This window comes from Acidocella aquatica, from assembly GCF_030160635.1.
GTDB classification, from domain to species: Bacteria; Pseudomonadota; Alphaproteobacteria; order Acetobacterales; family Acetobacteraceae; genus Acidocella; species Acidocella aquatica.
The window spans coordinates 1-57671 of the sequence record NZ_BSOS01000087.1 but is presented as its reverse complement, the minus strand read 5'-3'; the positions used below and the strand labels follow the sequence as shown (position 1 = coordinate 57671).

The window sequence follows — 57671 nt, the reverse complement described above, 5'->3', positions numbered from 1 at the left end:
CGGAGGCGATCGCCCGGATGGTCAAGGCGGTGAACCCGGTGCCAAACGTTGCGCCGAGTTGGAATATTGCGCCCAGCCAGCAGGCCATGGCGGTGCGGCGTCACCCCAAGACCGGGGAGCGGCATCTCGATCTGCTGACCTGGGGCTTTGTGCCGCACTGGGCGGATGACCTGAAGACCGAGCGCAAACCGATCAATGCGCGCGCTGAGACGGTGGCAACGTCACCGATGTTCCGAGCTGCTTTTGCCCATAACCGCTGCCTGGTGCCGGCGGATGCTTATTACGAGTGGCAGATGACGACGGACGGCAAGCAGCCCTTCGCCTTTGCCCGCCAGGATGGTGCGCCGATGATGTTGGCCGGGTTGTGGGATGTCTGGCAGGGGGCGGGAGGTGCGAGGCTGCGCAGCTTTACCCTCATCACGACCAGCGCCAACGAAATCGCCCGGCCGATCCATGGCCGGATGCCGGTGATCGTGGAGGCTGGGGATTGGCCGTTGTGGCTGGGTGATGAAGAAGGGGATCCAGGCGAGTTGTTGCAGCCCGCAGGCGATGAAGTTCTCAAAGCCTGGCCCGTCAGCTGCCGGGTGAACAGCCCGGCGAATGACGACGTGCAGCTGGTGGAGGAAAGGTGGTGAGGTCTGGATTTGGTTAAGACGGGCCGGTTGCCACCTGTCTTGCGCCCCTTGGGTTGCGCGTAGGAGGGAGACTTGCTCCCCTTCTACGTCTTAGGCGTCTTGTCGCGAAGCGGAACGATGATTTCATAGAAACAGAAGTTCACCGTTTCTGCGCTGAATAGCCATATTTTTTGAGACGTTCAGAGGCCTTCTTGATTTCATCGTCGGTAAATAATTCTCGCCACTCCGGTTCTTCGATCACGACCGCTTCCACTGTCAGGTCAAGCCTGTTACGTTCATACAATGCGGTATAACCGACTGATGGTTTCAAGGCGCTGATGAGCGTCTTTGCCGTTAGCAATCCGCCATTTCTTGTAATCATGTCGTAAAAAATACTGGCCGTATAATTAGCTTGCTCCTTTGCATTTTTGTAAATCTCAAACATTCTTGCTGTAAAACGCTGCTCCAGACTCTTCGACATTTTTCTGGTCTCCCGTTGTTGAAAACCTTATCCAGCCCCTCGTTCGGCTTACGTCAAACCTCAATCGGTGCAGTGCGCCAGATTTCCTTGGCCAAAGTAATCATCAGTTCATGCCTCTTCTCGATAGATGCGGCATTCCATTCGGGAAAAGCCCCCAGCATTTCATTGATGCGGGTTATGGATGTATTCTGCCCGGCTTCGATTAGTTGCGGCAGGCTGCGTGTCAGGTAGTTCCCGCTCTTTTCGTACTCGACCTTTTTGATGTCATAGAAGTCGTTGCCCGCAACAATGTTGAGAGGCTTTTCTAGTAGAGTCAGATTGCCTAGTCGACTTTTATAGTCGTCATATTCTGCCGAAGGGTTTTGCTCGGCCCAGGTTGCCCGCAACTCGGGTTTGGGGGTATTCGGAAGGATGTGCTCGATTTCCAATCTGGTGTACGGCTCAAGGCTGTTTGGGTCCTTCAAGCCTTTGAAGGCCATATCGACATGTTGCGTTAGCTTCGCCAGAAAATAGCGGGTCCGGTATTGTTGCATTGAGTAGAATGACATGCGCTTGAGCGCGTCACTTAGTTCTGGAGTCTTGTCCTCGATGCTTTTCTTGAAGCGATCCGTAACAAACGCATTGAGCTTCAATTTCTGTTCCGTTGCATCTGTAACATCGCCGATCGTGCGAAGCTCATCAGCCCATAGAGAGAAGTTCCGTTCCAGATCCTTAGTCGGTGTCTTCGTAAAAATATAACAGAACAGGAAGCTCTCCATTTGCGCCACGAGATGGTCAAAAAGCGGTTTTGGAAAATTCGCCGCAGCCAGAAGCAGGACGTAATGCAGGCTGAAAGCGCCGCCGGTTAGACGGTTGAGGCTTTCCATTGTCAGATTGGATTTGCCGTCATTGCCTTGCCTGTTAGCGAAGGCAAGATAGTGTTCGACGTTGCGGATAATTTTTCGCACAAACTCAAAAGGCTTATTGGCGTAATCGCACAGAGCAGCATTGCCCTTTTCGACGAGCCAGTCATAAATCTCATCCTCGCGCACGACGGCGTCGTTGCGGTTGTTTTTGATGACATAGTTTGCCATCAAGAAATAACGGAGGAACCGGAGCGGCTTTTCATTTTGCTTCTCAAGCGGCTTAGTGATTTTTTTCCACTCATCCTTGAGCTGGGTGAATTTTTCCTGTTTGACTTGCGTAAAGAGCAGGTTCTTGAGTAAGTCCATCGGGTTCAATCCGACGCCGCGTTCGTTGATGGTTTCAAAGATTTTAAGCGCGCTGCTTACATCTGTCGAAATCTGGATGAAGACGACGTTGCTCGCCAGATGCCCAAGATATTTTCTGAGCTTCGCCTCAACGTCGTAATTTTCCTGGAGATAGCGATGAAGCGTATCATAAGCATTTACGAGATTTTCTAGTGAACCGAAGCTCGCAATATTCGCCGCCTGAATGCGGGCACGAACGGTCTGCGGTTCCGCATCTAGTTCCACGATCTTCGCCATAATCTCGCCGGCATTCTCGTAGCGCGGTTCCAGCTTGAGGCTATGCTTTATCAGCCCGTCATTGGCGATGTAGTTCTTGGAAATCAGGTCGCCGATTGCCTTGCGCTGTTCGTCCCCCTTAAAAACATGCTTCAAAGCGCAAAGCAGAAGGAAGAACGTGGTCAGGCGCTGCTGGCCGTCGATCACGTCGAAATGGTTCTTGTCGGGGGTCGGCGAGACCAGGATCGTGCCTATAAAATATTCCCGTGCCGAGTCCGCCTCAAACTGCTCGTTGATGTCTTCAAGCAACTGCTGGACTTCCTTGTCCGTCCAGACATATTCGCGCTGATAATCGGGGACGATGTAGAAATTTTCGGTAAAAGCCTCGACGATACTGTAGCGGTGGTTCTCAATCCGGGCCAAGGCCTTCCTCCTGCGGTTATCTTAATGCCGTTCCAAAAACCACGGACCCGAGTCAGTATGCCCGATCATGCCATGGCGGGCTAGCAGGGAAAAGTGACACTGAAATAAATGCTGCGTGCTCGGGGTGTAGCAGACCCCCTCGTTCACCCTTGATTACAATATCCGCTATCGGCAGATCCGCCCCCCTGAACGTCCCCGATGGGTGCGTTGCTGCCAACAACCGCGGCGACTCGGTACCGTGCTCGAGAGTGAGAGTTGGGTGGGCCGCTTCATGACAGGTTTTGGTCCGGAGGAGAGGCTTCCGGCGCCTGTCATGGAGAAGTGCCATGGATATCAATGCGTCTGCCGCGGTGGCGGTTGTGGGGGCGAATGCTGGTCGGGCTGGGTCGGCGGGTTTTAAGGTCGATGTCAGCCGGGGTGAGCGGCTGGGGCGGGTGTCGTCGGAATGGTTTTCGCGGCCCGATGATGAGCGGTTTCTGTCACTGCCGGAGTTGTATGAGGCGGTGCGCGCCCGGGCCGACCGGGCTGAGGCGCGAACCGTGGAGAGCCGGGCGATTCGGGTTGAAGCTCGGCGGGATGATGGTGAGCGGCTGGCGCTCATTGTGCCGGGACAAGAGCGGCCAGTGGCGCCGACCCATTGGAGTTTTGGGCAGCTTTGCGGGCTGGTGGGTGCACCGGCCGGGTATTTGCGTGAGTTGCCCGCGCCGCTGGCGGGGATCAATCTGCAGCACGGGCTGCTCAACCACCGCGCCGAGCTGGTAAAGACCCTGGAGACCGATGATGGGCGGGTGGAACTGCGCGCCGTGACCGGCCCGGATTACGGGCGCATCTGGGACCATGAGTTGGTCGCGGCGGTGATGCGGATCGCCGGCAACGGTACGGGTGACACGAATTGGAAGGTGCCGGGCGTGCTGGACTGGGCGACCATGACGCACAACCCGTATGTGGATGTGACGAAGAAGACGACCACGCTCTATGCCAGCGACCGGGACGTGTTTTTGTTCCTGGTCGATGACACGCACCCGATCGAGGCGGGGCGCTTGCCCAATGGTGAACCCGATCTGTATTTTCGGGGGTTCTATTGCTGGAATTCCGAGGTTGGCTCGAAGACCTTGGGTATCGCGTCGTTTTATCTGCGCGCGGTGTGCGCCAACAGGAACATCTGGGGTGCCGAGGATTTCCAGGAGATCAGTATCCGGCACAGCAAATTCGCGACGCAGCGGTTTGCGCATGAGGCTGCACCGGCGCTACGGCGATTTGCCAACTCCTCGCCGGCGCCATTCGTGGCGGGGATCAAGGCGGCGCGGGAACAGATTGTCGCGCGCCAGGATGATGAGCGCGAGAGCTTCCTGCGCAAACGCGGCTTCAGCAAGGGCGAGACAGCGAAGATTATCGCCACCGTGCTGGAGGAGGAAGGTCATCCGCCCGAGAGCGTGTTCGATTTCGTGCAGGGCATCACCGCGTTGGCGCGCTCGCGCCCACATCAGGATGCCAGGCTGGAGTTGGAGGGCAAAGCGAAGATGCTGCTGGAGCGGGCGGCGTAACGGGCGCGTTATTCTTTGTGTTGATGTTTGCCGTGGGCCGGTTTTGGTCCACGGCATTTTTTATGGGGCGGGGCAGAGAGGCAGAGGGCGGCTGGGAATTTCTTGACGGGTGACAGGCCAGGAGAGTGGCTCCGGGCCGCCCGTCATGGAGTTTTCCCCATGGCCAAAACTATTCAGAAAATCACGCTCAGCGCCTCGCGCGATATCCCGTTTGATCGGCTGGTGCTGTCGCAATCCAATGTCCGGCGGGTGAAGGCCGGCGTGTCGATCGAGGAGCTTGCGGCGGATATCGCGCGGCGCACGCTGCTGCAAAGCATCACGGTGCGCCCGGTGCTGGATGAGGCGGGTGCCGAGACCGGAACGTTCGAAATCCCCGCCGGTGGGCGGCGCTACCGGGCGCTGGAATTGCTGGTGCGGCAAAAGCGCCTCGCCAAGACCGCGCCGATTCCCTGCGTCGTCCGCACCGAAGGCATCGCCGAGGAGGACAGCCTGGCGGAAAATGTGCAACGCGCGCCGCTGCATCCGCTGGATCAGTTCCGGGCGTTTCAGGCGCTGCGCGAGAAGGGCCAGAGCGAGGAGGAGATCGCGGCGGTGTTTTTTGTCGCAGTCTCGGTGGTGAAGCAGCGGCTGCGGCTGGCTGCCGTCTCGACCCGGCTGCTGGAGGTCTATGCCGAGGACGAGATGACACTCGAGCAGTTGATGGCGTTTTCAGTCAGCCCCGACCATGAGCGCCAGGAGCAGGTGTGGGAGGCGCTACAGCGTTCCTACAATAAGGAGCCATACCAGATCCGCCGAATGTTGACCGAAGGCGCGGTGCGCGCCTCGGACAAGCGGGCGCAATATGCCGGTGAGGACTATGTGGCGGCGGGCGGTGCCATCATGCGCGATTTGTTTCAGCAGGATGATGGCGGTTGGTTGCAGGATGCCGGATTGCTGGCGCGCGTGGTGGCGGAAAAGTTGGAGCGCGATGCCGATGCGCTCCGCGCCGAAGGGTGGAAATGGGTCGAAGCCGCGACCGAGTTCCCGTATGGCCACAGTTACGGCCTACGCAGGATTCCTGGAGCCCGCCGCCAGCTAACTGAGCAGGAGATCGTCCAGGTTGAGGCGCTGCGCGCCGAGGCTGAGCAACTCGAGGAAGAAGCCGCGGCGGCGGACGAGGTCTCCGATGATGCCGATGCCCGCCTCGCGGAAATCGAAGCGGAGATTAACGCGCTGACCCAGCGCCCGCCGGTCTATGACCCTGCCGAGATTGCCATGGCGGGGGTGTTTGTCAGCATCGACGGCAATGGCGCGCTGCGGGTGGAACGCGGCTATGTCCGCCCCGAGGATGAGCCGACGGTGGTTGAGGAAGCCGATGAGGCGGCTTTGGCAGGTGAGGGTAGTGGTGCCGCAGACGATGATAGCGATCCCGCCATGCCGGAAAGCCGCATCATCGCCGCGCATGTCGGTGATGCGGCCGAACCGGAGGTCGAGGAGGAAGATGGCATCAAGCCCTTGCCTGACCGGCTGCTGACCGAGCTGACCGCGTATCGCACGCTGGCGCTGCGCGAGGCGTTGGGCAACGAGCCCGGTACTGCTTACCTCGCCCTGCTGCACGCGCTGTGCCTGCGGCTATTCTACCGCTACGGTGCCGAATCCTGCCTGGAGATTGAGGTGAAGAGCGTGATGTTCGGCGCGCAGGCGTCAGGCCTGGCTGACACGCCCTTGGCGGCACGGGTTGACGCGCGGCACGAGGCTTGGGCAGCGCAATTGCCGGAGGATACCAGCCAATTGTGGGATGTTCTGGCGGCATTCGACAGCGACAGCCGCGAGGCGTTATTCGCCCATTGCGTGGCGCTGACGCTGAACGCCACGCATGATGTCTATAACCGGCGGCCCCGGGCGTTGGCGCATGCCGGGCGACTGGCGGAAATTTTGACGCTTGATCTGGCCGCTGCGGGGTGGGCGCCGAATGTGGACAATTACCTTGGCCGGGTAACGAAAGCGCGCATTCTGGAATCCGTACGCGAAGCCAAAGGAGAGCGGGCAGCGCAGCGTCTGGAAAACCTCAAGAAGGACACCATGGCCGAGGCCGCCGCGCAGGCGCTGGCGGGCTCTGGGTGGCTACCCGAGGTGCTGCGGACTGTGGGGGTTAGAACCTTCGTTAAGCAAGATGACGAAGCTGATGGAACGGATTCGCAAGGGGCAACAGTAGACCAAGCTGCAAAGGAAGCTGAAGCCGAGACGCTGCCGGTGGTCGAAGACGTCATGGGCGACGAATCACGCGTTGGTCCCCGGCAACCAGCCGAAGGTGCCATGCTTACCGATTCAGCATTTTTGGCGGCGGAATAAAACTCTCGATCACCCCAGGCGGTGTACGCCTCCTGGGCTGATAATGCCTATACAGGAGCCGGACCCGGGATGGGTTCGGCTTCTTTTTGTGGTGGGCGGCTTCAAAGCGGCGTGTGTCTCTGTTGGGTAAATCTGAGGCCGTCGGCTTTCGGGCGCCTCACCGGGAAACCAGACATACAGCCGACAGCCGAAGCAGATCGTCAGCCAGCGGCCCATTTTCTGGCGGAAAGCCTATTTATTTTTTCTCCTGAATTTTAAAGGCTAATTCTCTCGCAAAGAATGCTGCGCGGCCCTTTTGGGCTGGATGTTTCCGCTTCCCTTGTGATGTCAGAAGCTATCTCAAATCGTATTTTGATTGCGTCGCTCTGACCTGCTCCCAGTTTGCCTTGGCCCAATCGACCAGCCCTTGTGTGGGGCGCAGCAGACTCGTTCCCAGGTCTGTCATCTCATATTCGACGCGGGGCGGCACCTCGGGAAACACCTCGCGGATCACCATCCCATCACGTTCGAGATTTTTCAGGGTCGTGGACAGCATCCGCTGGGAAATCCCCGGAACCGCACGTTCGAGTTCAGAAAACCGGGCGCGCCCACCGAGAAGGTCAAGCGAAAGGATAACGAAGATCGTCCATTTATCGCCGATCTTCGTCAGCAGTTCCCGGACGGCCATTGGGTCAGAGCTTCTACAGATCGCTGCAGCGTCCAGAGGAATGACTTTGCTCGACTTCTTCATAACTTACCTCGGTGTTAGCGACTGACATCAAAGTGCCTTCTTCTTTGAAATCAGCTTCCGATTTATATGTAGCTCTCCTCTAGTAAGCAACCTTGCACAGCGCATGGAGAGTTCAGAATGCCTACACCGAAATACGCTGCCTACGCGCCCGCCGCCCCTTACTTCGATTTAGTAAGAGGGGCGCTCGGCGACCTGGTCGATGGCGAGCACTTTTTTGACATTATCACCGATGACACCATCTACGAGGTTCTTTACGATGTTCCTGGCTGGCCCCGTATAACCCGAGGTCGTTCCGATCTGATGGCCGCGTTCAAGGGCTATGTTAACAATATCGCACTTCAGTCGGCCGACCAGTTGATCGTCCACAAGACGGACGACGGCCATGTCGTCGTCATCGAATACGAGGTCCACGGGACGATCCTCGCCACCGACGTAAAATACAACAACCGGTTTTGCTCAATCATCAAGCTTGACCGCCGGAAGATCGCGCATTGGCGAGACTACATGGACTCGCTCGCGGCTTGGAACGCCTTGACGACGCAGAAGCGGAGTTAATACCATGAAGCAAATCCTGATGATTGACGTGAGCCCACGGGGAAAGGACTCGGCCAGCCGAGCCGTCGCGGAGACGCTCGTCGCGCGGCTTACTGTGCTCTATCCCTCAGCCCGGCTCATACGCCGCGACCTGGCCGCTGAGCCTCTGCCACATCTAGACGGGATCACGCTCCGGGCCATCACGACAAGGGACCCAGTGGAGGCAGAACAATTGCAGGCAGCGGCCCGCCAGTCGGATCAACTGACGGGAGAGCTTCTGGACTCCGATCTTCTAGTGATCGCTGCACCGATGTGGAATTTTGGCGTTCCCTCCGCGCTTAAGGCTTGGATCGACCTGGTCGTGCGGCCGGGCAGAACTTTCCGATACGCCGCTGGCGAGGTTCTCGGTCTGGCGAAGGACAAGAAAGCCATCCTAGTTTTGGCTTCGGGCGGCGTTTTTACAGAAGGCCCATGGCGTCCGTGGGACTTTGTTGAGCCTTATCTGCGGCAAATCCTGGGTTTCATAGGCATTGTGGATGTGCAGACCGTTCGAGTTGAGGGGATGAATATTCCTGAGTTGGCTATCAGCGCCGTGCCAAAGGCGAACAAAGTTGTTGAGGAGCTTGCCCTGTAGAGACTGTTCCCGAGCAAGGGGGTTGGCCGACTTGCAGCCCCATGCGCCATTTTCGGCTTTTTGTTCCAGGGCGTCATAATTAAGCCCTTCTTTCCAGGGGCGGTATCCGATGGCTATGTTGTCTCGATGCGCATGCCCCGAATTTGAACTCGCCAGCCGCCGCTGCAGGAAAGCCAGCCGCCGAAAATCCGTGCCAGGGAACGGCTACTTTCTGGACCAGCGAGCCTGTTCCCCTATGACTGGGTAGGATCGGCAGCAGAAAATCGAAGCAAGGTGCAGCATTTCATTTAGGGTGTCGACGCAGTCTTATCACATCAGCATCGTTTTCACGCCCAGTGCTGCGCCGGCATCGCCGAGGCGGCGGTCCAACGTACACAGCGTGGCGCCGTGATCCGCGCAGATGGCGAGATGCAAAGCATCGCCCGCGCTTAAGCCCAGCGTGTATTGATCCGCGAAGCGGGCGGCGGCGCGGAATTGCATCCCGCTGACCGGGAGGTGCCGGAAGGTTTCGGCCGCCAATTGTGTGAACATGGCCAGGGCATCGGCACGGTGCGCCGGTTGCAACTGGCCGGTGCGCAGTTTGATCGACAAGGCCGAAGAGAATTCGGTGACCACCCAGTCGCTGATGGCGAGGTCTCCGGCTTGTTGTGCGGCCAGCCAGGCCTGCATGCGCTCGGTCTCGGCTTCATTGGTCAGGGCGGCGACTAGTAACGACGTGTCGAGATACAGGCTCAATAGCGCGCCTCATCGCGCATCTTGCGGATGGCCTCGCGCGCGGGCTCTGCCTGCTTGGGCATGGCGGCGGTCGCGGCGCGCAGGGCATCGAGACTGACCGGTTTGCGCGGCGTATCGGCGGAGACAATCTGTGCCACCGGCTTGCCCCGGCGGGTGATTCCCACAGCCTCCCCGGCGGCGGCCCGTTCGACCAGCTCGCTTAGATGCGCCTTAGCGTCGGCGAGGTTAACGCTGTTCATGGGATGCTCCTGACCAATTAGATGGTCATGTATAGCATGAAGCCCAGCCGAGTGGAAGATTTTCGAGGGGTGCGGTGGCCAGGCGCACTTCCGATTCGGAAGATAGCGCGTGGGCAGGGTGGAACGATAGGCTGCGCTGTTCGGCCCAACGCCGAATGCGAACCTGAATTGATGGGCAATCTGTAGCGATGGAGGGGCAACGATGCCCAAGCAGGATTTTTCTATGACGGCGGCGGCGCTGGCGCAGATGCTGGCCCGGCAGGCCGAGGCGGTGTGCCGGCATTATCTGCCCGCCGGGCGGCGTGAAGGGCGTTATTGGCTGGTGGGAGATGTTCATAACACGCCAGGGCGGTCTTTGTTTGTGCGGCTCAGCGGCGGCGGCATGGGCAAGGGTGCGGCGGGGCGCTGGCAGGATGCCGCCGAGGGCACGCATGGCGATTTGCTGGACTTGATCCGCGAGCGCTGCGGCTTGCTCGAGTTCCGGGACGTGGCCGAGGAGGCGCGGCAGTTTTTGGGGCTGGCGGCGGATGATCATGCTGGCGGCGACAAGCACAGTCACCATCAACCTCACAGCCATGTGCCGAGTTTACCGGGCGCCTGTGCCGTCCCCGGGCCGCAGGCGGATGATGGCGGTGATGCAGCGCCTGACGCCGCCCAGGCCCAGCGCGCCGCACGGCGTTTGTTCGGCATGGCGCAGCCCCTCTCGGGCACTCTTGCTGAAACCTATCTGCACCGGCGCGGCATTGCGGCGGCGGCACTTACTGACATTGGCGCGTTACGGTTCCATCCACGCTGTTACTACCGCGCGACTCCCGATTCACCGCCAGAACCCTGGCCCGCTTTGATCGCGGCGGTGACGGACTTCGAGGGCACCATCACGGGCGTCCAACGCACCTGGCTTGATCCTGACGGGTTTGATCCCCTCGATCCCATCCGGCTGGGCAAAGCACCGCTGGCAGTTCCACGTCGGGCGCTGGGGCTATTGCTTGGCCATGCCGTGCGGTTCGGTCCTACCACGGGCAATGATGTTCTTGCTGCCGGGGAGGGTATCGAGACCATGCTGTCGCTGCGCTGTGTGCTGCCCGCCATGAAGATGGCGGCCGCACTTTCGGCCGGGCATCTCGCCACTCACCTGCTCCCCGCTGGGCTGCGGCGGCTTTATATCGCCCGTGACGCCGATGCGGCTGGTGACCGCGCCGTGGCAAGTTTGACCGGACGCGCAATTGCCGCCGGGGTCGAGGCGATCACGCTCTCGCCCCGCCTTGGCGATTTCAACGATGACCTCCGCGTGCTTGGCCTCGCCGAATTGCGGGCACATCTGCGGGTCCAATTGGCGCCAGAGGATGCCGTCCGCTTCATGGCGTGCGGCTGAGATTTTACGCAGCGGATTGGCGAGTGACGGCCCGCCAACGCCGGGATTATCGCCACCGCCGGGCACTTCATGCCCCTTTCTGCCGGGCGGCCGCGCCGCCGGCCTTCCGAGAGGGCGCTCTGTGCCGCGTGCGGCGGCGGCCCGCAATGGCGGCGGGGCCGCTATTTTCCGCCGCCCCGGGGCATGATCGGCAACATTGATCATGCCATGCGATGCCCGGGGCTTTGCAGCGCGAAGCAAAATAGCGGCCCCGCCGCCATCCTCCGCTGCGCTCCGGCGCGATGCGTGCGGGCCGCCACCGCCCACGGCCTGGATCGCCATGGAAGGCCGCGATGGGCGCGGGCTTCCGGCAAACAGGAGCATCCCATGACCCGCGACGATGACGACACCGGCTATGAGCCACCCCACGCGTCTTCACCCACCGCGCATATTCTCAGTGAACTGCAACTCTACGGCTACCACCCCGGCCAGGATGAGCCCGACCCAAGGCCCTTGCCCGAAGCGCCGCTGATCGCGGGCGCCGTTGCCGATATCTTCGATGCCTTTGCCGCCACCCTGACGGACACGCGACTGGAGCCTGATCTCGAGGAACTGCTCTGGGCGACGGTCAATCTATTCCACCGCGCCGTAGGCCGGATTGAACGGGCGCTCGACGATAACGAGCAGGCGCAAAAACGCAGCCAGAAAGAACAGGATGGCTCCGAGATACGCTCAGTCGAGCTCGAACGCCTCACGGCGGAGGGGCAGACACTGCTGGAACGGCGCGACTGCCTGGAATTCTTCCGCGACCAGGCCGCCGAGCAATTCGAGCGCCAAACACGTTCAGCCTGGCGCCCGCGCTCGGGCTCGATGGTCAATCACCGGGTGCTGACCGCTTCTCTCATCGACAGCCGCGATTTTATCGCCGCCAAGCGCAGGGCGGACACCGAGCCGCTGCTGCCATCTGGCCCCAAAATCGCCTTCACGGGCGGGATGGAGTTCAACGACCACATGCTGATCTGGGACAAGCTCGACAAGGTGCATGCCAAGCACCCGGACATGGTGCTGCTGCATGGTGGCAGCCCGAAGGGCGCTGAGCGCATCGCCGCCGCCTGGGCGGATGCGCGCAAGGTCACGCAGATTGCCTACAAGCCCGATTGGGCACGGCATGCGAAGGCGGCACCGTTCAAGCGTAATGACGCACTGTTGGAGGCGTTGCCAATCGGCGTCATGGTTTTCCCGGGCACCGGCATCCAGGAGAACTTGGCGGACAAATCCAAGAAGCTCGGCATTCCGGTGTGGAGCTTTTGGAGTGGGGGCGCATAGTTCCCACAACGCTGAGGCGCCGCTTTAACCGGCAGCACCGCGCGCAGGCGGGCAGCACCCGCCTTTGCCGCCTTCGGCCTGGATGGGTGGGCATGGAATGCTGCCGAAGGAGCAAAAAACGCAGCAATCCCCCGGCTTTGGCCGCAACAGGGTGCCGCATCCCTTACACTCGTAAAAATACTGGCAGGCATTGGTCGGCATCGTCTCGACCGCCTGGAAGCCGCAATGCGGGCAGGTGATGGCCGATTCCAAGATCACGGATGCCTCACGCATAGAGATAGCCGATCACCAGCAGCACCAGCCCGGCGATGAGGCCGATGGTTGTCAGGCCACGAATCAGTGGCTTGGAACAGAGTGAGCCGGTTGCGCAAACACCAGCCGGCTGACGCCGCCATAGCAAGCCAGCCCCCGCGATGAGGCACAGCGCCGCCAGGGTGAGCAACAGCGGCCGGTGGGGTGCCGCGAGCAGCGCAACGCCCCCCAACCATGCCGTGCTAAACCCCGCCGTCGCCAACAGGAATGGAAGGCCGCAGCATGAGGCCACGCCAAACGCGGCGGCGAGGCCGCTCAGGGTCAACAGCGCCGCGCTGGTGTCGCGCATGGGACGATTGGGCCGGGCTGGCCCGGTAGGTCTGGGTTCGGTTGGGTCTGGCGGCATGTCACGGGTTCCTTGCGGTGGGCGCCATCGCCTCGTAACATCTGTAGTTACTACAGACTCAAGCCCTGAATTGAGGTGGCCGATGAACCGAGATGCCATGAGCCACGATGACATGCCGATTGGAGAGTTCTCGCGCCGCACGGGCTGCGCGATTGAGACGATCCGGTTTTACGAAAAGATTTGCATTCTGCCGAAACCGCGCAGGCGTGGGCGGTACCGGCTATACCAGACCGCCGATATTGGCCGCCTTGTCTTCGTGCGGCGCGCGCGGGAGCTGGGGTTTACCCTGGATGAGGTGCGTGAATTGCTGCGTCTGTCTGGTGCCGGAGCAGAAGCATGCGGGGAAGTGCGGGAACTCGCCGCCGCGCATTTGAACGATGTGCGGGCACGGATTGCCGATTTGAAGGCCATGGAGCGCGTGCTGGCGGATGCTGTAAAGCGTTGCGCTGCGGGTGCCGATGCGGCCTGCCCGCTGATCGAGACGCTTTCCGCGGTATGATACTCGCCCCGCCCGGCATCACCGGGCGGAATTCATCGCGGTGTTTGTCCCGGTTTGTTTTCGGACCGGGACGTAAAAGATATTCGCCTCGTGCGGTATTGTCGTGGATTGGCATAGTCAGGTGCGAATTTCGATTCATCGCCTGGCCAGAATGATCGGTCCACGGCGAAGCTCATGACCATGTGCCGGCCAATCCGCTTTGTCCATTGATGTGAGGGCTGGGCTGGTGTCGGAGCTACCGGTTATATGCAGCATGATGACGCGGTGGCGTCTGCAAGACAGGTTGCACTCATATGCCATGGACGATGCCGCTTTGATGAAAGCCCCGAGTGTCGTCAGACATCTCCTGGCTGCCTGCCCCAAGCCGCGCCACGCGGCCTCTCCGTGGCTGATCTGACCGAAGGACGATCGCCTTCCTGCAATGGCGGCATCTGACTTTTTTCCCCGGCAGCGCTGCTGCCTCCTCGCGGACGCTGCGCTCCAAAAAAGCCAGAAGCCGCCATCCTCCGCTGACGCTACGGCCGCAGGCGGTGCAGGCCGATCGTGCCCCCGGTCAATAGATCGCCATCGAGGCTGCGATGGTCGCGGGCTCGAAACAGCATAGGAGAATTGACATGGCTAACATTGGAACCTTCAAGAAAGCCGGCAACGAAATCCACGGCGAGATTGTGACCTTAAGCGTGCAGACGAAGAATGTGCGTATCGTGCCTGAAACGAACCGTAGCAACGACAACGCACCCAGCCATCGTATATTCTGTGGACGCGCAGAGCTCGGTGCTGGCTGGTCTAAGCGTTCTGCCGAAGGGCGCGATTATATCTCGGTCAAGCTGGATGATCCGAGCTTCAGCGCACCGATCTACGCCAATCTCTTCGACGATGAAAGCGGTGAGGGCTACACCCTGATCTGGTCCCGCAGCCGCAAGCAAAGCGGGGAGTAACAACCGCGATGAACCCCGCCCGGCGATGCCGGGCGGGATTTGTTATGAACAATTGGCGGGAGCTTTTGGGAATGTCGATGTCAGCAGGAACATAGATTCAAAAGAAATCTCGCAGCTTTTTGAAAAAAGCTGCACCAAAAACTTTGGAATCAAAAACATACCCATAATCTGCCGTCAAGCATACAACAACGTGAAAGCCCGGCGTTCAGTTTTGTGCCATGTCGAATATGAACGTGGCAAAGACGCGCGCCTCAAAGCGAACGATCATCATTCTAAATTGGGTGTCCGCTTGTGCAGGGCGTTCTCCAAAATGACAGCAATCTGCTCCAACTCTCTTGTCGTCGCGCATGTCGCCCCTGACCGAGAACATTCATCGGCAAGTACCTCAAATGCTTTGGGCTCTCCGATCAGAGTTTCCGCCAGCTCGAGTGGCGTCATTTCATAAGCATCGCGATGCCAGGCAAGCTCGGGAGCATGGTCTACAAGACGCTTTACGGCATGTGCATTTCCGGACCAAGTGGCCGTGTGCAGTGGGGAGCGATTGTCGACTGTCAGCAGATCAGTGCGGCAATGATGATCGAGTAGGGCGTCCACGCAGGTGGAGACACGTGATTTGATTACCGCATGCAATGCGCCAAGCCCTCTATAATCTTGTTTGTCCGGGTCAGCCCCCTTTGCCAACAGCAACCGCACCAGTTCGGTGTTGCCCTCCTCGGCCATCAACATCAGCGGGGTTTGGGCTTTGAAATCCGGCCAATTCAGCTGGTCAGCGGGTCCGTATTGAATGAGCAGGCCAAGGTACTCATTCCAAGCCTTCAAAAGATCGGGGCGCATGGATTGTAAATCGGCAGCTACCTTGGAGAGATTTTTGATGATAAACATAAGGAATGAATTGCCCTCGACATCCGGGAATGGCGAGGCCAAGCGCTTCTTGTTTACCTGTATCCATTGCACAAAGCCGTCCCGGTCTCCCTGGATAAGGAATTTCAGAAACGGTTCGCCAAGCTCCCTTGTCTCTTTCTCTGACCGCGGCCGCCGTATCTCGATGTCCGGATAAGGTTTGTACAGCGTGTCCCAGAAATAGCCGGAGATGGAGCGGGCCGCACCTTCTATCGTTGGCATTGTTCCCGGAGGAAAAATGTCCCCTCGCAGCATGTCTCGGAAATAGGGCTCATGGTTGCCCTGAATAAGCCGTCGATCGGCAAGCTCAAGAGCGAAGCAGTCCCGGGCGATTTCACCTCGCATCCGCCCAAACGAACGCTCTTTGCATGCGGCTCGCGCCGCCTGGAAAAACTTGAGCGCGCCGTCAAAATCATTCTGCGCCAGGAGATGTTTTGCCTTATATTGCAGAATGATCGCACTCCAGGTCTCGTAGCCCGGGCTATCCGCAGCTTGTTGAAGAAGTTCCTGCACGCGGTCTTTGGTTTCCTTCGTACGAAGCTGACGCTCGTTGTTCAGGTGGCGGTGAAGCTCAACCACAATGGCATGCATTTTTTCCTCAGGCGTCTGGGCAAGTTCGTGAAAGCGGACAATGGATGCCCGCAAAATGCGTTCGCTTAAGTTCTTGCTCGAGGCGATCTCGGTGACGACGCCAAAGCGGGTCTCAGCTTGCAGCTTCGGCCATGGGGCGCCTGCTTTGAGACCTGCGGTTAATTCACCAGCAGCGGTCGACACCTCCGTGATCGCCTCCATACGACGGACATTGCGCACCAGAATATCGAGGTTGCCTTGCTCGTCTGTGGGCCAAAGATCCTCCAGCGGAGCGCCGGCGGGCTCTTCTGCAAAATGACGATTCAGGATCTGGCTCAGCAGAAAAATGCCGCCTTCCTCAGCGGAAGGCTGAATTGAAGGCAACGGACCGCACGCAAGCTGAGGCGGCAAGTGCTCCTCGAACCATGTCGCCTCGACATCCGCGCCGTTACCACCATGGTGCCGCCAAGCATCGACGGTGAGGTTGTAGACAAACTTATAGAGGTTGAAGGCCTGCAATAGCTTGTTCTGCTTCTGATCGGCGCAAGTCCGCTCGACGCCAGGGCAGAGGACTTCAAGTAAGCGGACATAGCCATTCTGTGCTGCCCGGGCGATGCGCAGATACTGGCGGATGGTGTGCGGTAAGGGAGGCGCATAGCGATCTGCAAGCAGGTTTACAAAGTGTTCCTGTTCTTCGGCACTTGCCTGCCCCTGCAGGACGGCCTCCAGACGGCCCAGCGCGGTCATAGGAATTTCGTCCCGCAAACGCTCAGCGGTCAGCTGTTTGCTGCTTACGAAAGCGAGTGCGGCGGCGAATTTTTCTTTTGGCGTTGCCTGCTCGGCAACAGAAAAGGCACCTTTGAATTCAAGCTTCGCCTTGTCAGAAAAATATTTTTTGAGCGTTGACCACTCCGGCGTCGTGTCCTTACGCCACCCATAGAGAGTACGTCGAAGACCTTCATGCCTCCCATTGGTCGCATCCCAACGCTGGTCGGCGAATTTCTCAAGGGGTATTCCGAGTAGGTCCAACAGCCAATCTACGACTTGCGCGACAGGGAGGTACAGGCTGGTTTCCCCGCCCCGTTCCCGAGGTTCGGGAAGGTACCAAAAGCGTCCGCCTGGCATATTCCGGTCCATGCGGCAGTCAGTGGTCCACCAGGCGATGTGGCGCGCCAGACCGGGAATGTAAAAATAGCCCAGCAGCATCCACAGCACTTGGCGCTGATCCGCGTCAAACGTCCACGTGCCGAGTTCCAGCGCCTTGTAGGCGTTGGCGAAGGTTTGGAAGTTGCGCCCGGCGCTGACCCTTGCCGCATCGTCCAGTTCCAACGCGTCAAAAATAGCCGTCACCACCTCCCGGCCTATTTCGAAGTGCTTTTCGAGGCTGGCCTCGCCGGTTGCGAACTTGTTCTTCTTGTTTGTCTGGAAGCTGGTGCCCCCCAGGCTCTGGAGAACTTCCAGGAGTATGGCTTCGGTTGATGGCAAGGTCGTCATGGTGCCTCTCTATGGTTGCGATGCCTTCGATCTGCGCCTTTGCGGCCATTCTGACACTGCAATCTCTCGTACCCCCCTGTCGCGCGTCGTTCCAGAGCCCTGGAGAAGGGGGGGACGGCAGATTTCGTATGATCTGCTCCGCTAACGGGCTTTGTACGGGTTCCACCTTTCGGAGCCCAACCCATGCACACGAACACAACACTGGTCATCAACTGGCATCTCACCGAGGCATGCAATTATAGTTGCCGCTACTGCTATGCTAAATGGGACGAGGCCGCTTCGTCCCGCGAGTTAATCCGCGATCCTGAGAAAACCGAAGCACTCTTGGCGGAGCTGTACCGCTTCTTCGCGCCCGGCAATGCCGGGAACCCGCTCCGGGGCATGATGCGGTGGAAGAACGTCCGCCTCAATCTGGCGGGTGGCGAACCGCTTCTGCATCACCGGAGACTGCCTGAGGTCATCCGAGAGGCACGGGCGCTTGGATTCGAGGCTTCGTTAATCACGAACGCCAGTCGCTTGACGGGTGAGATGGTCGCCGGGCTGGCGCCGCACCTCACGTGGCTGGGGATCAGCCTCGATTCCGCCTCTGCCACGACAAATCGGGCGATCGGCCGCGCTAATCGTCACGGCAATCTGCTCGACCTTGAGACGCTGGCTGAGGTGCTGGATGCCGCGCGGTGCGTACATCCGCAGTTGAAGCTCAAGCTCAACACGGTGGTGAACAAGCTGAACGCGGACGAGGATTTAAGCCCCTTGATTACACGCTTGGCCCCTGACAAGTGGAAGGTGCTGCGCATGTTGCCGATGGTGACTAATGAGTTGGCCGTCTCGGACGAGGATTTCAATGGCTTCGTCGCGCGGCATCAGCACTTCGCCACCATCCTCTGCGCGGAAGACAATCAGGAGATGCGTGACTCGTATCTGATGGTCGATCCTTGCGGCCGGTTCTTTCAGAATGGGCAGCAGGAGGTGGGCCAGGGGTACATATATAGCCAGCCGATTACGGAGGTCGGGGCAGCCAAAGCTTTCGGAGACATCTCGTTCGACCCCGACCGGTTCTGCGCTCGCTACCCTCTGTCTGCGAAGGGAGCCTCTAAATGAAATACTCCACGGATAAGGACATGGATAATTTCATCAGGAAGCTTTTGCGGGAGGGCTGGAGCTATCAGAGAGGGCGTAAGCACGGGCGCCTAGTTGCCCCAGATGGCAAATCCTTCGTAACGATAGCAGGGTCGCCTGGTGATTACCGGAGTTTTGAAAATTTTCGTCGAGATGTGAAAAAAATTGTCAAGAATAGTAGCCTCTATGCGGCACGCTCCTCGATGGGCTTGTCACCGGCTTGATGAGGTAATGCAGGTCGATGGGCTGAATGCTTGGTGCAATGCTACCGGTGTGGAGACCCACCCTTTCGGTTTCAGCCAGTTCCCGCCAAAACTGGTCAGGTTTACCTGTCGGAAAGTTAGGCTTCTGGTGAGCTATTTACCGGCGAGTGCGGGTCCTGCTGGTGATATCGGGTCGGTCCAGACCGGCATGAAGCAGTAATGCCGGCCGTCGGCGTCTTGCTGCATGGATTTGCGGCAGGTGGCCATGGCGGTGGCGCCGTCATTATCCTGCATCAACTGCCCCCAGGCGATTGCCTCGGCCGGACCGGCTTTCATCGCCATGGAGATCAGATGACTGGCTGTCTCGCCCTGGAAGCGCCCGGCATTCAGCCCGGCGGCATAGGTGAACAAGCTGGGCACCAGAATGGCCAGCGCTAATGCCAGACCCAGGGCCACGATGCTGCGGACGCGCAGGGTAATGATTTTCTGCCGCATGGTGCGGTCGGCGGCATTGGCTAGTTGCGGGGCGAGCTGTTTGACGATGTCCATGCCCGAAGCATGCACCCGGTCGATGGCTTCATTCGCGATGGCGCCGGTTTGGGTTTTGAGGGTGTTGGCAATGTCGAGCTGGGTCGCCTCGCTGGCCTGGTAGAGGTCACTCAGCGCGCCGACACACATGGCCAGGGCCTGCAACTGTTCCGCCAGAGGGTCGCTTTTCAGGGCGGCGGCAGCGGCGGCGCGGCGCAGGACCATCTGGGCGTCGGCGATCTGCTCGTGCAGGGTCTCACGGCGGGAGGTGGGGCTTATGGGATCCATGATCTGATCCCGGCGAAGCGGCGGTCCATGGCGTCCAGCCAGACTCGCACCCGGGCGGCGTCAAACAGACCGAGCGGCGGATTGATGGTGCCGTCGCGCGCGGCGGCAAAACTGCATTGCCGGCTTTCGACGGCCTCGGCGGCGTGCAGCCGGGGCATCCAGAGCTTCACGCAGTCGGCGGCCAAACTGCCATAAGCGTTGGAGGCTGTGAGTCGCGCAAAGGCGCGCTCTCGGGTTGAGCCGGGTTCAATGCCGTATTCATTGAGCACCAGGGCTTGGGCGGTTGGCGTGAAGCCGCGCGCCGCCAAAGTGAGGGCGGGGAGGAGATCTTCGGGCTGCGGGCCGGTGAGGTGGAGAATCACCGGCGCCATGCCGGCAGCCTCGATATGGGTGGCCAGGCCCGGCATCTCGGCGGCGAGGGAGCGCAGGGTGGTGTCGCCGCCGCCCAGGTCGATAAGGGCGGATTGCCGTTCGGTGATGCAATATTCGATCAACCCCTGCAGCCAGATGGCGACCCCGGCGGGGTTGTCGGTGTCCGGCCGAGCGACATCGGCGAAATAGGCGGAGAAGGTAGCGTTGCTGGGGTCGACATCGGCCAGGATCGGCTTGCCGCTATTGCGGATGGAGGTTTCGGTCAGCCAGCGGAGCAGGGTGGTTTTGCCGGTTTTGCCGCGCCCGGCGGCAAAGATGATTTTGGCCCGGCCGGTAAGGTCGATGCCCTTCTCGATGTCGGGTTCTGGCTCCTTGGGCGGCGCCAGGCTGATGATGTCGGCGCGCGGGCCGGTGAATTTTATGGCGCTGGGGCGATAGGGCGTGGCGCCCGATGGCTTGGTTGGTGGTGGCGTTTGCGGTTTGTCTTCGGGCATCAGCGTGGCTCCTTGGGTTCAGGTGGGCCGAATGTCTGGCGGTGGCTGCGGGCGATGTCAGCCGGGGTGGATTCGCTTGGCGTGGATGATGATTCCGGGATGCGGAATGAGGCGGGCTTGAAGCGGGGAGCCGCGGCAACCGCTGGCGGCGGAGGCACGTTGGGCGCAGATGGCGGATTTGGCGGCAGGTCCGTTTGAGCAACCGCACCGGGAGGTATGGCAGTTTGGGCCATTGGCTGTGCTTCGGGTTTTGGCTGCCGTTGTCGATAGCCTTTGAGGGGCATCAGCGCTCGTGACAGCTCGCTGCGTAGCCTCTTGTCGGTCCAGGGCGTACCGGTTCGATAAGTGATGCCGACCTTGGTCAGTGCTGCACCGACCGCGGCCCAGGACCATTCGCCATGCACAAGCGAACGCAGCAGCTCATGATGCTGACGCAGCCATGGGCGCATAATATCGCCATGCCGCCAGAGCGGGCGGAAGATTTCAGCCAGGGCTTCAATGTCGGCATCAGTTGGTCTGCGCTTAAGCGACATGAACAGTCTTTCAAAAATAGCGGCGGGGAGTTTCACTATTTTTTACGCTGCGTGCAATCTTCCGAATCGGAAGTAGGAGACGGTGGATTGCTCAATCGCTGGTGCAAACAACAGCTCATTGGCTAGCTCAAACGCTACCGCAATGGCTATCTTATTGGCCTACTCAATGGCTATCTCTAATCTCGCTGGTCTGGTGTGGTATCGGGTTATGTTTCTGCTACAGACCAAGGAATGCTAGCGCATTCGCGAACGATGGTATCTTGAGCGTTACGCGGAGATATTTTTCGCAGCAATGACGTGGTGATGAACAACAGCAGCAGTGCAACCCCCTGAACAACCAAACGCCCATTTGCGCTTCCGGGATATTACCAATATTTCAATTTACGCAAACATTCGTAATGCGGTAGTGCAAAATGCGTTGTCTCCAAATCGACTGGGAGGCTTGTAATGATTGCTAATAACGATGATTGCTACGCAGAGATCGTCACGCAAATTGGCGAAGCCAAGAGCCTTGCCGCAATGCAAAAGATCGCTGGCGAAATATGCACGGTCTACAACCTGGCGAACATTGCCTATCATGCGCTCTATATTCCCGGTGCGAAGGTGTTCAATCCGATCCTACTGCTGACATATGATCCAGGCTGGATCGCACGATACAAGGACAACGACTACTTCAAAATCGATCCGGTGGTTGTGAGTGGCACGAAGAGCTTTTTGCCACTGGATTGGGCAAATCTCGACCGCGAAAGCGCCATTGCACGAAGCTTTTTTGCGGAAGCTGACCGGTATCATGTCGGCAGACAAGGAATAACCTTGCCTGTACGCGGGGGAGGGGGTGAACGCGCCTTATTCACAATCACCTCCAATATGTCGATGAGAGAATGGGACAAGCGCCGGATTGGCTACATGAAAGAGTTCCAGATGATCGCGCATTATATGCATGATCGAATTGTGGAGTTGTCTGGCTATCGAGATACCAAGCCAAAACCATTGTTATCGGCGCGCGAGATGACATGTCTTGAGTTTGCAGCGCAGGGCGCAGCTGTAAAGCAGATCGCAGGTAAGTTAAAAATTACTGACCGGGCCGTTCGTTTATTTTTGAGTTCTGCTTGCGCCAAGCTTGATTGTGCTAACATCCACCAGGCAGTTGCCAAAACCGTCTCACTCGAGATGCTGCGCCCGTAAATTTAAGTAGGCGGTTGCCACCCGACGAAGACCCATCCCCTCAAATCCTCAATCGCTTGAAAACAAGCCCTGTCACGCCTCGTGACCGGGGTGATTTATATTGTCCAGCGCGTAACTCGCCGGCCAAATTCAGATAAAATCTCGATGAATGCGTGATTGATTGCTCGTGTCAAGATTCCGATTCGGAAGATTGCAGGCCTGCTAATCTGGTTTGTAAAAATGAATCCACCGCGTCGGGGACGCTCAGCAATCGCCCCCCCCACCGGCGGTGACCAGACTTCGGCAGTCTAATTATTCACTGAACCTAAGCGGAGCGACGATGATCATAAATTTGAGCCGGGACGATAGGATCGAAAATCCCGCGTTATTCGACCAGATGTTCCAGTCCCGCGCGGCGGTCTTTCATGATCGCCTGGGTTGGGATGTCGTTGTTAAAGACGGTCGTGAAACGGATCGCTATGACGAGGAGGCGGATCCCGTCTATCTCCTCGCGGTTGATGGCGATCAGCGCGTGCACGGTTCGCTGCGGCTGCTTGCCACCACCGGGCCGACGATGCTGCAAGGCGAGTTTAAGCATTTCTTCGATGATGACGTCGACGTGGCGGCACCCACAATCTGGGAATGCACACGATTTTGCGTGCCTCCGATTGTGGGTAGATCCGCCCAAGATGTCGGCACAGTCTCCGCCGAATTACTGATCGGCTTGTGCGAGCTATGCCTGGTGTCGGGCATCGAGTTCGTCGTTGGTGTTTATGAAACGCCGATGACCCGCATCTATGCGCGGATCGGCTGGAGCCCGGAACCGCTGGCGCGCGCACGTCCGGAGATTGGGAACATAACCGCCGGTATCTGGGAGGCGACCCCGGCAGCGCTTTCATCCATGCGTCAACGCCTGTCCGCCCGGATGAGCGGACAGCGGGTTCTGGTGGCGTAGATGGCCGTGAGGCGGGCCAACTATCGGAGATATCGGCTCACCGGTATACTGGTGAGCCTGATCGCGGCAGGCCCGGCGCCAGTCTTCGCCGCGACGTTATCGGATGCGGATTTTGCCGGTCTCGCGGCCCGATGCGCGCCAGGGGTGCCGGAGAGGGTTTTGCGCGGCGTTGCCCGTACGGAGAGCAATTTTTATCCGTGGATGCTGCACGATAACAGCACTCACTTCAGTGCCAGCCCGGCGAGCCTGGCCAACGCCGAGGCTCAGGCGACTGCATGGATCGCCAAGGGGCATTCTGTCGATCTGGGCCTGATGCAAATCAACAGCGCCAATCTGCCCGCGCTGGGGATGACGATCGGCGCGGCGCTCGATCCCTGCGCGTCATTGACGGGCGGTGCGGCGGTGCTGCGGGCCGCTTATGGCTCTGGGCCGGTTGATACCGGGCAACAGGCCGCCCTGCTTATGGCGTTGTCGATCTACAATACCGGCTCACCACTCAAAGGGATCATGAACGGCTATGCGAGGCGCGTGATGCGCCACGCGGACGAGGCGGCATCTGGTTTTTCCGCGTCACCGCTACCGCCTGTCATTGCCCCGGACATGCCACCCGCTTGGGATGTATCGGCCACCGGCAGTTACGCGAGGACACATGGCGCGCCCTGGCTGGTGCCGCTGGGGCTGGATGTCGCCGGGCGAAGCAATGCCGCGGCCGCTGAGGCCGATTCCCAACTCCAAACGATGAGGTCGCCATGATCGACATGATTGCCCCGATGCTTCTTGCACAGGCGCAGATGTTGCGTCTGACTAGATTATGGTCCGTAGCCGCCCGAGCGTGGCCCATGACGTTGCTGGCGGCTATGCTGGGGCTTCCGGCATTTGCCTACGCCCAGACCGTCTCGGGCGGGGCCAGCCCGCAGACGATGATCAATAATGTTTGCACCTTTATCCTGGGGCCGTTTGGCGAGACGATCGCCGTGCTCGGGATTATCGGCATCGGGTTTCTGTTCATGTTTGGCCGGGCGTCGCTGGGGGTTATTGCGGGCATCATAGGCGGCATCGTCATCATGTTCGGCGCTTCCTATCTCGGCCAGACCCTGACCGGGGGCGGTTGAGGTGGAGCCCCTTGAAGCTGACACGCTATATCTCGCGGCAACGAGGCCCGCGATGTTCATGGGCGTACCGCTGAGTCTGGGGGCGATGCTGCTCATGCTGGCTGGGCTGATTGTCGTGATCTTCAAGAACCCGCTTTATTTGACGGTGATGGCGCCGCTCTGGCTGGCGGCGCGGGAGTTGGTGGCGCGGGACTATAACGCTGTCGGTGTTGTGCTGATGTATTTGCGCACCGCTGGCCGGTCAGTTGATGGCAAGAGATGGGGCGGGGCTTCAGTGTCACCGGCACCGGGTCATGGCCGCGCTCGTTACCGGGGCATGCGCGATGTGGGGGGATAGTGCCCGCGCGGAGCGCACCGCCACGCAATATCTGCCCTATGTCGGCCATATCGGGCCGCAAACCTTGCTGCTGGAAGGCGGGGCGCTGCTGGCGATGGGGCATGTTGAGGGCCAGGCATTCGAGCTGGCCGATCATGCGCTGCGTAATGCAAGGCTGCGGCTGCTGAACACGACCTACCGCAATCTCGCCGACGACAATGTAACCATCCATACGCATCTCATCCGCCATGCCGATCTGGGGGCAACACCCGCCCGCCGGTTCCGCTCCGGCTTTGCCCACGCGCTGGACGCCGCATACCGCCACAAGGTGCTGGCAGGCCGGCTGTACCGGAATGATTATTTTATTAGCATGGTGGTCTCGCCGCGCAGCCCGCTGGGGCCCGGCATGGCTAGAAAATGGGCGCAGCTCGGGTGTAAATCCCCAGAAGCAGCGGATGGGCTGGCGCGAGAGTTAGAGGACCAATGGCTTGTTTTGGCCAATGGGCTGGAAGGGTTCAGAGTCCGGCGCCTTGGTGTGTATGAGCGGGATGGGATCGCCTTCTCGGAAATCGCCGAGGCGTTGCGCCTGATTATCACCGGCAGGCCGCTGCCGGTGCCGGTTGTCTCCGGGCATCTTGGTGATTCGATTTACACGGATCGCGTCATTTGCGGGCGTCGGGGCATAGAGATACGCGCGCCGGATAAGAGCTTTTTCGGGACGATTTTCTCCTTTCGGGAATATCCGGCGAAAACCCGGCCTGGGATGCTGAACACGCTGCTCTCCGTGCCGTTCCCCATCGTGCTGGCGCAGTCCTTCGCCTTCGTCACCCGTGCCCAGGCGCAGGATAGGCTGTCTTTGAAATCCGCCCAGATGCTGGGCGCGCAGGACAAGGCGGTCAGCCAGATCGCCGGGTTGGAGGAAGCGGCGGATGCCCTGGCCTCCAATGAATTTGTCATGGGCGCGCATCACCTCTCGCTGGCGGTCTATGGGGATAGTTTAGCGGCGGTAGAGGAGCACGCGGGGCGGGCGCGCGGGCGGTTGGCCGATGCCGGGGCGGTGGTGGTCGAGGAGCGGCTGGGGCTGGAGGCGGCCTTCTGGTCGCAACTCCCGGGTAATCTGGAATGGCGCACGCGGCCCGGGGCAATCAATTCCCGCAATTTTGCTGGGCTGTCGAGCTTTGATAATTTCCCAGCAGGAGAAGAGCGCGGACATTGGGGTGCTGCTATCGCGCGCTTCCGCACGGATGGTGGCACAGCCTATGACTACGTGCCGCATGTTGCCGATGTTGCGATGACGATCATCTTCGGTCCCATAGGCTCGGGCAAGACCGCGCTGCTGATGTTTCTGCTGGCGATGTTCGAGCAATCGATGGTGGAGGAGAATACCCCATCGAGCCGGGCTGGCTCGGTGGTGTTTTTCGACAAGGACCGGGGCGGGGAATTGCTGGTGCGCGCCACGGGCGGCACCTATCTCGAATTGCGGCGTGGTGAGGCGTCTGGCTTGGCACCGCTGCGTGGGCTGAAGGACACCGAAGCCGATCGGGATTTTCTGCGGGGTTGGCTGATCGCGTTAGTGCAAAGTGATGGCAAAGGCGGGCTGAGTCCGGAGGAAGAGAAGCGCCTGGAGCGTGCCATCACCCGGCAGATGAGCATGCCGGAAGAGTTGCGTTCGCTGGCTGGATTGCGGGAATTCCTCGGCCATGCCGATCCGATGGGGCTGGGTCCTCGCCTCGAGAAATGGTGCCGGGGTAATGCGCTGGGCTGGGCGTTCGATGGGGAGCGCGACGAGGTGCGGCTCGATGGCACGATCACCGGCGTCGATATGACCCAGCTGCTGGAGCACGACGAAGTCTGCGCGCCGGCCGGGGCTTATCTGCTCTATCGTGTGACACAAATCCTCGATGGGCGGCGCGTCGTGCTGAGTATCGATGAATTCCGCTTCTACCTTAAAAACCCGCAATTCGCGGCGGTGGTTGATAATCTTTTGTTGACGGTGCGCAAGAGTAATGGCGCGGTGTTTCTGGCGTTGCAGATGCCCGAGCATATTCTGGAAAGCCCGCTGGGGCCGTCGATCGTGGCGCAATGCCAGACGAAGATAATGTTCCCATCACCGACAGCGGATCGGGCCGTTTATATTGACGGCCTCAAATGCACTGAAGGGGAATATCGCGCGGTGCGCGAAGAGATGGCGGTCGGTAAGCGCCGCTTCCTGCTCAAGCGCGAGCAGGCCAGTGTTATTTGCGAATTCGATCTCGGCCAGATGCGCGATTATGTCGCTATACTTTCCGGCCGGGCGAATACCGTGCGCTTTGCAGAAAAACTGCGCCGCGAGCTGGGCGATGAGCCAGACAAATGGCTGCCGGAATTTTTAAGATCCTACCATGACGCCAAGGATTAAGAGGAGGATGATGTGAATCCGAATAGACTTGCATATGTGGTTGTGAGCGCGGGAGTCATGCTGAGCCTCTGCGTGGCGCCAAAGGCCGCCGCGCAAATGGCGGTGATCGACAGCGCCAATCTGGGCCAGAACATCCAGACTGCGGCGCAATCAGTCATCGCGGTGGAGCAGCTCAAGGCGCAATTGTCGCAGCTTGAGCAGACCTATCAGATGTTCACCAACCCCACCAATGTCATGGGCATGGCGGCTGGAATGGAGAACCAGTCGATCGAAAACCCAATGCCCATGGCGAACGCGATGGCGGGGCTGGTCGGAGGAACAACCGCGCCGTCCGGTGCGGCCGCAAGTTATTATAACCAGAGCCATGTTTATGCACCAACGGATGGTTCGGCCGCGAGTGCGCAGTTGAACGCCAATGGCAATGCCATCGCGAATATCGAAGGCATTGCATCGACGAATCTCGCCGCGATTCAACAGCGCATGCAGGATTTGCCGAATCTGGAATCGGATTTGAACGCTGCCACATCGATCACCCAGGTTGATGCGATCAATGGCCGCATCGCGGCGGAATCGCAATTCGTTCAGGCGCAGCAGGCCCAGGCGCAAAACCTTCAGGTGCTGGCGAGCGAGCAGGCATCGTCGCAGCAACAGCAGCAGCAAGAGCATTTCGATCAGGATCAGACCAACCTTGTGAGCGAATTACAATCCGATGCCGCTGCAAATGGAGGGCAATGATGATTTATCCATCCAGATTGCAGATCATAATTGGCGTGGCCGTTATCATTGCCGAGACTGGCGTGATTTTAGGTGTTGATTTTAACATGCGCTCGTCCAGAAATGCGGCACCGGGCCAGGCGAGAATGTCAGTTCCCGCTGCCGACGTGCATACAGCGAGTTGGTATGTCGCACATCCCGCCATCGCCAAATCGGATGAGGCGCGGTGTGGGGACAACGCCGCTTCAATATCGCAGGCGGCCTGTCAAAATGTTGAATCTGCCGAGGAGCAATTGCTTGCCGATGAGATGCATCGGGCTGCCATGTCGAATAGCGCCAACGCTAAACCAAACGCAGCTCCGGCACCATGAGGTAGAAAATGGCCAGCGCTGACAATTATGCGCCGTTTTACACTTTTGATCAGATTATCCAGGCGCCGTTTACCAGCAGCCTGGAGACAACGGTCAACGCGGCAATGTCAGCTGTGCAGGGACCGCTAACCGCACTGGTTGTGCTGTGGATCATAGTCACGGGCATTCTGGTTATGCGCGGCGACGTCGGAGTTCGCCAGGGGGTCAGCAGGATTATTACCATCAGTCTGGTCATTGCAATTTTGATGTCCACGACACTCTATGACCAATATATCGTGAGCTTCTTCACGGCGGGCTTGCCGAATTACTTTGCTTCGTCATTCCTGGGTGTGACCGGAACGGCACCGGCAGCGCATCAGTTTGACGCGCTTTGGAATTCCGCGTCAGAAGTTTTTGCGATTGCCGAAAATCATATGAATTTTTTGAATGTGCTTTATTCGGTGCAATTGGCGATCTTGCAGAGCCTTATGGTATTCCCCATTGGTCTGGTGTTCTTGATCTACGAATCGACAAGGATTTTGACGGATATTGTTGTGTGCCTGGGGCCGTTTGTTCTCTCGGGATATTTATTCAGCGCAACACGTGGCGTGGCTGACCGATTTATCGGCAAGCTGATCGGTTTGATGATTTTGACGCTGTTGGTTGATATTGTGCTCGCGATTATCATCAATGGCTTCGTCACCTACGTGAACAGCACGTTGGGGAATGTCGCGATTGCATCGAAGCCGGAAGCCATTTTGATTTGTACGCAACTCGTCATCTTTCTGGCGATTGGTAGCCTGATCACCTGCTTCTTGCCCGGGATCGCCGCTTATATCGGCGGCGGAATTTCCGTCAGCCCGCTAGCCATGGCCGCCTCGGCAACGCAAGCGGGGCGTATCGTTCAATCTTCACGGGGTAAATCAAACACAGGATTGGTCCGATGATCAGCAATGCTCGTCTTGTTCCATATTTTGCCGAGGGTGCAAGTTGCGCCTTTTGGGGGTGGATTCTCTACCGGCGGTTCGTGTCCTCAAAACCGCTTCCGGGTATTTTGGGATTCGCGGGAAAATTCATCAAATTTTGTCTCGTTCTCATCACCTTCGGGCTTCTCGCCGGATGTTCTAATTCCGATCCTCTTGCCGTGGCGTCCGGGCCGCTCTTTGTGCTGAATGCGGGGCACTGGCAGCCGACACCGCAGGATTTGGCCGCCCCTCCCAAGGTTGCGGACCGGTAGGGCGTGATGGATCAGAACTCCGGCACATTCCCTCTCGCGCCCGCCATGCTGGATAAGCATTACAGGGAGGTTTTGTCGTTTCAGGAAGCGCGGGCGCGCTCGGCGCGACTACTCTCCAAAGGCGCGCTGGTGGCGTTCGCTGTTTCCATGCTCGCGAATCTGGGGCTGGCATGGGCGGTGGCCTCGATGTTGCCATTGACCAAATTGGTGCCGGTGTATTTTCTCATTCGCCCGGATGGCACGATCGATAATTCAGTCGCGCTTTCAACCTTGCCGGCCTCCACGCATCAAGCGGTGATCCGCGCGGCCCTCTGGCAATATGTGCAGATGCGCGAAGGTTATTCCTATGATACCGCTCGCTACCGCTATGACATCGTCTCCGGCATGTCGGATGCCGCGACAAAAGCCGCCTATCAGGCGTGGTTCAATTATCCCAACCCGCAATCCCCGCAGGTGACCATCGGCAAGAATGGCGTCGTGACCGTGGAGCCGATTTCAGTGGCGCTGATCGGTCCTGGCGTGGCGCAAGTGCGTTACCAGCGGATCTTTGAGGCGGGCATGAATACCGCTGTTACGACCACCTGGACCGCAACGGAGCAATTCGAGCAGGTCGATACGATGCCTGATGCCGAACGGCTGGATGATCCTGGCGGCATCATCATTACAAGCTACCAGAACGAAGAGGATACAGCGCCATGAGACGAGCTTTTGCGTTGGTGCTCGTGGTTGGTGTGACAAGTATGGTGATGGCGCGCGGCGCCTATGCTGATCAAACGCCGGATGCGGGCCATTATGACAGCCGGATGCGCTATGTCGCCTACAATCCGGGCCAGGTGGTGCATCTATCGACGATCATCGGCGCGACGATGGTGGTGAGCTTTGCGCCGGATGAAACGGTCACCTCGGTGGCGGAGACGGACAGCCTGCATCTGGCGGCGGTGCCGAAGGGAAATTACCTGTTCCTCAAGCCGAGCGCCGCGCTCGAATTGCAGCCGATCATCGTGCTCACCCAGCGCCAGGATGGCGCGCTCCGACGCTATGTCTTCGAGATCGAGACCGTGAACGCCCCGAGCACGGCGGATGGGGCTGCAGGTGTGTTCTACTCGGTGCAGTTCACCTATCCGGCGGATGCGGCCAAAGCGGCGGCGGCGCGTGCAGCTGCCGATGCCAAAAAGGTGGAGGCGCTCAACCGGCTGGCTTTGGCGCGGGCGACACAAACCGCCGCACAGGCGGCATTCCAGACTGAGCAGAGCAACCCTTATGCCGGGCCGCGCAATTACAAATACGTCGCACGTGGAGACCGCTCGCTGGCACCCTTAGCAGTGTGGGATAATGGCTATTCCACGCTACTGCAATTTGCAGGCAACGCCCGCATCCCCTCGATCTTCGTGATTGACCCGGATGGGAAGGAGGCCACGGCCAGCTACGCGGTCCGCGGCGATATCGTGCAGCTCGACCAGACCGCACGGGAATGGCACCTGCGCGATGGCGGCACGGTCCTGGATATTTACAATCTCGGCTACCAGTCGGTGGGTGGTAATCCTGAGACCGGGACGACCAGCCCGGATGTGTCGCGCGTTGTCGTGCCGCCGGGTAACAGTATGCCGGGAGCGAAGCCATGAGCGGGCAAGCGCCCAACGGGCCGGAGGTGAGGAGCCGGAGCGATCAGGCGGCAGCCTCGCCGGTGGAGGATGGCCGTTCGCCCGTCGCGGGCACGCCGCGCCGGGAGCTGACAACCGGCACCAAGCTCGGCATTCTGGCGCTGGTGGCGGTTTTGGGGCTGGGCTTCATCTGGTTCAATGCGCTGTTCAGCCATAAGCGGGCGGACCAGCAAAAAATCATTCCAGCGGCATATACGAATGGCGGCGAAGTTTTTAACGGGCCACCGGACGCGGTCATGAAGCCCGCCGCGCAAAATTTGCCGGCGCCAGCCAATACAACAACGGGATTGTTGGACGCACCCGCGCAAGCCTCGCCTGCTGCGGCGCCGATCCTGGCCTTCTCCGGACCATCGGTGCCGGTTCCCAACCAGCCGGCCTCCTTGAGCGCCAGTCAGCCGGGCGCCACGGCGGCGGCGGCGATGCCGGATAATTCCCCCTTGGCGGCCCGGCTGAAGCCCACGGTTCTCGATGGCGAGCAGGCCACGGTTATGCAACATCCGGACATGGTGATCACCGAGGGCACGATGATCCCGTGCACGCTGCAAACCGCCATCGATAGCCAGCTTCCCGGCCTCGTTACCTGCGTTGTGCCAATCGACATTCGAGGGGCTACCGGAAATGTCGTTCTGCTTGATCGCGGCACAAAAATTGTCGGTCAAATGGAGAACGGTCTCTTGCAAGGCCAGAACCGGGTGTTCGTTGATTGGACCCGTGCAGAGACGCCGGATCATGTCATTGTTAAGCTGGATTCGCCGGGTTCCGACGATCTCGGGCGAGCGGGTTTACCGGGCGCGGTCAACAACCATTTCTGGGACCGGTTCGGCGGGGCGTTAATGCTGACCCTGGTGCAAGGCGGGCTGCAGGCCGGAACTCTGGCGGCGGCGGGGAATGGCAGCGGTAATTCGACGTCGCAGCAGACGGCACTCGGCTTTGTGTATGCCGCACAGAGCAATGGGCAGTCGGTTGCCAACACCGCCCTGGCAAACTCCATCAACATTCCGCCGACGCTGACCAAGAACCAGGGTGATACCGTGTCGCTGATCGTGGCGCATGATCTGGATTTTTCCAGCGTGTACCGGTTGCGGCTCGACGATACCGGCGTGGAGACGGGCAATGGCGGGTGAGGCGGCGCGTTTGCTAACATATCTGATGCAACCGCTGGCACCCTGGCTGGATGATCCCGCCACGGAAGAAATCTGCATCAACCGTCCGGGAGAGCTATTTGTCCGACAGCGCGGTCAGTTTCGTGTGGAAGCCGTGTTGCTCGATTATGCAGCCCTCGAGGATATCGCGACGCTGGCCGGAGCGCTGCGCAAGCAAGATGTCGGACCGCGCAGCCCGCTTTGCGCCACCGAATTGCCCGGCGGGGAGCGGCTGCAAATCTGCATGCCGCCCGCCGTTCCGGCTGGTACGCTCAGCATCACCATCCGCAAGCCGGGAGGCTCGGTGGCACCGCTCGACTCGCTGGTGAGCCGTTACCAGGTGGCGGGCTGGAATAACTGGGCCAGCCGCAAAGAGGCGGCGCAGCGGGACTTTGCCGCCTTGCTTGCCCTCTATGATGCTGGTGACATCAAAACCTTCTTGGAGCGCGCGGTGCAGGCGCGGCTCACCATCCTGCTGTGCGGTGCTACCGGATCGGGCAAGACGACGATGAGTAAAACCCTCATCAGCGCCATCCCGTCGCAGGAGCGGCTGATCACCATCGAGGACACGCTGGAGCTGGTCATCCCCCAGCCCAATCATGTCCGGTTGCTATATGCCAAGGATAATATCGGCTTGGCGCGGGTGACACCGGAGATGTTATTGCAAGCCAGCCTGCGCATGAAGCCAGATCGGATCCTATTGCAGGAGCTGCGTGACGATGCGGCCTGGACCTATATCAACGAGATCGTCTCCGGGCATCCCGGCTCAATCACCACCATCCATGGGCGTAATCCCGAGCAGGCTTTCAGGCGGTTGTTTGCCCTGGTGAAGGGCAGCCCGCAGGGTGGGAGGTGGGATGACAGGACGTTGATGGAGTTTTTATCCGCAGCCGTCGATCTGATCATTCCATTCCACAATGAGGGCGCGGTCTACGAGATCGGCGAAGTGTGGTTTGCGGCTGACGCTGCGCGCCGTGGTGAGAGTGCTGCGCATTTGTTGCGGGCGGCCTGAGTCATGAGCATCACCATCTCAGAGCAAACCGGCCAACTCATTGTCAAAGCAGGTTTTGGCTTTATCCTGGTGTTAATCGCCTGGACCGTGGTGGCGTCCTTCGTGTTTTTGTTCGGGACCGGGCTGCTGCATGAGTTTCCGCATCCATTCTGGCAATGGTGGCTATATGCGTTGAATTTTGATGGCAATCCGCGTGTGGCGCTCTGGCTCAAAATCAGTGCCGGGGTGGGTGCCGTGCCACCAATGCTGATGATCACGGCACTCATCTATCGCGGCCAGCAAGTGGTGGGGCCAAAACTCCGGCGGCCACTCTTTGGCGGTATCGTCAAATCGCCGCTGGCGGTGACTGATAATCATGGTCGCGCCGCGTGGATGACGATGGTGGAAGCGCGCGAGCGGTTCCCCGGCGCGCACCCGACCTTTGGCGGCATTGTCGTCGGCGAGGCGTATCGCGTTGATCAGGACAAAATTGCGGCCCGGCGGTTTGATCCTGAAAACGCCAAAACCTGGGGACAGGGTGGCCAGGCAGCGCTATTAATCGATCCGTGCCGAGAGGGGCCAACGCATTCGCTAATGGTCATTGGCAGTGGCGGCTACAAGACTACGACGGCAGTCTCGACTTTGCTCCATTGGACTGGCTCGGCGGTCATTCTTGATCCCGCCGGAGAGATCGCGCCGATGTTGCGGGACGCGCGCAAGGCGATGGGGCAGGCGGTGTATGAGCTCGATCTAAGAACAGATACCGGCTTCAATGTGCTGGACTGGATTGACATCGCCTCGCCGCTGGCTGCCACCAATATTGATTCCGTCGTTGCCTGGGTGTGCGGGGATACCAAGCCAGCGGCCAGAAAAGATGATTTTTTCGACAGCATGGCGCGCAATGTGGTGCGCTGTTTTTTGGCCCATATTTTATTCGACGAGACAGCGCCGCAAAAAATCAAAACCTTGCGCGCAGTACGCAGGGCGATCGCTATGCCAGTTAACGAGGTCCGCGCCGTGTTGCGGGGGATCTTCGAGGCCAGCCCCAGTGCCTATGCGCGCCAACTCGCTGGGCCGGTTTGCGGGCTGGTCGACGAGACGTTCAGTGGGGTGGTCGGTAGTGCCGCCGAGTTGACAACTTGGCTCGCCAATCCGGCGTTTGCCAATCTCGTTTGTGGGAATAGTTTTAAGACCTCGGCCTTGCTGGATGGCAAGGTGACGATATTCCTCAAAATGCCGTTGAAGGCGCTGGAAACGGAGCCCGGGATATCGCGCACCATCATCGGTGCGCTGCTGAATGCGGTCTACGAGGCCGATGGCGCGATGCAGGGCCGGGTACTGTTCCTGCTCGATGAGGCGGCGCGGCTTGGTTATATGAAAATCTTGGAAACTGCGCGGGATGCGGGGCGCAAATACGGCATCACCATGCAGCTACTTTATCAATCGAGTGGGCAGATCGTCGAACAATGGGGCGAACAGGGCAAACGCTCCTGGTATGACGGCGTATCCTATCGTTGCTATGCGGCGGTGCAGGATCTCGATACGGCCACTGAGCTGGAAAATTCCTTTGGCACCTATGGGGTAATGGCAAGTTCCGAGGGGATGAATACCGGCAAATCCGGTAAGGCGATGCAATCATCCTCGCTGTCGCGTGGTTCAAATATTTCCTATCATGAGATCGGCCGGCCGCTGATCCGCAAGGCGGAGCTGATGCATGACGTGCGTGATGACGAGATGTTTGTCCTGGCGCGCGGCATGGCCCCGTTGCGCTGCGGGCGGGCGATTTATTTCCGCAGACCCGAGATGCGGGCGCTTGTCGCGGAAAACCGCTTCCACAAGCCGGGGTATCAGACCGGCACCAACCAGCAATCAAACCAACAAGGAGTATGAACCGATGTCAGAAATAGACGCCGATCTCGACCGCGCCGCCGCCGCGTACTGGCTTTCGGTGGCGAGTAAATCCACACCGGAGAAGAATGCCGCCCTGGCCCGGGCAGCGAGCCTGCTGCGCGATGCACGGGCGGAGGCGCGTATCCCTGACAGCGCGCGCCAGCCAACGCTCAATGATCTGGAAGCACCGCCCCTGGAGGTGCCGCATAGGCGGCGGCTGACGCCATGAAAACTCGTTCTGATTCCGTGCCGGTTTGCCGTAGCGCCGTCTCGCTTGTTTGATGGAAAGTCTGAACGACAAGGCGAATCGTAGAGGCTCGGCCGTATCTTCGCATTTGTCCCTGGAGGCAATTGCCACGCGGCTGGCCGCACTTGATGCCGGACAAGCGGCGATGAATGGCGCGCTGGGGTTGATGCTTGACACGTTGCACGTTCAGACCACGATGCTGCGCAAGCTCAGTGAGTTTGCCGCCGCGGATTCAGCACCATCGCCGCTGCTTAAAACCTTGCAGGGTCTGACTGAGGCGATCATGGATCTGGATGCATCGGTCGGCGATGTGGAACGCAAATTCGACGGGCTGGCGCTGGTTCTGCGCGTGGCCTTTGGCGTGCCGCCCGGCGAAGCACCGCCGGATCATAACGGGCCGGAATGGCCACAGAGTCCGGCCATGGATGGTGAGGGCGGCTGAATGCTGACCTATCGCACCGGGGCGGCGGGAGCGCCGGCTGCGGCGAGGTTCATGAGCGAACATTTATTGCAGCAGACCTTGTCGCCCGAGATGGCGGCGATGGCGGAATATTACGAGCAGGGCGTGACGCCGCCAACGCTCGCCGATGCGGCCGCGTCGCGCTACGGCCGGTTCACGGCCGGTGGCACTCCTTTGGTGGCGGATACGCTGGATGGGCTGGTGCGGGTGGAAGCGGAACGCCTTGCCGAAAGCGGCGCTGCAATAGCCACGGGCGCGGATAATGGGCTGGATGAACTGATTTTGCGGGCTTTGGCGGCCTTTGCGGCGGCGGGGCTGGTGGGCCGTGAAGAAGCGCTGGGCCGTCTGGCTCGGCGGTCTGGGGCGAGACCAACCAGAGACGGGGGCGGTGAGGGGACAGACGACAAAGAGAGACACTTGGACGCTGCGATGGCCGAGGCCGCCATCGCGCCAGATCGTAGCAGTGCGACGGCAACGCCGCGGCGGGATATGAACCCGCTGCTGGCGCGGCGGTTAGGAATCGAGCTGCGACGCGGGCTGAAGCCGGATGAGGTGGCGTGCCTGCTGAACGGCCAGCGCGCGGATGGCGGCACCATCGAGGGCCGGGTGCAGCGCGCCTCGAGCCTGCCGCTGGCGCAGATTTTTGGCTTGGATGCAGCACGGGTGCCAACGCCCGAAGAATTGGCGCGGATGCTGGCGGGGCGGAAGGTCAATGGTGAGCCGTTGTCCGCTGAGGAGCCCGAGCGGGTGGTAAGGCGTTTGCTCTCGAGCCTGGGCGTCAAAGACAAAACGCCTTCCCCCGAACAGCGGACGCATATTCTGGCCGGGCGTGATGCCGAGGGGCGGGGGTTAAGTGCCCGCCAATACCGGACCATTCTTGAAGCCGCCAAGATGCGGATTGGCTATATCGATCTGACCTTCTCCGCGCCCAAATCCCTCTCCATCGCCTGGGCCTTCGCGCCCACCAAAGCCGAACAGGCGATGCTGCATCAGGCGCACCGAGACGCCATCGACAATGTCATGACCACCATTGAGGGGGAGATTGGCCGCGCTTCAATCGGGGATGCGGCTAAACGGGGTTATGAGGCCGGTTCCATCGGCTGGGTATCCTTCGATCATTACGCGGCCCGGCCCACGGTTGAGATCGTGCGGGAAGACGAGCACGGCCAGCCGGTCACTGAGCTGCATACGCTGACCGGCACGCAAGGCCGTGCGCCGGGCGACATGCAGATGCACACCCATGTTGCCGTCTTCAACATCGTGGAGACGCCGAGCGGGCGAGTGGGCAGCATCAACCTCGCCTTGCTCGAAGGGCGAATCCATGAATGGGGCGCGCTGTATCAGGCCTATCTCGCCAATCATCTGCGCGCCGATGGCGTCGCGGTGGAGCTCGATGCCCGCACGGAAATGGCCAAGCTCTCAGCTGTGCCGGAAAGCATCGTGGCGCAGTTCAGCAAGCGGACAGCAAGCGGCACGGACGCGGCGCGGGAATATGCGCGGGCGCAAGGGCTTGAGTGGGATGATCTCGCGCCCGCCCGGAAAATCGCCCTGCTCAAATCCGGGGTACAGAACCCGCGCGAGGCCAAAAGCGATGATGTTAGCGACCTCGCTGCCTGGCGAGCGACGGCGACGCGGCTGGGTTATGAGCACCGGAGCGTGCTGCGTCCGGATGGTGTCATGCCTCTCCCCAGCCGTGAGCAGCGGCTGGAGACCGCCTTCCAGGCCGCTTTGCCGTTGCTGGCCAAGCAATTCGACCGGCGGGCTGTGATTGATGGTGCAGATGCCCGGATCGCCGCCGCCAAGGGGCTGATCGCCGCGGGGATTGGGGAGGCCCGCGATGTCGACGCCATCACACAGGCTTTCCGCGAACGGGGTGTTCAGCGCCGGGGTGAGGACGCCGCGTTGATCTGGGGGCGTGTTCCGGGGCGGCAGGGCAGGGACCGGGTGGCGGTAACAACGACGCTCGAGGTTCGGGAGGAACAGACACTCGTTGAGGCGGCGCGGGCTGGGGCGCACGACCGCTCTGCCGCGCTCTCGCGCAAAGCCATCGCGACGGCTGTGGCCTCATTCCCGGAGATCGATTTTACAAGTGCGCATGGCCGGGCGCAGCGGCGGATCATCGATCAGCTGGGCACTGGCGGGCGGGTGGGGCTCGCCATAGGCGTGGCGGGCTCCGGCAAGAGCACATTATTGAAGCCGTTGGTTCGGGCCTGGCAGGCGGATGGCAGGGTGGTCCATGGCATCGCCCTGGCGTGGCGGCAGTCGGATGATCTGGCGGAAGCCGGGATAGCGGCCGCGAATACCCGCGCTGTGACGGCGTTCCTGCGGGATTTGGAGCGGGGAAAGCTGGTCCTCGGCCGCAAATCCGTGGTGGTCGTTGATGAGGTGGGGTTGCTTGGCACACGTCAACTGAACGCGATCATGGCGGCGCAGGCGGAGAAGGGCTTCCAACTGGTCATGATTGGTGACCCTAAGCAGATGCAGGCGGTGGAGGCCGGGCCGGTGATCGAGCTGCTGCGCCAGGCCCTGGGCGCCGAAAAGGTGCCGGAATTGGGCTCTTCGGTCAGGCAAAAGGCGGCGGACGAGCGCGAGACCGTGCTGATGTTCCGCAATGGCCAGACAGAAGAGGCCGTACGCCGGAAGGATGCAAACGGCACGTTGCAGGTTGTGCCGGGCGGATATGAAGAGGCGGTGGCGCAAACGGCTTACCTATGGCGGCAGCGGCTTGAGGCGAACCGGGATCGGCCAGACTTCAGCATTTCGGTGAGCGCGCCGAGTAACGCGGAAGCGCATGACATCAGCCTGGCCATCCGCCAGCAGCGCCGGACCATGGGAGAAATTGGGGCGAATCAAATCACGATCAAAGCCACCTATGGCGCGGGAGAGCGGGACTATGAGTTGGCACTCGCCGTGGGAGATCGGGTGCGCCTGTTCCGGCGTACAAATGCAAAATTCATAGAGACCGGCACGGTCGGGAATATCGGTCGCAACGGGTCAGTGCTGGAAATTATAGCCCTCGACGCCGCCGGCCTGACCTTGAGAAATGGTGCGGGCAGGGAGGGGGCGGTCGCCTGGGATACACTGCGCGATGAGGCCAGCGGCAGAGTTCAGTTGGCCTATGGTGATGCGCTGACCACAAATACCGCGCAGGGAACCACTGTCACGGAGCATATCCATGCGATGCCCGCCGGCACGAAACTGGTCTCGGCGTTTGGGGCCTATACATCGGGAAGCCGGCATCGAGAGCAGAGTTTTATCGTGACATCGGAGGGGGCGGAGCGGGCTGAGGTGATTGCGCGGAGGCCTTTGGGCGACCGGCGCGAGATTGGGCGCGGTGATCTGTTGCACAATATCATCCGCAATTTTGCGCAAACGCCGGAGAAGGAAGCGGCGCTGGCATTGATCGATCGTGCCGTTGGCCTGCGGCGTGGCGCGGTCCAGGCAATGCAGAGGGTTCACCGCGCAGCGGAAGTGCGCGGGGGCGGCCTGGAGCAGGCTTCGGTGCTGCGAGAACGGATATTAAGCCTCAGGATGGCGCAGGCACTTGAAGAGAAGTTGCCTGCTTTGGCGGCGCAATTGGGCCGTCATGGAGAGGCATTGGCGCGTGTTGCCCGTGTCTGCGCGCATGTGGCGGAACTTCTGGCCAAGGTGGCCCGTCGCCCGTTGGTCAGTAGCCAACTCGACGCGGAATTCTGGCATCGGGTTGGCCAGCGAGGCCAAGATTTGCAGGATGTCTATATGGAGCAACGAAAGCAAACGCGGAGGCATGGCAGATAATGCTTATCCCACGATCGAAGGACCTTTGTATCACTCAGCATAGACCTGGAGTCACGCCTGCCTGTACGGCCAACCCCCAACAACGTTGTGCTTACAATCACGAGAAGAAGCAGGACAAATCATCACCCATTGTTGGTACAAGGAGACTGCGGTCGAGGAAGAGGTTCCTCATCTCACAACTCGTTTCGGCGATCAGGAGGCATCCATGACACGCAGCGCCGTGGGTTGCCCGGTCACCGCTCCTGTCATCGGGTTCATGATCGGCGCAAACGGGGTCATTTGAGCAGATCCTCAGGCGTTCCAGGGCGCTCTTGAGGATGTAGGCGAACCTCGGAGCCGTCGCGACGAGACCGCCGAGTGTGCCTTGCGCACCTGCGCTCGCCGTATAGATAAGTATTCCGCAGCGGTCGACGTCGCCGCCCCCTCGCGTACTCGATAGCGCGTAGACACGTTCCTTCAGCGAACTGGCTGGATAGCCGCAATCGAGGGCGATCTCGGCCATCAACGCGTGCGATATACTATGAAGCAGCACGTAGGCCGTTCCTGGGTACGCCGGCGCCTTCCCAGCAAAACGCTTTTGCCAGTGGCCATATCCAGCCAGCAGCTTTTGATTTCGGACAGCTGTGGCCTCCTTTTGGAGCCATGCGGCAATCGCGGTGGCATCAAAATGGATGAAGATGCCTTCCCCAAATTGCTCGATTGCTGGCAGCCAGTCAGCATCACGCGATATGGGCGCGCCACGAACGCTCAACGTAATATCTTCGATGTCGCCATCAGAACCCGTCGGCGCAGCTTCAAATCGCGTGAACCCGTAGAGGCACGAAACCTCCCTAAGGCGATGCACCGCGACCAGGTTTTTGATCCCCGATAAATCGATCCCGGCATCGGGGTCAGCCCAAGCCTCGCGCGGAAGAGTCTGGGCGTAGAGCTTTGCGGTCGGATGGTTCGCGCCGATTTCAGAACGGCCGCCGGCAAACGTATCGAACTCGGACAACTTAGGTGACCGTGTGGCGTCAGTTCTTGCACCCTCACGAATGCGCTGAAGCCTATCGAAAATGTCACCATCCGAATAAGGACCGAGCGACGCCGATACCTTCGGATTGAATTTCTTCGCCTGCGCCACGTCTTGGACTGTTTGAACGCCGGCCAGATCCCCCGATAGTTCATCGACAAGCTGACTGAGTTCATCCTCCTCTGTCGGCAGCGAAATCACCGTGTGAACCTGCGGGAAGTAGGTGTTCGTCGCGGTTCGCGTTAGGAGCTTGAGATTGTCGCCGCAGCCTTCCGGGTCTCGGTCGAGCAGCCACGGTCGCTCGCCTCGGCATTTGCCCAGACGCCCTGGCTGGAAGGTGTCTTGCAGGGACAGACGACGGCCGCAACCGCACACGATGCTGGTGTCTGCCGGGTCCGCACTGGTTCCCTTTTCCTCCACCCACATCGGCTCGTGACATGTCCCGGAACCGTGGACGACCCAACGCCAGTCGATATCTTGGAGATGCCCCTTGTCGCAGGCGCACACGAAACGGATCGGCGTCACATCGCTCTTGCGTCCGTCGTCGTATTGGAACTTCCTGCGGCCCTTGCTGTCGAGGTCCTGCCAACGCACCAATCGCCGACGGCGGGTCGTTTTGGCGCCGGAGGTGTTCGTTTCCACCTGCTCGCAGATGAACCATGTCGGGAAGATCGGCGCAGCGACGCCACGCGGCACGCCATCTTTTGAATCAACCGACGTCGGCGGTGTTCTCAAGGTCAGACTGGCTGCCGGATCGAGGCGCCCTTGCTCCTTCAGAATTTGCTCAAGGCGCATCGTCAAACGCGGCTCTGGAAGGGTCGAGAAGGCGCTGCCCTTCATGTCCCATTGTTCGAGTCCGCCCACCACGACTGACCGCGTCGGCAGATCGATCATCGCCCCCGGACCGAAGGTCGAAATCAACTGGCTTAGGCGTTGAGCATTCTTGGTCATGTGAGATCATCCGCGTTCGCGATCGTGTTTCCGTGAGGATCCCTGACCTTCAGGGTGACGTTGGGTTCCACGTCGCGCATGGAACGGCCCGCCACAAAACGGCGGTGGGGTTCCGCCAAGTTGCCGATCTCCGGTTCGAGCGGCATGTGCAGCAGTCGATGAGGACTTTTCTTCTTGGCATAGGCAAACGCATTGCCGCCCGCCGCCTGCTCATCGGAAGTCTCAATCCAGGCATCCAAGATGTCGTCGATCAGCTTTGACAGAGCGGCGCGACCGCCCGCGATCATCCGCTCCGGCGCGCGATCGACGATCGAGTCTCGGACCAAGATGCGGATGCCGACATTGTTCTTCAGTTCATTGACCGCGACATCCGGGGTGAGTGCGCCATCCACGTGGCGCGCCGCAGCGACCACGACCGCAGCTAAGGCGCGATCCAGCGCCCGTGCCGCCCAAGGTGTCACGCTTGTCGCTTCAACGGCGCGATAGAATGTGCGGTGAAATTGGCCGAATTGCTCGAAGTGCATTCGGTCACGCGGCTTGTGGAGGTTCAGAACCGCCAGCACTAAGCCGGGTCTGGAATGGTCACGGCCGACACGGCTGGTCGCCTGGATGTATTCAGCGGCCGTCTTGGGCTGCCCCTGCACGACCATCAGCCCGAGGCGCGTGATGTCGAGACCAACCGAGATCATGTTGGTCGCGAGAGCCACATCGACGGTTTCGGCATCCCGGCCAAAGATCGCCTCCAGACGCTGTTTCGCCTTCGCGACCTCGTCGGTAGAGACACGAGATGTGAGCTCCATCGGCTCCTTGATGGCTCTATCGGCAAACGGTGTATCGGCAGGGTCCACCCGTCGGCGTTGGGCGCCGTAGCGAGCCGCCCGATCACGCACTTCATCCTCGACAATGCGCCGCGCGCCACCCAACTCGCGCAACGCGTTGAAATAGCAAAGCACAGTCATGTACGGATCAGCAGGATTCCTGGCCTTGGCGTCGGCAGGGATATTCGCGTCGTAAGCGGCCTGCGCGGCGGACACGAGCGTTGTCAGAGACCTCAGGAAGACCAGCTTCGGGCCGCGGCCTTGCGCCGCGATGCCCAAATAGAGCCGGGCTGGATTGGTCGATGAGGGCACTGTCCGAGCGAAGAAGCTATCGACACGATCAATGCCGGGCGGCGGGAAAATGCTGGTTGTGTCCCGATCGAACAGAGCGGCGATTTGATCGGCCGCCCGTCTGACCGTAGCGGTCGACGCCACGATCTTCGGGCGAACGCGGTTTTCACCGGAGCCTCGCGAGGCAAGCTGATCAATCGCCGCTTCATACAGACCCGCGACCGTTCCAAGGGGACCGGCAATGAGGTGCAATTCATCCTGGATGATAAGATCGGGCGGATCCAGCGACCAGCCGTTGCCCAATGGTCGGCCTTCGCCCGGCTCAGCCGCCCCATAGAAGCCGACGCCATCTTCGAAACGGTCAACGTGCCCAAAGAAAGCGCCGGTCTCACCCACCCAGGGCAGCGCTGCGAACTTGTCGACCGTAGCGATCAGAAACGCCGGAAGACGCCGGTAGATGGGCTCATCGACCGTAAGCACCGGCAGCGGTCGATTCCTGCTGAACTCACAGCTGGTGTTGGCGCACCGAATTTCCAAATTGATCGGCGCGTGTTCGTTCGGCGTGCAGGAAAACGATGAAGGCGTGAACTCGGTTCCGCACCACGGACAAGCCTTGAGCGGGGCCGGTGCGCGCTTGTCACGCCCGTTGCGATAGCGCCGAATTCGACCGACAGCTGTTGTCTCGTCAGACTTTCCTTTGCCGCCCAGCTTGTTCGGCGAGGCGTCGGAGCCGACCCACAGACCGATCTCGATTGGCCAGTCACCGAGCATCCGGCGACCGCGCTCATCGACGTTCTTGGCGTCGGTGCGCATCAGTTCGAGCGCGCAGACGACACCTGCCGCGCGCGCGAGCTGGTCGAGCGTCAGAAGGCGCAGGGTGTAACGCATGATAACGGCGACGCCAGCGCCGAGCACGCCCGATCCGCCCAGCCGCCGATGCGCAATCACCATGGCTGCGAGGCCGAGATAGGCCTCGGTCTTGCCGCCGCCTGTAGGAAAAAACAGCAGGTCCGCCGTCTCACGATCGACATGAGTTCGATCGATTAGGCCGGCCATGTTGAGCAGCACGAAGGCGAGCTGAAACGGCCGCCACTGTGGCTCATCGAGAGCACTCGGATCGCCTGTCGCGCCAGCGACACGACGGCGCGCGGCCATGGATACGGAAAGATTCATGAACCGGAACGCCGTGCGGGCTTTTGAGTCCGTCGATAGAATCTCGATGCCCTTTGCGATCCGGTCCTTCGCGGTCACCATCTCGGCGACAAGGCGTTCGCCGGTCTCGCGTCGGCGGGCGGGAAGGCCTGAAAGCTTGTTGCGCTCGGCGTCGATCCAAATTCCATAGAGCGATGGCAGATCGGCCAAGGCGGCGCGAAGGCTGGCGCCATCGCCCTCCGCCAACTGCGCGAGCTCTTCCATGCCGAACGTCACCTGCGCCTTGAATTCAGCGTCCTCATTCGGCGCTACGCGTTCAACCTCCGCCGACGGCAGCGGGTCGGTCCATACCCGCGTCACACCGTTGGCGCTGTCTTCAGAAGTGTCCCATCCAGCGGCGGCGTTCCGCCCTACAGCCCATTCACGCATGTCGCGATAGTGCAGATCCGCGATCCGAAGATCCCATTCCTGGGCGCGATAGCCAGAAAGGTCGCGACGCGCACGGAACCCCGCTTCGCTTACAAGTTCGATCCGCGCCTGAAAAGCGTAGCTGACATCGGCGTAGAAGCGATGAACTGTAGCCCGCCGATTGACGAGGAAGACAGTAAGGGCACGGACGCGCTCAGTTTTGCCGTCCGGCGTGGTGTAACTGAATAAGCGCGAATGGGTTTCCAGCACCAGGCCGCCACCGCGGCGTTGTTCGGCCGCGCTCTCCGGCACGACGAACGGGCCGCCGCGGCCATCCTTGATGGGAAGAGCCATGACCCGGTCTTTCGGGGTCCGAACCCACTCGACCATGGGGCGCTCAACGCGCTTGGGCTTACCGTCCTCGCCAAGCTCTTCCGGTAGGGGCTCGGGCAGAAGGATAGCTTCCGGCAATGGTGGTTCGGTTCGATAGTCACCCCACGAAACGCGTGCTTCGATCGACGTCACATCCGGATCGAGCAACACCGTCAGCCCAACGGACGACGGCAGAAAACGCCGACGCGCGTTGGGGGCTTCAGGCTCCTCGTTGTCGGTCGCGGCGCCGCCGGCGCCATCGGCGTCCGGCTCCTCAACGTCGATTTCCATCTCTTCCTGGGCGGACAGATCGTTCTCGTCATCATCCCCGTCCAGGGCGAGCGCATCGTCTGCAGGGGCAATAAATCCGGCCAAATACCAGCGTGCCGGGCTTTCATTCAGGCGCTCGTTGGCAAGATCTGCGTCCTGCAGCCCCGGACCGATGAGGTCTCGACGAAAGACATCCACGATCTGGGCGCGAATATCGACTGAGTTTGTCATGACCGCCCAAGCCCCTCTGAAATGAAAAATTCTGCAAGGACTTTTTCGAGCCACTTGGTCGTATACGGCAGCTTCAGCGCCTCTTTCGGCCGGTGACCTGCATCGGTCAGAAGCACTTCGAGGGCAATCAACCGGTCCCTCAGCCCAAGGCGAACCCCAAACCGCATACTGGCTTTATCAGGTCCACACAGGACCCAGACATCTTTTCGCGTCAGCGCATGTGCCCATAACGACTGCTCCCCTACGTCCAGCGCAATATCAGGCGCCTTAACCGCGACGACGGCGCGTTGCGCGTCGTCCACAGGATGAACGGCCTTGAGTGAGGCCACAAGTTGGGCCACGTCAATCTGCTGTTCCGGCCGCCGGCGCTGAAATCCCGTTTGGGTCTCCGTCACGCAATCCTCGACGGTCTCGACGTTGTAGCCACTAGCGAGCGCGCGCCAGGAACCGACCCTGAATGATTCCAGGATTGCGTTCGTATCAACCAAGACGACACCGCGAAAACGAGGCATCGTTCCTCACAGATCAACCAGGGACTCAATCCCATGAAAAGCAAAGAGTTCAGCCAGATCGTCGACGGTCATGTCCAGCAGGCCAGAGGCGCGGCGCGCTGAAAGGTGCCCGGCGTCGATTGCCAGCCCGATGACCTCAAGAAATGGCTTCGAAAATGGTGGCGGGGTCGGGGAGTCGTCCGATTCACGCCCGTTATTTCTCAAGGTGGCGTCAGAAATTGCCTTGGCCTTTGCCAGCTTGAGCCTGTCGATCGCGACCAGACGCCATTTCAGCGCCGAAGCTGTCACCTGAAGCTCATCGGCTGTGGCGCTCAGTTTGGCGACCAACTTGCTCTCGCTGAGGTCGGACCAGATGCCATATCGATCGAGAACATGCGTTGGCATTAGAACGGCAGACGCGAAATTATTGGCGAGCTGCTCGATGCGGTTGCCGCCCGTCTCTAGCGATGCCTCCGCGTGCTCAGGCGGCATCGCATCCCAAGTTAGGATATGGAATAATTCATGGGCCAAGTCGAAGTGTCGCCGGCCGACCGTCTCGTGACGATTTATCAGGACGGCGTCAAGCTCTGGCAAACGGCAGGCCGCTCCTGAAATTCCATTCGATACGTCGACCATCAGGACCAGGATGCCGAGTTCCCGTTCCATGACCTTGGCCAGGCGGAGCGCCGGGACGTCTCCGAGCTTGTATTCGGCGGCGAAGCGTTCTCCCGCCTCCATCGCATCCTCGAACCGGCTTTGCCGCGAGAGGCCTAGCGCGCGCCGCAAAAACGGCGCCCCGCGGCCCACCTGGGGCGCAATCGCCCTGTATGCGGCAATCCAACGGCCGGCGTTGCGCTCATAGGCCGCGAGTCGCTCGGGACCAACGGCGGTCTGCCGCCAAGAGAACCGGCCCTCTCCGACCAGCATGAAAGGGTCGGTGAAGTATTCTAGCGAGGCGCCAAGCTTTTCCACGGCAAGGATTAGTTCTTCGGCCGTCACCCGGCGCTCGCCGGTTTCAATGGCCGATATCGTTTGCCTGTCCTTGAAGCCGAAAATGCGCGCAAGCTCATCCTGGCTCATGGCGCGCTGCTCGCGCAGCGCCTTGAGCCGCGTGCCGATAAGTTGGGTCATCATGCGTGCCTCCATCCGTCAAATACATTTAGTCTTGCAAAAACTAAAATGCAAGACTATTTTGCGTTTATTGGTTCGCGGATGCCGCTTCGACGAACCTGATATCGTAATAGGTGGTGATAAAGGACTGAAAATGAGCAAAAAAGTACAAAACTCAGGACTAGATGATCGAAGACGAGACCAGAACGGCGAGATTCGGCGCAAGAACGGGAACACGCGGATAGACACTCTCCGGGAAACCTATGGTCCCGGTTTTGCCCCTGACGTTCGTGGCGATATGCACCTTGACACGCTGCTGGACCGAGCGGGAGCAAACTCCCTGAGTGATTATCTTAAAGGCAGGAAATAGCCGATGACGTTTTCCGTCATTATCGGCCCGTGCGAAATCTGCGGTGATGGAGCCGATTATAAAGTCGGTGCCATGACGTGCAAAGCCTGTGGGTTTGAGTTCGAGAAACTTTGCACAAAATGTTCAACTAATCCCTGCCCTAAATGTAAAGGGCCCCTCGATCGATCAGAAAATCTCTTTCCAAAATCACTGTTTCGCGTGGTTTCCCAAGGTGATATCGAGGGGTTTTGGTATATTTATCGCGATCTCTCCGGGCCAGCCTCGGATTTGAATCGGCTGTTAGATCGTAACGGTAATACGTTATTGCATGTCGCCTGTGGGATCGAAAAAAATAAACTAGCCGCAGCGATGTGTGATGCACTTTTTCAAACTGGCCTCTCCCCTACGCTTAAGGACAAAAACGGGCGTACAGCTTTGACTGAAATGGTCAGAACGAGGCAGTACAAACCTGACGTAGCTACCATGTTACAAATCTCAGTTAACGAACAAGACGGTTATGGCGTAACGGCATTGATGTTCGCCGCCAAAGGTGGCGGCTTGTTTGGATCTCGGCGCGGCAATCTGACTGTTGTTCGTCATCTCTTAGAATTGGGTGCGGATCTTTTCCTTTGTGATGATCCTGGTCGTACCGCGTTGGGCTACGCTATCCGGTCCAACGACAAAGGCACAAACGAAGCAATGATCGAATTCTTAGAGCGCGAAATGCTCGCGCAAACAGCGCTAGATGAATTCAAGAAACACAACCAGTACGACTTTGATAACAAGGGAGTTTTATCTTTTTCACCGACGCCAAAAAGAAAATAGTTTTTCTAATCAAGTTCTTCCTCGCCTTCAGGCTCGCTTTCATCCTCATCTACAAATGAAAATCCTTCAGCTTGTTCAGTCGCAGCACGTTCGGCGTTGAGGGCTAGTAGCCGAGCGAGGACTTCGTCTTTGAAGTCGGATGGCCAGTCGAGGCGGGTCTTGGGCGTCTTGCCCTCGTCCGCTTCCTGATCGATGAACTCGGGCCCAGCACGATCGGCCAGATCGTCCCAGCCATAGGCGCGCAGCACGGCGACATCCATCTCTTGGTGGAGTGAGCGCAGGCGGGCGATATCAGCGCCGTTTTCGCCGCGCGCGTGGAAGCGGTTGTAGGTTTTGGTCAGGCCCTCTTTGCGGGCAATCATTAGCTGCGCACGAAAGGCATGATAGGCCTCGCCTGCCGCTTCAAGGTCGGGGTCGGTTTCGAAATCGGCGGGGAATGGGAACGTGCGGAAGCAATCCTCGATCGTGTATGTAAGATCATCCTTCATGGTCGTGCCGACAAATCTCGCCCAAATCTCATGTGCTGATGTTTGAAGGCACGCGAAGGACGCGAAGCCTTCAAGGGCGAACACATTGAGGTTTTGTGAATAGACGAGCCCGTTGGGCAACAAGGCGATTGCATATTGGGGCGCAGCTTTGCTGGAGTTCACAAAGACTGACTTAAGCGAGGCAATCGTGCGGTAGAGCCCGGGCCGCTTTTCCGCATACTGCCACCATCGCGTTTTTAGAGCCGGGCGTTTCTGTTTGTCCCGCTCGGGCTTCACGCGACGACGGATAATTTCGGTCAAGTCCGGCCAATCTTCGGCAACTTCGTCTGGGTAGTCTCCCGGAACGACGCCTTCAACCCGACATCTTGCGATCTCGCTGTCATCCATCTTGAACCAGGAGCGCAGAGCTGGATCGCGTTTTAACGGGCGGTCGAAGAAGTCGACTACGAAACGATGATAGCGATGTTCGGGTTCGGTGTTCACTTCCTCACCGCCGATGAACGGGAAAATGCGCTCGGCATTTCTAGGGTCCTTCGCGATTAGCGCACGCATAGTATCTAAGCGCTCAGCTTCACCCTTCTCCGCGGCTGCATCATCGAAGGTGAAGCCCACGCCGAGCACGTATGAACCAACGAAGGCCTTGCCAGAATTTGCCGCTAACGCGACAGGCGAGGTATCAAGATCGCCCTCGACCAAATAGGCCGAAATGCGCCGCACGGGCCGCGTGTCGAGCACTGGTGAGCCCACGTCACCCTTCACGATATGCACGACGGAGACCACGACTGCCGCTTCCCCCGGCCACTTCAGTCTTCGCGTGGCGCGTAAGATCGCACCGCCATCGGCGATGATCTTGGTCAGCCCCGATGCACGCGTATCGCCCTGCCCGATGGTGTTGGTGGCGATAAGACCAAATACGCCACCTTGCCGCAGTAAGCCGAAGGCGCGTCGGAAGAAATGCGCCACAAGGTCGGCGTTCCCATGCGCACCCGAATGGAGCGTTTGTAGCCAAGGTAAATAATTTTTGGAGTTGCCAGCGATGATCGTGTTCTTCCCGGCAAAAGGCGGATTCCCCACAATGGCGTCGAACCCGCCATTGTCGCGCGCGAACACCTCAGGGAACTCGACCTGCCAGTGAAACGGCGTGAGGCCGTGCTCTCCCGCACGCAGCCGAGCGGCCGCGGCTGCCAGCAAACCCCAGCGCGGCGGCATGCTGGAGATTTGGCTCTCGACATCGGCGCGGGCCTTCTCGCGCGCCTTTGCTTTGTCCGCCGCAAAAAATGCCGAAATCACCGCATCGCCCATGACACGGATGGGTGAGACTTCCGATTCAAGATTGCGATGACGTGCCTCCTGGATGGCGCGCATCGTATCGTCTGGCGCGTTCTGGATTTCAGCACGGCCCTTCATTACCTTGGCCACGTTGTCTCGCACCAACTGGCGAAACAACGGCAGCCCCGGCTTCGATTCATCCCAGTTTGCTGCGGCGATCTGCGCCGTCGTCAGCCCAACAAGGCTATCGCCGCATTTCAGCGCGTGATCGAGGAAGGTGAATTCATGATCTCGCGCCAGCGTGGCCAGCCAGAGCGACAAGCGCGCCAAATCGACCGCGCGCGGGTTCTTGTCGACGCCATAGAGGCATCGCTGCGCCACCAGGCGGCGCGCATGTAGCTCCTCATCTTCATCCGCCGGGATTTTGGGCCGCTTGTCAGGCCAGCGCGCCCAGGCGGCGACCAGCCGCTCGCCCAAGGCGCGGCAGGCCTCGACCAGAAAGGCGCCGGACCCCATGGCCGGATCACACAATTTCAGTTCCAGCACCTGCTCTGGCGTCGCGTCTGGTCCGAGCTTCCCGAAAGCTGGCTCCAACGCGTATTTGACGATCGGCGCAGTGAGCGACCGAGGGGTGTAGTGACTGCCGGTCCGCCGCCGTTCGCCGGTAGGCTGCAGGATCGGCGTTCCGGATGCCGCGACCCGCTTTTTTGGCGAGCCGCGCTCATCGACCATGCCGTCGAGCGCCGCCACCAGATCGTCGATGCTCTTGGCGTCCTCGACCGGCTTGCCCTGCGCCGCCGTCAGCGCGCGGCCCACATTCTCCTTCAGCTCCTTGATCCGGTCCTTGCCCTTCTTGGCAAGAAGGTCATCGAGCGCGACGAACACCGGCGTCTTGTTGTTCTTGCCCGCCTTGATGGCGAGCACGCGGCTTTTGGCGGCCTCGACCGTGAAGCCCATGACGGTCTCGTACACCGAGCCGATCTGTTCGACGTCGAGGGTCCGGTAAGACAGCCGCTCTCGCTCTGTCCCGCGCAGTTTCAAGGTCATCAACCCTTCGAGGATGCGAAGCAGGCACCCGTCCGACACGGCCAGAATTCGGGCTGGCTCATCCTTCGAGGCGCGGCCCTCGAGGAAAGGGAATTCGTCCGGATCGAACAGCTTGCCGCCACGCGCCTGAACGAAGCCGGTCTTGTGGCCTTTGTGGATCAGCCGAAACAGCGCCAGCAATCCGCCCCATCCGCCGCGCCGCTCATCCATCGTATCGGGATTGAGTGTCGCGTCCTCTGTGAGCTTCGCGTAAAGGCCGCGGACCGAATAGCTGGTCTCGTAGATTTCCCGCGCCCGCGCGTCTGATCGCGACGGCAGGAGGTCCCGGTCTTCTGCATAAAGCACGAAGACCAGGCGCATCAACACTGTCAGCAACCCTTCATAAAGATGATCGGGACGGCTGACCGCGAGTTCACGCACCAGCGCCGGTTCAGCGTTGTCCAACCCACGCAGCAGCTCATGAAGTGCGCCCAGAACTTGCTCCGCCAGGGCAGTGGAGACCAGAGCCTGAGCATCTCGGCTCCGCTTCAGAAGGGCGGGCAGGCGACGATCATCGGGCCCTAAAAGGAGGCGGTTGCGATCAAGCAGCAGCTTCAGGCCGCCAAGCATCGACCGGCCGGCAACCATCGCCATGGGGCGGATCGGAAAGCTCTGATGGCCAGACGTTTCGCCACGGGGCGCATAAATCAGGCGAAATTCAGGATAGTATCGAATCTCGCCATCCCTGCGTTCGTCGCGTTCGGAAATAAGTAGACCAGCGAAGACACCCGTATCACGCAATAGTCGCTCAAAGCGCTGGTGCGGGGTCGCCTCCCAGCCATCGAGCGCGTTCCTGGTGTCGGGATCAATTCCCGGCGCCTCAATACGCACAAGGAGTTGCCAGCGTTGATCGCTGTCCCCGAGCCCAGCGACCGCCCAAGTTGGCCGCAGTGTCGTGCCGTGCTCGGGGAGCGCCACGAACAATTCATCCGGAAGAGCTGGACCACCGGGAGCACCGGCAACATGGCGCGCTTCCCAGCCGAGCACCTTCTCGACGAACGCCCAGGGGTCAGTGAGTGCCGGTATGGAAAAGTCAGCGCCAATAATCTCAGCAACTAGGCCAGTGTCGATTGGCGTTTGCCTAATTGGTGGTAGTCCCAATTCTTTCAGGAGCGTCGGCGCGACAACGAGGCCCACAGGCGGCACATGGTCGAGCCATTCAAGATCTGGATCGCGATAAATTTCCGTAGCCATCGTACTTATCCTGATACCGGCCAAAGATAGACAAGACCAACCGGCTCCAGGCGATGCGCACGCACCTCATAAGAATCACGGAGCCGCTTCGGTTCATCCCGCAGCTCACGCTCAAGGCGTTTCAAGCGGCCTTCCCAGTGCCGCCGGTCAGCTTCTCGCTCGCGTCGTTCCTCGGGCACGAGATCTAGTGTGAGCTGATTGGGATCGAACTCTTTTGCCGCCTTGGCGATACGTGACCGCTGTTGTTCAAGCAGGTCCGACAGCGAGCGAGCCTCTTCCTCGCCTCGCTTCTGGAGTTGCGCAGTAACCGTTGTCAGGCGTTCTGAGGCGATCTTTTCCAAGGCTGGGACAAGGTCGGCGATATCCTTCGTGACGAGAGCCTGGATACGGGCGACCGCGGCGCCGGACGCTTCACGCGCGTCACGCAGGGCGTCTTCGAGCTGATTGAGGGTCTTCTCCTCGCCGCTCTCGCCCAGCGGTCGGAGCGACTTGCGGTCGCGTTCTGACTCTGTCCAGATCGCGGTAATCGGGATGACTTCTTCGTGCAGCCGAGCTGCGCCAGCGCCAAAGACCGCCAGGCGTCCCATCAGGACGATACGAGGCTGCGCGCCCGGCCCGTAAATGACCGACACACGCGAAAGCTTCGACTGGAAGCCTTGGCTGAGGAAGCGAGACAGCAGCCGTCTGACCAGGCGGTGCTCAAGATGCACTTGCACCACGTCCGAGGCGTCACGGCCGTCGGCCATGATCGGCGGACTGAAAGCAATTGACCGGATGGGCGCATCGCGCCGCCAGTCGCCGAGACGCTCACCGCGCTTCCGCGGTCGCACTCGCAGATCGTCAAAGGCGTCGTCCCAACCCGCATCCTTTGTGAACGCCGGATCGTTGGGATTGAGGCGGTAGGTTGCCACCTTGCCGATCGCCGGCCCACGGGCCTCGTCAAGCACATACCCGGCGCGTGACAACGCCGCCGCAGCCACACGATGAAGATCTTCCGGGTCGACACCGACTCGCTCACGCGACCGTTCGAGTGCGCGCTGCAGATCGGCCTGCTCCTTCAGCAACCGTTCGTGACGCGCGCGCTCGTCGTCGTCCATTTCGGCGCGCGCGCGATTGAGCCGTTCGGCATCGCTTTCCTCAGCGATGGCACGAGCGATCGCCGCGCCCTGACCACGCAAAATGCCGCCTTCGGCCAGACGCTTCGCGATGCGCTCTTCAATCACTTGGCCGACCGATCCGAGCTGATCGCGGATGGTCTCCGTCTTCCGGACCAGCGCTTCCAATACGATGTCGGCTTCGCGCTGCTCGTAGCGGAAGTAACGGCAAATAACCTGCTTCGCCGGCTGAAGTTTGCGATCGATCCGGCCGTTGCGCTGCTCCAGTCGGGAGGGGTTCCACGGCAGGTCGAAATGAATCAGGTCGGAGCAATAGCTTTGGAGGTTGATGCCTTCGCGGGCCGCATCAGTGCAAATGAGGATGCGCAAGGGCTCAACATCGGGATCCGCGTTGAACGCTCGTTTCACATCTTCCCTTCGATCCGATCCAGTTGCGCCGGTGAAGACGCCAATTCGATCGTCAGCGCGATCCGTGTCCGACACCGCCTCACGCAGGCGTCGTTCGAGCCACCGCCGCGTGTCCTCGTATTCTGTGAAAATGATGAGACGCCGGCGATTCCAGTTTTGGCCGCTGAGAAGGTTGGCTTTTATCCAATCGGTCAACCACCGGACCCGGGCGTCGGGCCGCGACGCGTAGCGCTCTGCGATGGCCAGCATGTCATCGACCGCGGCAAGTTCAGCGCGCAGGTCTCCCTTCGCTGCGTCTGCAACGCCAAGGGCTGAAGCGGCCTCGGCCGTGGCGTCGTCATCCGCGTCGATAGTTTTTTCGGCGCGCTCGCCTTCAAGCCCAAGCTCGGCGCTGTCTTCGCTCGCGGGGCCGCCCACAAACGCCAGCGCGGCGGCAGCGACCAAGCCGGCTTCTTCACCATCGAGCATTCGCTGCAATGTTGCCCTGTGGACTTTCAGGGTCCGTGCGAACGCCGCGACCGACGACAACAGCCGTTGCTGGAGACCTACAAAGGCCAGCTTCGCCATCGACGCCTTTTGGGTCGGAAGATTAGCGATGCGCCGCATCCGCATCTCGCCGTACGTGGCAAGCTGCCGGGCGAGTGCGAGTTCAGGCGTGTCCTCCGGCAGACCGTCGATGCGAACCGCCTCGATGATCCGCTCCGGGAACGCTTCGCCAAGGCGCCGAAGATCGGCCTTCAGCCGCCGGACCATGACGGGCTCAAGATCCTTTGGGCGAACCTCGACACCCCGAGTGAAGCGCTGGGGATCAAGCATCTCAAGCAAAGCCGAGAAGCTGTTCGAGTGCCCATTGTGTGGCGTGGCTGTCAGGAAAAGGCGGTGCTCGAACCGCTCGCCGAGTTCGCGAACCGCTTTCGTGAGCTGGCTTGAGATTGCGTAGCGAATGCCCGCCGCGGGCGCGGCGTGGTGCGCCTCGTCCAAAACGAATAGCGCACGGGCACGAAACTCGCCGAGCACGTCACGGAGTCCAGCCGCATAAACCTCATCCGTGAGGAGACGATGCGAGACGATGAATCGCGAGCCGGTCGCCCAGGGATTCACGGAGAAGCCCCGAAGCCGGCGCATCTCGCCTATCCGCTCTCTGTCGATGATTTCGAACGAAAGCCCGAACTTCGCTTCCAGTTCGTCCTTCCACTGGATCGTCATAGCGGGCGGGGCCGCGATGACGATGAAATCGATCCGCCGCCGCAGCAGGAGCTCTCGCGCTACAAGGCCTGCCTCGACGGTCTTGCCCAAGCCCACGTCATCCGCAATCAACAGATTCACGCGCGGAAGCCGCAACGCCTTACGAAGCGGGAGAAGCTGATAGGCATCGAGCCGAATGCCTGCCCGAAAGGGCGCTTGCAACAGGTCGCGATCAGCGGCGGTCGCAGAACGCCATCTTATCGCGCGTAGGTGGGCGGCCAACACTTCAGCACGGTCAGGAAGGCCGGCGCCGATATTCCGCCATCCATCCTCATCGAGCACGACAGCGCCGATTTCGGCATCCCAGAGGATTTCCAGCCGCTCGCCCTGAGCGTCGTCTGAAATGCACGAGAGGTTGAGGGTCTGAAGGTCGTTCGCCTCCCCCTGGACTTGCTCGACCAACCACGGACGGCCCCGCAGCTCGACGAAGCTTCCCGGTTCGATTGTCGGCCCGACTGCTCGTTGCATAACTTCAATGCCACAAATATGATAATTTGGCCGCCGCCAGTTGGTCAGGCCCGCGATTGGGCGAGTTGAGAATCGGCCGTTCGTAAATGCTGCTTTCGGTCATCGTCTCGCCCCTTTCACACGATTCCGGCTATAGCATCTACGGCTTGGGGTCAATTTATGGGTGCGTGATCCTGGCTGATTAAACAAATAGAATCAATTGTTTGTGTGGATTTTTGGCGAAGTACGGGCTCGAAATTTGAGCTCTGCCAGCATGGCTTGTCAGGCCAAAGCCAAGCATGCCACGACAAGGTGACTTCGGATGGACATTGCATGGCCAAGACGACAACACTGAACGCCAAAAACCTGGAAGTGCTGGGGGCAGAGCGCCTCGCCGCGCTGCTGATTGAGATCAGCACTGGTGATGCCTTGGCGAAGCGCAGGCTGCGAATGGAGCTGGCGGGGGCGCAAAGCCCCGTCGAGCTGGGCAAGGAGGTCCGCAAGCGGCTTGCCGCCATCGGCCGGGCGCGGAGTTTCGTGGATTGGCGGGGCATTAAGCCCCTGGCGGCTGATCTTGAAGCGCAGCGCGCTGCCATTGCCGGGACCGTCGCCCAGCGTGACCCGACGGAAGCGCTCGACTTGCTCTGGCGCTTCATGGAGCTAGCCAACTCGATCTTTTCGCGCTGCGATGACAGCAATGGCCATATCAGCCCGATTTTTCATCAGGCCTGTGAAGATCTCGGCGCCATCGCCGTGCTGGCCAAGCCTTCGGCGCAGGCACTGGCAGAGCAGACCTTCAGGGCGCTGCTTGCCAATGATTACGGCCAATTCGATGGGCTTATCGCTGCCCTGGCCAAGGCAATGGGGAAGGCTGGGCTGGACCATCTGAAACAGCTCATGGTTGATCTGTCGAACCGGCCGGTAGAGAAACCTGCGGCGAAAGATCGCATTAGGATTGGCTACGGCTCCTCCGGGCCGATTTATCAGGATGAGATTGCCGAGCGTTCCCGCCCCAGCACCGTGAAACTGGCCTTGCAGGAAATTGCCGACGCCCAGGGGGACGTGGACGCTTTCATCGCGCAGTATGACGTCAAAACCCGCAAGGTGCCGGCCTTCGCCGCCGAGATCGCTCAAAGACTGCTCGCGGTAGGGCGGTTGGAGGAAGCCTGGAATGCCATTGAGACGGCTGTCCCCCGCCAGCGCGCACGGGAAGATTGGCTGGATTTTGAGTGGGAGGACGCCCGCATCGCGGTTCTGGACGCAATGGGCCGTGCCACGGAGGCCCAGGCCGTGCGATGGTACTGCTTTGAGCACGCACTTTCGCCATCACATTTGCGGGGTTATCTGAAACGCCTGCCGGATTTTGACGATGTCGAGGCCGAGGACAAGGCGCTTGATCTTGTCAAAAAGGATAAGAATTTTTCGCGAGCGCTTGGATTTTTGATCTCGTGGCCGGACCTGAACCGCGCGGCGGCGCTGGTGTTGGAACGCGCGGGCGAATTGGATGGCGATCATTATGAAGTTCTGACCCCGGCATCTGAGGCGTTGGCGGGCAAACACAATTTGGCGGCCGTGCTGGTGCTGCGGGCGATGATCGATTTTGCGCTCATCCACAACCGTTCCAGCCGCTACAAGCACGCCGCGCGGCATTTGCTGAGCTGCGCCAGCCTGTCCGCCGGGGTTGAGGCGTTCGTGGGATTGGAAGCGCACGATGCCTATGTGGTCAGACTGCGGCGGGAGCATGCCCGCAAGAGCTCGTTCTGGAGCTTGGTGGAGTAAAGCTAGCCGGGGGATTTGCGTGAGCATCTTGGTCTTCCGCGGCCGCCCAACCGATTCTTCGTAGCTTGAACCGTCCGCCGATATAGACCGTTTATTTTGCTTCTTACGCCCTATTAGGGCATTTTTTGGTGGAAGTCGGAACGATTGGTGATTTTCAAGTGCATTATTAAGGGTAGTGGAATAGTGGTTTTAAAAATCCAAAGAATATACTTGAGAGAAATTATTCCTCGTCAGGCTCATAACCTGAAGGTCCCTGGTTCAAATCCAGGTCCCGCAACCATCTTGATTTGCTCAACCAGAACAGAAACAGAACCGTCCGTGGAAACACGGGCGGTTTTGTCGTTTGCGGCCGATAAAGCCAGGATTCCCGCCAGCGCGCCGCGGATCTCAACGCGAAGCGCGCCGTTCTCAGGGATCAGACGAACCTCGTCGATCAACGTGCGGATGATGCTGAAGGCTTCATCCTTGGTTGCCGGGTCGGCCAACGCGGTGTGCAGTGCCGCAACCTTCTCGCGGTAAACTTCCGCAAGGTTGGGATGCAGCGCCGGCTCACGGGCGGGCTGGTTGGCGAGCTGGGCGAGCAAATCATCCTCGCGGGCTTCCAGGGCGATCATCTCGTCCTTAACCGTGCGCGCCGGCATGCCGTCCATCAAAGCCTGCACCAAAACCTTTTGCCGTGATTTGACCCGGCCGAGTTCGGTTTTGGCAGTCTCGTAATGTGCGTTCTGCTGCGCGAGAATGGTGTTGCGTTCCGCGATGAACGCGGCAGCGAATTCCTTGAATATATCCGGGTCCATCAGCCGGTGCTGCAGCCCCGCCAGCACGATGCCGTCGAGGGTCTCGACGCGGATGTTCAGCCGGTTGCCGCAGGTGCCCTTGTTGCGCGCCGCGGCGCAGCCAAACAGCGTGGCGCTGATCTTCGAATAACCACCGCCGCAGACG

General features: G+C 60.0%; 49 protein-coding genes and 1 pseudogene (1 of these 50 running past the window's edge). 32 read left to right on the top strand and 18 right to left on the bottom strand.

The genetic code is table 11. From position 1 onward, the window contains the following. Positions 1-635: the 3' portion of an SOS response-associated peptidase gene (locus tag QQJ84_RS15195; protein WP_284259157.1), read on the top strand. Its footprint begins 31 nt before the window's first position; 635 of the gene's 666 nt are visible here — the last part of the coding sequence; the start codon falls outside the window, past its left edge; the stop codon is at positions 633-635. Between the two features lie 139 nt (positions 636-774). Here the strand turns inward: QQJ84_RS15195 and QQJ84_RS15190 are convergent, their stop codons facing one another. Together QQJ84_RS15190 and QQJ84_RS15185 are read right to left on the bottom strand one after the other, a co-directional pair. Beyond that, positions 775-1095, bottom strand: coding sequence for a hypothetical protein (locus QQJ84_RS15190; RefSeq protein ID WP_284259156.1), 321 nt, complete (start codon positions 1093-1095; stop codon positions 775-777). Positions 1096-1148: 53 nt separating this feature from the next. After that, a complete protein-coding gene (locus QQJ84_RS15185) occupies positions 1149-2984 on the bottom strand; it encodes a DUF262 domain-containing protein (RefSeq protein WP_284259155.1) in 1836 nt (611 codons plus the stop codon). Positions 2985-3310: 326 nt separating this feature from the next. Between QQJ84_RS15185 and QQJ84_RS15180 the strand changes: the two genes are divergently transcribed. Then, positions 3311-4528, top strand: coding sequence for a DUF932 domain-containing protein (locus QQJ84_RS15180; protein ID WP_284259154.1), 1218 nt, complete (start codon positions 3311-3313; stop codon positions 4526-4528). A gap of 159 nt (positions 4529-4687) precedes the next feature. Further along, positions 4688-6859, top strand: a complete 2172-nt coding sequence (locus tag QQJ84_RS15175) for a ParB/RepB/Spo0J family partition protein (protein WP_284259153.1) — start codon at positions 4688-4690, stop codon at positions 6857-6859. 334 nt (positions 6860-7193) lie between these two features. Here the strand turns inward: QQJ84_RS15175 and QQJ84_RS15170 are convergent, their stop codons facing one another. Further along, the gene (locus QQJ84_RS15170; RefSeq protein ID WP_284259152.1) at positions 7194-7589 is read right to left on the bottom strand and encodes a winged helix-turn-helix transcriptional regulator; all 396 of its coding nucleotides are present in this window, start codon (positions 7587-7589) and stop codon (positions 7194-7196) included. A 117-nt stretch (positions 7590-7706) separates the two neighbouring features. Between QQJ84_RS15170 and QQJ84_RS15165 the strand changes: the two genes are divergently transcribed. Further along, positions 7707-8144 (top strand): nuclear transport factor 2 family protein, encoded by a 438-nt coding sequence (locus QQJ84_RS15165; protein WP_284259151.1) that lies wholly within the window; start codon positions 7707-7709, stop codon positions 8142-8144. A gap of 4 nt (positions 8145-8148) precedes the next feature. Further along, complete coding sequence (locus QQJ84_RS15160; protein ID WP_284259150.1) at positions 8149-8757, top strand: FMN-dependent NADH-azoreductase; 609 nt, start codon at positions 8149-8151, stop codon at positions 8755-8757. Between the two features lie 309 nt (positions 8758-9066). On the opposite strand, the gene QQJ84_RS15155 is transcribed toward QQJ84_RS15160, so the two are convergent. Together QQJ84_RS15155 and QQJ84_RS15150 are read right to left on the bottom strand one after the other, a co-directional pair. Further along, positions 9067-9492 carry a type II toxin-antitoxin system VapC family toxin gene (locus QQJ84_RS15155; RefSeq protein ID WP_284259149.1) on the bottom strand — a complete coding sequence of 142 codons (426 nt, stop codon included), beginning with the start codon at positions 9490-9492 and terminating at the stop codon, positions 9067-9069. After that, entirely contained in the window at positions 9489-9731 is a 243-nt protein-coding gene (locus QQJ84_RS15150; RefSeq protein ID WP_284259148.1) for a type II toxin-antitoxin system Phd/YefM family antitoxin, read from the bottom strand. The genes QQJ84_RS15155 and QQJ84_RS15150 overlap by 4 nt, the downstream gene beginning before the upstream one ends. Positions 9732-9933: 202 nt before the next feature. On the opposite strand from QQJ84_RS15150, the gene QQJ84_RS15145 reads away from it, so the two are divergent. Further along, positions 9934-11103: a DUF7146 domain-containing protein gene (locus QQJ84_RS15145; RefSeq protein WP_284259147.1), complete on the top strand. Its 1170-nt coding sequence runs from the start codon at positions 9934-9936 to the stop codon at positions 11101-11103. Positions 11104-11469: 366 nt separating this feature from the next. Continuing rightward, on the top strand, positions 11470-12408 hold the full coding sequence (locus tag QQJ84_RS15140) for a DUF2493 domain-containing protein (protein WP_284259146.1): 939 nt from the start codon (positions 11470-11472) through the stop codon (positions 12406-12408). A gap of 24 nt (positions 12409-12432) precedes the next feature. Here QQJ84_RS15140 and QQJ84_RS15135 read toward each other — a convergent pair whose 3' ends face one another. Together QQJ84_RS15135 and QQJ84_RS15130 are read right to left on the bottom strand one after the other, a co-directional pair. Then, a complete protein-coding gene (locus QQJ84_RS15135; RefSeq protein ID WP_284259145.1) occupies positions 12433-12681 on the bottom strand; it encodes a GDCCVxC domain-containing (seleno)protein in 249 nt (82 codons plus the stop codon). Then, a complete protein-coding gene (locus QQJ84_RS15130) occupies positions 12674-13066 on the bottom strand; it encodes a mercuric transporter MerT family protein (protein ID WP_284259144.1) in 393 nt (130 codons plus the stop codon). Before QQJ84_RS15130 ends, QQJ84_RS15135 begins: the two co-directional genes overlap by 8 nt. A gap of 97 nt (positions 13067-13163) precedes the next feature. Between QQJ84_RS15130 and QQJ84_RS15125 the strand changes: the two genes are divergently transcribed. Both QQJ84_RS15125 and QQJ84_RS15120 read left to right on the top strand, forming a co-directional pair. Then, positions 13164-13565 (top strand): MerR family transcriptional regulator, encoded by a 402-nt coding sequence (locus QQJ84_RS15125; protein WP_284259143.1) that lies wholly within the window; start codon positions 13164-13166, stop codon positions 13563-13565. 614 nt (positions 13566-14179) lie between these two features. Beyond that, positions 14180-14503 (top strand): DUF736 domain-containing protein, encoded by a 324-nt coding sequence (locus QQJ84_RS15120; protein WP_284259142.1) that lies wholly within the window; start codon positions 14180-14182, stop codon positions 14501-14503. Positions 14504-14770: 267 nt separating this feature from the next. Here the strand turns inward: QQJ84_RS15120 and QQJ84_RS15115 are convergent, their stop codons facing one another. Further along, positions 14771-17467, bottom strand: coding sequence for an ankyrin repeat domain-containing protein (locus QQJ84_RS15115; protein ID WP_284259141.1), 2697 nt, complete (start codon positions 17465-17467; stop codon positions 14771-14773). Between the two features lie 183 nt (positions 17468-17650). Here QQJ84_RS15115 and QQJ84_RS15110 point away from each other — a divergent pair, with 183 nt between their 5' ends. Both QQJ84_RS15110 and QQJ84_RS15105 read left to right on the top strand, forming a co-directional pair. Next, the gene (locus tag QQJ84_RS15110) at positions 17651-18568 is read left to right on the top strand and encodes a viperin family antiviral radical SAM protein (protein ID WP_284259140.1); all 918 of its coding nucleotides are present in this window, start codon (positions 17651-17653) and stop codon (positions 18566-18568) included. Next, entirely contained in the window at positions 18565-18810 is a 246-nt protein-coding gene (locus tag QQJ84_RS15105) for a hypothetical protein (RefSeq protein ID WP_284259139.1), read from the top strand. The genes QQJ84_RS15110 and QQJ84_RS15105 overlap by 4 nt, the downstream gene beginning before the upstream one ends. Positions 18811-18942: 132 nt before the next feature. Here QQJ84_RS15105 and QQJ84_RS15100 read toward each other — a convergent pair whose 3' ends face one another. From QQJ84_RS15100 to QQJ84_RS15090, 3 genes are read right to left on the bottom strand one after another with little or no spacing between them, the layout of a single operon-like run. Next, complete coding sequence (locus tag QQJ84_RS15100) at positions 18943-19605, bottom strand: hypothetical protein (protein ID WP_284259138.1); 663 nt, start codon at positions 19603-19605, stop codon at positions 18943-18945. Further along, positions 19593-20471 carry a P-loop NTPase family protein gene (locus tag QQJ84_RS15095; protein ID WP_284259137.1) on the bottom strand — a complete coding sequence of 293 codons (879 nt, stop codon included), beginning with the start codon at positions 20469-20471 and terminating at the stop codon, positions 19593-19595. Before QQJ84_RS15095 ends, QQJ84_RS15100 begins: the two co-directional genes overlap by 13 nt. Next, positions 20471-21040 carry a hypothetical protein gene (locus tag QQJ84_RS15090; protein ID WP_284259136.1) on the bottom strand — a complete coding sequence of 190 codons (570 nt, stop codon included), beginning with the start codon at positions 21038-21040 and terminating at the stop codon, positions 20471-20473. Before QQJ84_RS15090 ends, QQJ84_RS15095 begins: the two co-directional genes overlap by 1 nt. A 411-nt stretch (positions 21041-21451) precedes the next feature. Between QQJ84_RS15090 and QQJ84_RS15085 the strand changes: the two genes are divergently transcribed. From QQJ84_RS15085 to mobF, 18 genes are all read left to right on the top strand, one after another. Next, positions 21452-22189, top strand: coding sequence for a LuxR family transcriptional regulator (locus QQJ84_RS15085; RefSeq protein ID WP_284259135.1), 738 nt, complete (start codon positions 21452-21454; stop codon positions 22187-22189). A gap of 319 nt (positions 22190-22508) precedes the next feature. Further along, the gene (locus QQJ84_RS15080) at positions 22509-23123 is read left to right on the top strand and encodes an acyl-homoserine-lactone synthase (protein ID WP_284259134.1); all 615 of its coding nucleotides are present in this window, start codon (positions 22509-22511) and stop codon (positions 23121-23123) included. Positions 23124-23174: 51 nt separating this feature from the next. Next, positions 23175-23876, top strand: coding sequence for a lytic transglycosylase domain-containing protein (locus QQJ84_RS15075; RefSeq protein ID WP_284259133.1), 702 nt, complete (start codon positions 23175-23177; stop codon positions 23874-23876). After that, positions 23873-24235 carry a pilin major subunit VirB2 gene (gene virB2, locus QQJ84_RS15070; RefSeq protein ID WP_284259132.1) on the top strand — a complete coding sequence of 121 codons (363 nt, stop codon included), beginning with the start codon at positions 23873-23875 and terminating at the stop codon, positions 24233-24235. Before QQJ84_RS15075 ends, virB2 begins: the two co-directional genes overlap by 4 nt. A gap of 1 nt (position 24236) precedes the next feature. Beyond that, a complete protein-coding gene (locus QQJ84_RS15065) occupies positions 24237-24572 on the top strand; it encodes a type IV secretion system protein VirB3 (RefSeq protein WP_284259131.1) in 336 nt (111 codons plus the stop codon). Continuing rightward, positions 24529-26949, top strand: coding sequence for a VirB4 family type IV secretion/conjugal transfer ATPase (locus QQJ84_RS15060; RefSeq protein WP_284259130.1), 2421 nt, complete (start codon positions 24529-24531; stop codon positions 26947-26949). The genes QQJ84_RS15065 and QQJ84_RS15060 overlap by 44 nt, the downstream gene beginning before the upstream one ends. Positions 26950-26961: 12 nt before the next feature. Further along, positions 26962-27684, top strand: a complete 723-nt coding sequence (locus QQJ84_RS15055) for a type IV secretion system protein (protein WP_284259129.1) — start codon at positions 26962-26964, stop codon at positions 27682-27684. Continuing rightward, the gene (locus tag QQJ84_RS15050) at positions 27681-28034 is read left to right on the top strand and encodes a hypothetical protein (protein WP_284259128.1); all 354 of its coding nucleotides are present in this window, start codon (positions 27681-27683) and stop codon (positions 28032-28034) included. Before QQJ84_RS15055 ends, QQJ84_RS15050 begins: the two co-directional genes overlap by 4 nt. An 8-nt stretch (positions 28035-28042) precedes the next feature. Beyond that, a complete protein-coding gene (locus tag QQJ84_RS15045) occupies positions 28043-28960 on the top strand; it encodes a type IV secretion system protein (protein WP_284259127.1) in 918 nt (305 codons plus the stop codon). Next, entirely contained in the window at positions 28957-29250 is a 294-nt protein-coding gene (locus tag QQJ84_RS19520) for a type IV secretion system lipoprotein VirB7 (RefSeq protein WP_408862207.1), read from the top strand. Before QQJ84_RS15045 ends, QQJ84_RS19520 begins: the two co-directional genes overlap by 4 nt. Positions 29251-29256: 6 nt before the next feature. Then, on the top strand, positions 29257-29949 hold the full coding sequence (locus QQJ84_RS15040) for a type IV secretion system protein VirB8 (protein ID WP_284259126.1): 693 nt from the start codon (positions 29257-29259) through the stop codon (positions 29947-29949). Continuing rightward, on the top strand, positions 29946-30872 hold the full coding sequence (locus QQJ84_RS15035; protein WP_284259125.1) for a TrbG/VirB9 family P-type conjugative transfer protein: 927 nt from the start codon (positions 29946-29948) through the stop codon (positions 30870-30872). The genes QQJ84_RS15040 and QQJ84_RS15035 overlap by 4 nt, the downstream gene beginning before the upstream one ends. Then, positions 30869-32035, top strand: a complete 1167-nt coding sequence (gene virB10, locus QQJ84_RS15030) for a type IV secretion system protein VirB10 (RefSeq protein ID WP_284259124.1) — start codon at positions 30869-30871, stop codon at positions 32033-32035. The genes QQJ84_RS15035 and virB10 overlap by 4 nt, the downstream gene beginning before the upstream one ends. After that, positions 32025-33065: a P-type DNA transfer ATPase VirB11 gene (virB11, locus tag QQJ84_RS15025; RefSeq protein WP_284259123.1), complete on the top strand. Its 1041-nt coding sequence runs from the start codon at positions 32025-32027 to the stop codon at positions 33063-33065. Before virB10 ends, virB11 begins: the two co-directional genes overlap by 11 nt. A gap of 3 nt (positions 33066-33068) precedes the next feature. Beyond that, positions 33069-34934 carry a type IV secretory system conjugative DNA transfer family protein gene (locus QQJ84_RS15020; RefSeq protein ID WP_284259122.1) on the top strand — a complete coding sequence of 622 codons (1866 nt, stop codon included), beginning with the start codon at positions 33069-33071 and terminating at the stop codon, positions 34932-34934. Positions 34935-34938: 4 nt separating this feature from the next. After that, a complete protein-coding gene (locus tag QQJ84_RS15015; RefSeq protein WP_284259121.1) occupies positions 34939-35163 on the top strand; it encodes a hypothetical protein in 225 nt (74 codons plus the stop codon). Between the two features lie 52 nt (positions 35164-35215). Then, positions 35216-35623, top strand: a complete 408-nt coding sequence (locus QQJ84_RS15010; protein ID WP_284259120.1) for a hypothetical protein — start codon at positions 35216-35218, stop codon at positions 35621-35623. 51 nt (positions 35624-35674) lie between these two features. After that, the gene (gene mobF, locus QQJ84_RS15005; protein WP_284259119.1) at positions 35675-39418 is read left to right on the top strand and encodes a MobF family relaxase; all 3744 of its coding nucleotides are present in this window, start codon (positions 35675-35677) and stop codon (positions 39416-39418) included. A 97-nt stretch (positions 39419-39515) separates the two neighbouring features. Here the strand turns inward: mobF and drmB are convergent, their stop codons facing one another. From drmB to QQJ84_RS14985, 4 genes are read right to left on the bottom strand one after another with little or no spacing between them, the layout of a single operon-like run. Continuing rightward, positions 39516-41381, bottom strand: coding sequence for a DUF1998 domain-containing protein (drmB, locus tag QQJ84_RS15000; RefSeq protein ID WP_284259118.1), 1866 nt, complete (start codon positions 41379-41381; stop codon positions 39516-39518). Beyond that, positions 41378-44923, bottom strand: a complete 3546-nt coding sequence (gene drmA / locus QQJ84_RS14995; RefSeq protein ID WP_284259117.1) for a DISARM system helicase DrmA — start codon at positions 44921-44923, stop codon at positions 41378-41380. The genes drmB and drmA overlap by 4 nt, the downstream gene beginning before the upstream one ends. Continuing rightward, complete coding sequence (locus tag QQJ84_RS14990; protein ID WP_284259116.1) at positions 44920-45411, bottom strand: hypothetical protein; 492 nt, start codon at positions 45409-45411, stop codon at positions 44920-44922. Before QQJ84_RS14990 ends, drmA begins: the two co-directional genes overlap by 4 nt. Before the next feature lie 30 nt (positions 45412-45441). Further along, entirely contained in the window at positions 45442-46548 is a 1107-nt protein-coding gene (locus QQJ84_RS14985; protein ID WP_284259115.1) for an XRE family transcriptional regulator, read from the bottom strand. On the opposite strand from QQJ84_RS14985, the gene QQJ84_RS14980 reads away from it, so the two are divergent. Beyond that, complete coding sequence (locus tag QQJ84_RS14980; protein ID WP_284259114.1) at positions 46547-46894, top strand: hypothetical protein; 348 nt, start codon at positions 46547-46549, stop codon at positions 46892-46894. The genes QQJ84_RS14985 and QQJ84_RS14980 overlap by 2 nt on opposite strands. 3 nt (positions 46895-46897) lie before the next feature. Beyond that, positions 46898-47698 carry an ankyrin repeat domain-containing protein gene (locus tag QQJ84_RS14975; RefSeq protein ID WP_284259113.1) on the top strand — a complete coding sequence of 267 codons (801 nt, stop codon included), beginning with the start codon at positions 46898-46900 and terminating at the stop codon, positions 47696-47698. A 5-nt stretch (positions 47699-47703) separates the two neighbouring features. Here QQJ84_RS14975 and QQJ84_RS14970 read toward each other — a convergent pair whose 3' ends face one another. Then, positions 47704-51735: an Eco57I restriction-modification methylase domain-containing protein gene (locus tag QQJ84_RS14970; RefSeq protein ID WP_284259112.1), complete on the bottom strand. Its 4032-nt coding sequence runs from the start codon at positions 51733-51735 to the stop codon at positions 47704-47706. 5 nt (positions 51736-51740) lie between these two features. After that, positions 51741-54971 (bottom strand): DISARM system SNF2-like helicase DrmD, encoded by a 3231-nt coding sequence (drmD, locus tag QQJ84_RS14965; RefSeq protein ID WP_284259111.1) that lies wholly within the window; start codon positions 54969-54971, stop codon positions 51741-51743. Between the two features lie 312 nt (positions 54972-55283). Between drmD and QQJ84_RS14960 the strand changes: the two genes are divergently transcribed. After that, positions 55284-56729 (top strand): DUF6880 family protein, encoded by a 1446-nt coding sequence (locus tag QQJ84_RS14960; protein ID WP_284259110.1) that lies wholly within the window; start codon positions 55284-55286, stop codon positions 56727-56729. Positions 56730-56965: 236 nt separating this feature from the next. On the opposite strand, the pseudogene QQJ84_RS14955 reads toward QQJ84_RS14960, so the two are convergent. Further along, positions 56966-57671, bottom strand: a pseudogene (locus tag QQJ84_RS14955) (recombinase family protein); the annotation flags it as partial.

Excerpts from the sequence above, each read along its gene's own strand:
- QQJ84_RS15190 (WP_284259156.1), bottom strand. The coding sequence starts at position 1,095 with ATGTCGAAGAGTCTGGAGCAGCGTTTTACAGCAAGAATGTTTGAGATT.
- QQJ84_RS15180 (WP_284259154.1), top strand. The coding sequence starts at position 3,311 with ATGGATATCAATGCGTCTGCCGCGGTGGCGGTTGTGGGGGCGAATGCT.
- QQJ84_RS15175 (WP_284259153.1), top strand. The coding sequence starts at position 4,688 with ATGGCCAAAACTATTCAGAAAATCACGCTCAGCGCCTCGCGCGATATC.
- QQJ84_RS15170 (WP_284259152.1), bottom strand. The coding sequence starts at position 7,589 with ATGAAGAAGTCGAGCAAAGTCATTCCTCTGGACGCTGCAGCGATCTGT.
- QQJ84_RS15165 (WP_284259151.1), top strand. The coding sequence starts at position 7,707 with ATGCCTACACCGAAATACGCTGCCTACGCGCCCGCCGCCCCTTACTTC.
- QQJ84_RS15160 (WP_284259150.1), top strand. The coding sequence starts at position 8,149 with ATGAAGCAAATCCTGATGATTGACGTGAGCCCACGGGGAAAGGACTCG.
- QQJ84_RS15150 (WP_284259148.1), bottom strand. The coding sequence starts at position 9,731 with ATGAACAGCGTTAACCTCGCCGACGCTAAGGCGCATCTAAGCGAGCTG.
- QQJ84_RS15145 (WP_284259147.1), top strand. The coding sequence starts at position 9,934 with ATGCCCAAGCAGGATTTTTCTATGACGGCGGCGGCGCTGGCGCAGATG.
- QQJ84_RS15140 (WP_284259146.1), top strand. The coding sequence starts at position 11,470 with ATGACCCGCGACGATGACGACACCGGCTATGAGCCACCCCACGCGTCT.
- QQJ84_RS15135 (WP_284259145.1), bottom strand. The coding sequence starts at position 12,681 with ATGCGTGAGGCATCCGTGATCTTGGAATCGGCCATCACCTGCCCGCAT.
- QQJ84_RS15130 (WP_284259144.1), bottom strand. The coding sequence starts at position 13,066 with ATGCCGCCAGACCCAACCGAACCCAGACCTACCGGGCCAGCCCGGCCC.
- QQJ84_RS15125 (WP_284259143.1), top strand. The coding sequence starts at position 13,164 with ATGAGCCACGATGACATGCCGATTGGAGAGTTCTCGCGCCGCACGGGC.
- QQJ84_RS15120 (WP_284259142.1), top strand. The coding sequence starts at position 14,180 with ATGGCTAACATTGGAACCTTCAAGAAAGCCGGCAACGAAATCCACGGC.
- QQJ84_RS15115 (WP_284259141.1), bottom strand. The coding sequence starts at position 17,467 with ATGACGACCTTGCCATCAACCGAAGCCATACTCCTGGAAGTTCTCCAG.
- QQJ84_RS15110 (WP_284259140.1), top strand. The coding sequence starts at position 17,651 with ATGCACACGAACACAACACTGGTCATCAACTGGCATCTCACCGAGGCA.
- QQJ84_RS15105 (WP_284259139.1), top strand. The coding sequence starts at position 18,565 with ATGAAATACTCCACGGATAAGGACATGGATAATTTCATCAGGAAGCTT.
- QQJ84_RS15100 (WP_284259138.1), bottom strand. The coding sequence starts at position 19,605 with ATGGATCCCATAAGCCCCACCTCCCGCCGTGAGACCCTGCACGAGCAG.
- QQJ84_RS15095 (WP_284259137.1), bottom strand. The coding sequence starts at position 20,471 with ATGCCCGAAGACAAACCGCAAACGCCACCACCAACCAAGCCATCGGGC.
- QQJ84_RS15085 (WP_284259135.1), top strand. The coding sequence starts at position 21,452 with ATGATTGCTAATAACGATGATTGCTACGCAGAGATCGTCACGCAAATT.
- QQJ84_RS15080 (WP_284259134.1), top strand. The coding sequence starts at position 22,509 with ATGATCATAAATTTGAGCCGGGACGATAGGATCGAAAATCCCGCGTTA.
- virB2 (WP_284259132.1), top strand. The coding sequence starts at position 23,873 with ATGATCGACATGATTGCCCCGATGCTTCTTGCACAGGCGCAGATGTTG.
- QQJ84_RS15060 (WP_284259130.1), top strand. The coding sequence starts at position 24,529 with ATGGCCGCGCTCGTTACCGGGGCATGCGCGATGTGGGGGGATAGTGCC.
- QQJ84_RS15050 (WP_284259128.1), top strand. The coding sequence starts at position 27,681 with ATGATGATTTATCCATCCAGATTGCAGATCATAATTGGCGTGGCCGTT.
- QQJ84_RS15045 (WP_284259127.1), top strand. The coding sequence starts at position 28,043 with ATGGCCAGCGCTGACAATTATGCGCCGTTTTACACTTTTGATCAGATT.
- QQJ84_RS19520 (WP_408862207.1), top strand. The coding sequence starts at position 28,957 with ATGATCAGCAATGCTCGTCTTGTTCCATATTTTGCCGAGGGTGCAAGT.
- QQJ84_RS15040 (WP_284259126.1), top strand. The coding sequence starts at position 29,257 with ATGGATCAGAACTCCGGCACATTCCCTCTCGCGCCCGCCATGCTGGAT.
- QQJ84_RS15035 (WP_284259125.1), top strand. The coding sequence starts at position 29,946 with ATGAGACGAGCTTTTGCGTTGGTGCTCGTGGTTGGTGTGACAAGTATG.
- virB10 (WP_284259124.1), top strand. The coding sequence starts at position 30,869 with ATGAGCGGGCAAGCGCCCAACGGGCCGGAGGTGAGGAGCCGGAGCGAT.
- virB11 (WP_284259123.1), top strand. The coding sequence starts at position 32,025 with ATGGCGGGTGAGGCGGCGCGTTTGCTAACATATCTGATGCAACCGCTG.
- QQJ84_RS15020 (WP_284259122.1), top strand. The coding sequence starts at position 33,069 with ATGAGCATCACCATCTCAGAGCAAACCGGCCAACTCATTGTCAAAGCA.
- QQJ84_RS15015 (WP_284259121.1), top strand. The coding sequence starts at position 34,939 with ATGTCAGAAATAGACGCCGATCTCGACCGCGCCGCCGCCGCGTACTGG.
- QQJ84_RS15010 (WP_284259120.1), top strand. The coding sequence starts at position 35,216 with ATGGAAAGTCTGAACGACAAGGCGAATCGTAGAGGCTCGGCCGTATCT.
- mobF (WP_284259119.1), top strand. The coding sequence starts at position 35,675 with ATGAGCGAACATTTATTGCAGCAGACCTTGTCGCCCGAGATGGCGGCG.
- drmB (WP_284259118.1), bottom strand. The coding sequence starts at position 41,381 with ATGACCAAGAATGCTCAACGCCTAAGCCAGTTGATTTCGACCTTCGGT.
- drmA (WP_284259117.1), bottom strand. The coding sequence starts at position 44,923 with ATGACAAACTCAGTCGATATTCGCGCCCAGATCGTGGATGTCTTTCGT.
- QQJ84_RS14980 (WP_284259114.1), top strand. The coding sequence starts at position 46,547 with ATGCGTGCCTCCATCCGTCAAATACATTTAGTCTTGCAAAAACTAAAA.
- QQJ84_RS14985 (WP_284259115.1), bottom strand. The coding sequence starts at position 46,548 with ATGATGACCCAACTTATCGGCACGCGGCTCAAGGCGCTGCGCGAGCAG.
- QQJ84_RS14975 (WP_284259113.1), top strand. The coding sequence starts at position 46,898 with ATGACGTTTTCCGTCATTATCGGCCCGTGCGAAATCTGCGGTGATGGA.
- QQJ84_RS14970 (WP_284259112.1), bottom strand. The coding sequence starts at position 51,735 with ATGGCTACGGAAATTTATCGCGATCCAGATCTTGAATGGCTCGACCAT.
- drmD (WP_284259111.1), bottom strand. The coding sequence starts at position 54,971 with ATGCAACGAGCAGTCGGGCCGACAATCGAACCGGGAAGCTTCGTCGAG.
- QQJ84_RS14960 (WP_284259110.1), top strand. The coding sequence starts at position 55,284 with ATGGCCAAGACGACAACACTGAACGCCAAAAACCTGGAAGTGCTGGGG.